At 38.9% G+C, this 57,671-nt stretch carries 49 protein-coding genes, 1 pseudogene and 1 riboswitch (2 of these 51 running past the window's edge); of the genes and pseudogenes, 40 read left to right on the top strand and 10 right to left on the bottom strand.

Annotated features, from left to right (window positions below):
- A protein-coding gene (locus AC3G7N_RS02135) for an amidohydrolase (protein WP_489420488.1) crosses the window boundary here: on the bottom strand, positions 1–1,429 show its 5' portion. Its footprint begins 176 nt before the window's first position; 1,429 of the gene's 1,605 nt are visible here — the first part of the coding sequence; its start codon is at positions 1,427–1,429; its stop codon lies off the left edge, out of view.
- A 99-nt stretch (positions 1,430–1,528) separates the two neighbouring features.
- Positions 1,529–3,316, bottom strand: coding sequence for a glycoside hydrolase family 13 protein (locus tag AC3G7N_RS02130; protein ID WP_489420487.1), 1,788 nt, complete (start codon positions 3,314–3,316; stop codon positions 1,529–1,531).
- Between the two features lie 263 nt (positions 3,317–3,579).
- On the opposite strand from AC3G7N_RS02130, the gene AC3G7N_RS02125 reads away from it, so the two are divergent.
- From AC3G7N_RS02125 to AC3G7N_RS02060, 14 genes are all read left to right on the top strand, one after another.
- Entirely contained in the window at positions 3,580–4,866 is a 1,287-nt protein-coding gene (locus AC3G7N_RS02125) for a sugar ABC transporter substrate-binding protein (protein WP_489420486.1), read from the top strand.
- A gap of 85 nt (positions 4,867–4,951) precedes the next feature.
- On the top strand, positions 4,952–6,250 hold the full coding sequence (locus tag AC3G7N_RS02120; RefSeq protein WP_489420485.1) for a carbohydrate ABC transporter permease: 1,299 nt from the start codon (positions 4,952–4,954) through the stop codon (positions 6,248–6,250).
- A 5-nt stretch (positions 6,251–6,255) separates the two neighbouring features.
- Positions 6,256–7,098: a sugar ABC transporter permease gene (locus AC3G7N_RS02115; protein WP_489420590.1), complete on the top strand. Its 843-nt coding sequence runs from the start codon at positions 6,256–6,258 to the stop codon at positions 7,096–7,098.
- Between the two features lie 122 nt (positions 7,099–7,220).
- The gene (locus tag AC3G7N_RS02110; protein WP_489420484.1) at positions 7,221–9,572 is read left to right on the top strand and encodes a glycoside hydrolase family 31 protein; all 2,352 of its coding nucleotides are present in this window, start codon (positions 7,221–7,223) and stop codon (positions 9,570–9,572) included.
- 212 nt (positions 9,573–9,784) lie between these two features.
- On the top strand, positions 9,785–10,825 hold the full coding sequence (locus AC3G7N_RS02105) for a LacI family DNA-binding transcriptional regulator (protein WP_489420483.1): 1,041 nt from the start codon (positions 9,785–9,787) through the stop codon (positions 10,823–10,825).
- Positions 10,826–10,979: 154 nt separating this feature from the next.
- Complete coding sequence (locus AC3G7N_RS02100; protein WP_489420482.1) at positions 10,980–11,441, top strand: flavodoxin; 462 nt, start codon at positions 10,980–10,982, stop codon at positions 11,439–11,441.
- Positions 11,442–11,475: 34 nt separating this feature from the next.
- Positions 11,476–12,591 carry an o-succinylbenzoate synthase gene (menC, locus tag AC3G7N_RS02095; protein WP_489420481.1) on the top strand — a complete coding sequence of 372 codons (1,116 nt, stop codon included), beginning with the start codon at positions 11,476–11,478 and terminating at the stop codon, positions 12,589–12,591.
- 983 nt (positions 12,592–13,574) lie between these two features.
- A complete protein-coding gene (locus tag AC3G7N_RS02090; protein WP_489420480.1) occupies positions 13,575–14,498 on the top strand; it encodes a DMT family transporter in 924 nt (307 codons plus the stop codon).
- Positions 14,499–14,623: 125 nt separating this feature from the next.
- Entirely contained in the window at positions 14,624–15,616 is a 993-nt protein-coding gene (locus AC3G7N_RS02085) for an N-acetylglucosamine kinase (RefSeq protein ID WP_489420479.1), read from the top strand.
- A gap of 5 nt (positions 15,617–15,621) precedes the next feature.
- Entirely contained in the window at positions 15,622–16,500 is an 879-nt protein-coding gene (locus AC3G7N_RS02080) for a MurR/RpiR family transcriptional regulator (RefSeq protein ID WP_489420478.1), read from the top strand.
- Positions 16,501–16,673: 173 nt separating this feature from the next.
- Positions 16,674–17,585, top strand: a complete 912-nt coding sequence (gene murQ / locus AC3G7N_RS02075; protein ID WP_489420477.1) for an N-acetylmuramic acid 6-phosphate etherase — start codon at positions 16,674–16,676, stop codon at positions 17,583–17,585.
- A 79-nt stretch (positions 17,586–17,664) separates the two neighbouring features.
- Complete coding sequence (locus AC3G7N_RS02070; protein WP_489420476.1) at positions 17,665–18,999, top strand: ABC transporter substrate-binding protein; 1,335 nt, start codon at positions 17,665–17,667, stop codon at positions 18,997–18,999.
- A gap of 115 nt (positions 19,000–19,114) precedes the next feature.
- The gene (locus AC3G7N_RS02065) at positions 19,115–20,008 is read left to right on the top strand and encodes a carbohydrate ABC transporter permease (RefSeq protein WP_489420475.1); all 894 of its coding nucleotides are present in this window, start codon (positions 19,115–19,117) and stop codon (positions 20,006–20,008) included.
- A gap of 10 nt (positions 20,009–20,018) precedes the next feature.
- The gene (locus tag AC3G7N_RS02060) at positions 20,019–20,861 is read left to right on the top strand and encodes a carbohydrate ABC transporter permease (RefSeq protein WP_489420474.1); all 843 of its coding nucleotides are present in this window, start codon (positions 20,019–20,021) and stop codon (positions 20,859–20,861) included.
- A 67-nt stretch (positions 20,862–20,928) separates the two neighbouring features.
- Here AC3G7N_RS02060 and AC3G7N_RS02055 read toward each other — a convergent pair whose 3' ends face one another.
- The 3 genes from AC3G7N_RS02055 to AC3G7N_RS02045 form a co-directional block, all read right to left on the bottom strand.
- Complete coding sequence (locus tag AC3G7N_RS02055; RefSeq protein WP_489420589.1) at positions 20,929–22,134, bottom strand: exo-beta-N-acetylmuramidase NamZ family protein; 1,206 nt, start codon at positions 22,132–22,134, stop codon at positions 20,929–20,931.
- Between the two features lie 326 nt (positions 22,135–22,460).
- On the bottom strand, positions 22,461–24,566 hold the full coding sequence (locus AC3G7N_RS02050; RefSeq protein WP_489420473.1) for a glycoside hydrolase family 3 protein: 2,106 nt from the start codon (positions 24,564–24,566) through the stop codon (positions 22,461–22,463).
- 13 nt (positions 24,567–24,579) lie between these two features.
- Positions 24,580–26,280 carry a serine hydrolase domain-containing protein gene (locus tag AC3G7N_RS02045; RefSeq protein ID WP_489420472.1) on the bottom strand — a complete coding sequence of 567 codons (1,701 nt, stop codon included), beginning with the start codon at positions 26,278–26,280 and terminating at the stop codon, positions 24,580–24,582.
- Positions 26,281–26,747: 467 nt separating this feature from the next.
- Here AC3G7N_RS02045 and AC3G7N_RS02040 point away from each other — a divergent pair, with 467 nt between their 5' ends.
- The 9 genes and pseudogenes from AC3G7N_RS02040 to AC3G7N_RS02000 all read left to right on the top strand — a co-directional run bounded on the left by AC3G7N_RS02040 (position 26,748) and on the right by AC3G7N_RS02000 (position 34,349).
- On the top strand, positions 26,748–27,035 hold the full coding sequence (locus AC3G7N_RS02040; protein ID WP_489420471.1) for a hypothetical protein: 288 nt from the start codon (positions 26,748–26,750) through the stop codon (positions 27,033–27,035).
- A gap of 111 nt (positions 27,036–27,146) precedes the next feature.
- Positions 27,147–27,344, top strand: a complete 198-nt coding sequence (locus tag AC3G7N_RS02035) for a carbon storage regulator (protein WP_489420470.1) — start codon at positions 27,147–27,149, stop codon at positions 27,342–27,344.
- Positions 27,345–27,411: 67 nt separating this feature from the next.
- A pseudogene (locus AC3G7N_RS02030) lies at positions 27,412–27,618 on the top strand (flagellin N-terminal helical domain-containing protein); the annotation flags it as partial.
- A 276-nt stretch (positions 27,619–27,894) separates the two neighbouring features.
- Positions 27,895–28,953, top strand: a complete 1,059-nt coding sequence (locus tag AC3G7N_RS02025) for a flagellin (protein WP_489420469.1) — start codon at positions 27,895–27,897, stop codon at positions 28,951–28,953.
- Positions 28,954–29,035: 82 nt separating this feature from the next.
- Positions 29,036–29,296, top strand: coding sequence for a hypothetical protein (locus tag AC3G7N_RS02020; RefSeq protein WP_489420468.1), 261 nt, complete (start codon positions 29,036–29,038; stop codon positions 29,294–29,296).
- 713 nt (positions 29,297–30,009) lie between these two features.
- A complete protein-coding gene (fabI, locus tag AC3G7N_RS02015; RefSeq protein ID WP_489420467.1) occupies positions 30,010–30,789 on the top strand; it encodes an enoyl-ACP reductase FabI in 780 nt (259 codons plus the stop codon).
- Between the two features lie 208 nt (positions 30,790–30,997).
- On the top strand, positions 30,998–31,093 hold the full coding sequence (locus AC3G7N_RS02010) for a putative holin-like toxin (RefSeq protein WP_489420466.1): 96 nt from the start codon (positions 30,998–31,000) through the stop codon (positions 31,091–31,093).
- 655 nt (positions 31,094–31,748) lie between these two features.
- Positions 31,749–33,260 carry a sodium/proline symporter PutP gene (gene putP / locus AC3G7N_RS02005; RefSeq protein WP_489420465.1) on the top strand — a complete coding sequence of 504 codons (1,512 nt, stop codon included), beginning with the start codon at positions 31,749–31,751 and terminating at the stop codon, positions 33,258–33,260.
- A gap of 138 nt (positions 33,261–33,398) precedes the next feature.
- Positions 33,399–34,349, top strand: coding sequence for an agmatinase family protein (locus AC3G7N_RS02000; protein WP_489420464.1), 951 nt, complete (start codon positions 33,399–33,401; stop codon positions 34,347–34,349).
- A gap of 95 nt (positions 34,350–34,444) precedes the next feature.
- On the opposite strand, the gene AC3G7N_RS01995 is transcribed toward AC3G7N_RS02000, so the two are convergent.
- Positions 34,445–35,134, bottom strand: a complete 690-nt coding sequence (locus AC3G7N_RS01995; protein ID WP_489420463.1) for an aspartate/glutamate racemase family protein — start codon at positions 35,132–35,134, stop codon at positions 34,445–34,447.
- 98 nt (positions 35,135–35,232) lie between these two features.
- On the bottom strand, positions 35,233–37,272 hold the full coding sequence (locus AC3G7N_RS01990) for a methyl-accepting chemotaxis protein (RefSeq protein ID WP_489420462.1): 2,040 nt from the start codon (positions 37,270–37,272) through the stop codon (positions 35,233–35,235).
- A gap of 192 nt (positions 37,273–37,464) precedes the next feature.
- Here AC3G7N_RS01990 and AC3G7N_RS01985 point away from each other — a divergent pair, with 192 nt between their 5' ends.
- Both AC3G7N_RS01985 and AC3G7N_RS01980 read left to right on the top strand, forming a co-directional pair.
- Positions 37,465–38,655, top strand: coding sequence for a CynX/NimT family MFS transporter (locus tag AC3G7N_RS01985; RefSeq protein ID WP_489420588.1), 1,191 nt, complete (start codon positions 37,465–37,467; stop codon positions 38,653–38,655).
- 122 nt (positions 38,656–38,777) lie between these two features.
- Positions 38,778–39,983: an MFS transporter gene (locus tag AC3G7N_RS01980; protein ID WP_489420461.1), complete on the top strand. Its 1,206-nt coding sequence runs from the start codon at positions 38,778–38,780 to the stop codon at positions 39,981–39,983.
- 145 nt (positions 39,984–40,128) lie between these two features.
- Here the strand turns inward: AC3G7N_RS01980 and AC3G7N_RS01975 are convergent, their stop codons facing one another.
- Positions 40,129–41,766: an SLC13 family permease gene (locus AC3G7N_RS01975; RefSeq protein WP_489420460.1), complete on the bottom strand. Its 1,638-nt coding sequence runs from the start codon at positions 41,764–41,766 to the stop codon at positions 40,129–40,131.
- A gap of 152 nt (positions 41,767–41,918) precedes the next feature.
- Here AC3G7N_RS01975 and pxpB point away from each other — a divergent pair, with 152 nt between their 5' ends.
- From pxpB to AC3G7N_RS01920, 11 genes are all read left to right on the top strand, one after another.
- Positions 41,919–42,650: a 5-oxoprolinase subunit PxpB gene (pxpB, locus tag AC3G7N_RS01970; protein WP_489420459.1), complete on the top strand. Its 732-nt coding sequence runs from the start codon at positions 41,919–41,921 to the stop codon at positions 42,648–42,650.
- A gap of 2 nt (positions 42,651–42,652) precedes the next feature.
- Positions 42,653–43,399 (top strand): LamB/YcsF family protein, encoded by a 747-nt coding sequence (locus tag AC3G7N_RS01965; protein WP_489420458.1) that lies wholly within the window; start codon positions 42,653–42,655, stop codon positions 43,397–43,399.
- Between the two features lie 181 nt (positions 43,400–43,580).
- Positions 43,581–44,531, top strand: coding sequence for a 5-oxoprolinase subunit C family protein (locus tag AC3G7N_RS01960; protein WP_489420457.1), 951 nt, complete (start codon positions 43,581–43,583; stop codon positions 44,529–44,531).
- Between the two features lie 95 nt (positions 44,532–44,626).
- The gene (locus tag AC3G7N_RS01955) at positions 44,627–45,811 is read left to right on the top strand and encodes an MDR family MFS transporter (RefSeq protein ID WP_489420456.1); all 1,185 of its coding nucleotides are present in this window, start codon (positions 44,627–44,629) and stop codon (positions 45,809–45,811) included.
- Positions 45,808–46,560: a Cof-type HAD-IIB family hydrolase gene (locus AC3G7N_RS01950; RefSeq protein WP_489420455.1), complete on the top strand. Its 753-nt coding sequence runs from the start codon at positions 45,808–45,810 to the stop codon at positions 46,558–46,560. The genes AC3G7N_RS01955 and AC3G7N_RS01950 overlap by 4 nt, the downstream gene beginning before the upstream one ends.
- A gap of 419 nt (positions 46,561–46,979) precedes the next feature.
- Positions 46,980–47,162 carry a cold-shock protein gene (locus AC3G7N_RS01945; protein WP_489420454.1) on the top strand — a complete coding sequence of 61 codons (183 nt, stop codon included), beginning with the start codon at positions 46,980–46,982 and terminating at the stop codon, positions 47,160–47,162.
- A gap of 430 nt (positions 47,163–47,592) precedes the next feature.
- Positions 47,593–49,113 carry an aldehyde dehydrogenase gene (adh, locus tag AC3G7N_RS01940; RefSeq protein WP_489420453.1) on the top strand — a complete coding sequence of 507 codons (1,521 nt, stop codon included), beginning with the start codon at positions 47,593–47,595 and terminating at the stop codon, positions 49,111–49,113.
- A 77-nt stretch (positions 49,114–49,190) separates the two neighbouring features.
- Positions 49,191–49,544, top strand: a complete 354-nt coding sequence (locus tag AC3G7N_RS01935) for a DUF779 domain-containing protein (RefSeq protein WP_489420452.1) — start codon at positions 49,191–49,193, stop codon at positions 49,542–49,544.
- Between the two features lie 45 nt (positions 49,545–49,589).
- A complete protein-coding gene (locus tag AC3G7N_RS01930; RefSeq protein WP_489420451.1) occupies positions 49,590–50,417 on the top strand; it encodes a carbon-nitrogen family hydrolase in 828 nt (275 codons plus the stop codon).
- 85 nt (positions 50,418–50,502) lie between these two features.
- A complete protein-coding gene (locus AC3G7N_RS01925) occupies positions 50,503–51,531 on the top strand; it encodes a hypothetical protein (protein ID WP_489420450.1) in 1,029 nt (342 codons plus the stop codon).
- Between the two features lie 188 nt (positions 51,532–51,719).
- Positions 51,720–52,157 carry an IDEAL domain-containing protein gene (locus AC3G7N_RS01920; RefSeq protein ID WP_489420449.1) on the top strand — a complete coding sequence of 146 codons (438 nt, stop codon included), beginning with the start codon at positions 51,720–51,722 and terminating at the stop codon, positions 52,155–52,157.
- A 46-nt stretch (positions 52,158–52,203) separates the two neighbouring features.
- Here the strand turns inward: AC3G7N_RS01920 and AC3G7N_RS01915 are convergent, their stop codons facing one another.
- Together AC3G7N_RS01915 and AC3G7N_RS01910 are read right to left on the bottom strand one after the other, a co-directional pair.
- Positions 52,204–54,225, bottom strand: a complete 2,022-nt coding sequence (locus tag AC3G7N_RS01915; RefSeq protein WP_489420448.1) for a penicillin-binding transpeptidase domain-containing protein — start codon at positions 54,223–54,225, stop codon at positions 52,204–52,206.
- A gap of 63 nt (positions 54,226–54,288) precedes the next feature.
- Positions 54,289–55,230: an LCP family glycopolymer transferase gene (locus AC3G7N_RS01910; protein WP_489420447.1), complete on the bottom strand. Its 942-nt coding sequence runs from the start codon at positions 55,228–55,230 to the stop codon at positions 54,289–54,291.
- A 697-nt stretch (positions 55,231–55,927) separates the two neighbouring features.
- Between AC3G7N_RS01910 and AC3G7N_RS01905 the strand changes: the two genes are divergently transcribed.
- The 4 genes from AC3G7N_RS01905 to AC3G7N_RS01890 form a co-directional block, all read left to right on the top strand.
- Entirely contained in the window at positions 55,928–56,101 is a 174-nt protein-coding gene (locus AC3G7N_RS01905) for a hypothetical protein (RefSeq protein ID WP_489420446.1), read from the top strand.
- Between the two features lie 236 nt (positions 56,102–56,337).
- A riboswitch (cyclic di-GMP riboswitch) is annotated at positions 56,338–56,422 on the top strand.
- A gap of 21 nt (positions 56,423–56,443) precedes the next feature.
- Positions 56,444–56,584 carry an anti-repressor SinI family protein gene (locus AC3G7N_RS01900; RefSeq protein WP_489420445.1) on the top strand — a complete coding sequence of 47 codons (141 nt, stop codon included), beginning with the start codon at positions 56,444–56,446 and terminating at the stop codon, positions 56,582–56,584.
- Positions 56,585–56,652: 68 nt separating this feature from the next.
- Positions 56,653–56,985 (top strand): helix-turn-helix domain-containing protein, encoded by a 333-nt coding sequence (locus AC3G7N_RS01895; protein WP_489420444.1) that lies wholly within the window; start codon positions 56,653–56,655, stop codon positions 56,983–56,985.
- 85 nt (positions 56,986–57,070) lie between these two features.
- Positions 57,071–57,671 carry the 5' portion of an SIS domain-containing protein gene (locus tag AC3G7N_RS01890; RefSeq protein WP_489420443.1) on the top strand. It continues 128 nt past the right edge of the window, so the window shows 601 of its 729 coding nt (coding positions 1–601); it begins with the start codon at positions 57,071–57,073; its stop codon lies off the right edge, out of view.

Here is a 57,671-nt window from a genome sequence, read left to right as displayed (position 1 = left end):
GTGAATAGCCTTGAAAACTGCGATCGATGGATAGTTTTTCATCTGGTAACCAGCCACCATTTGGATTACCATTCGTATCTGTACGATTAACCGCTGCAAAAATGCCTGTGATGGGCGAAAGTGATCCAATCGGGGTGTCAGAGCTTAACGTAAATGGAATTTCCATTTTATCTATAGTATTCCAAGGGTTACAGAATTTTTCTTGATCTTTTCCTACCCAATTTACTGTTTGATCATATTCATTCATAATAAATCCTGGTTGGGTTTCGATGTATGGCTTTATTTCTTGAAGTCTTTCTAAGAGATCTGGAGCTAAGACCTGCGCATGGATGATTCGATGCCTTAGCTTTTTTGTATCAACTTTTTCTAACGTGTTAAGTGCTTGTTCTACCGTTCTATCACCAATTGCGTGCATGGCTACCTGCATCCCATTTTCATGAGCGGTTTGAACAATTTCATCAAGTTCATCCTCAGAATAGATTAAATTCCCCCTTGTGCTCGGCTTATCATGATAGGCCTGACGCAAAGCAGAAGTGTGTAAGCGCTGTGTTCCATCTAGAAAAATTTTAATCGCGCCTACTTTGACCCGTTCGCTGCCAGCACCAGTACGTTTGTTAGTAGTACGTAAAAAGTGTGTTAAATCATCGATGTTAAAAATATAGTGGTGTAGTCGAACATCGATTTTTAAATGACCATCATTTTCTAAATCAAGGTACGTTTTAAAAAGTCGGTCATAATTGCCGACAAAATTTAAATCATCGGTATGGACAGAGGTAATCCCTTTTTTAAGTAAATGAGGTACAGCGTCTTGTACCGCCTCATAAATTTCATCTTCGTTTTTTTGACGGAAATTAAATTTAATAAAATGAACAGCTGTATCCTTGAAGCGCCCAGTCCAATTTCCATTACGATCTGTTTCGATAAATGTTTCATGGTTTTTTAAAAGAGCAGGCTCTTGCTGTAAAATTTTTAGTGCCTCATGGTTAACAACACATTCATGCCCGTCATCATGAAGGAAGAAAGCTGGCTTATCATACTCCAATTCTTCAAGGTCATCTGCCGTTAGCGGATGGTCGATATCCGTTAGTTGGCTATCGATTAAACCACGCCCAACAACCCAATCGTATTCCTCCATTTTTTCTTCGTTAAATCGATTTGATAGCAGTCTTTTCATCTCTTTAAAAGATGTTACATTACGGAAATCGAGTTCTTTTTTCATCAAACCATAACGCAACAAATGCATATGGGAGTCATTAAAACCGGCGGAAACAACCCGCCTGTCACAATCAACTACATGGGAACCTGTTTCCTTAGTAAGTCCGTTGTTAATAGATTGGATTTTTTCACCATCCATTCCAATGTGAAAAATAGCTTCAGTTGATTCGCTGGCAAATGGTCGGTATAGCCGTACGTTAGTTAAAATTTTCAATGTAAGCACCCTCCAATAAATTGCTTCTAACTATTGTTTACCCGAATAGGAGGGAAGTTAAAATGAGTGGAAAGAAAAGCGTTGACTAGGTGTCAACGCTCAGATTAATTGTTCAATTAGTTTAAATCCATTAGGCCCTATGATAAATGCTTCAGTTCCCGTTAGAGTAAGCTGTTTTTTTCTTATCGGACATTCTTCTGAAAGAATAACCTCTTTAACCTTTTCATGATTCGTTCCAAAGACTTTTTCCACTTTTACTTTTGTTTCTACATCACTATTATTCACAATAAAAATGTAGCGTCTTTCACTATTTGATTTTTCATAGACAATTGTTTGGGTTGCGTCATCTACATACAAGAAACGAAAATCCCCATCATTCCCAACAAGTGGATCTGATTTCCGGAAACGAATAAGCAACTGTAAATAGCGAAACAACTTTTGATCCTGCTTGTCTTCATTCCAAATCATACATGCACGACAACCGGGATCTTGTCCACCGTCCATACCAATCTCATCACCATAATAAATACACGGGGTCCCTGTGAAGGTAAGTTGGAATAAGTACATGAGTTTAACGCGTTCAGGATTTCCTTCAGCAAGTGTTAAAATTCTTGGTGTGTCATGGCTGTCCAATAGGTTAAAAGCAACCTCATTCACATTTTTTGGATACATGTGTTGGACATCGGTAATCGTATTTGTGAAATCGCTCGCCGTCATTGCTTGTTTGCCGAAAAACTCAATTGCGGCATTTGTGAATGGATAGTTCATGACCGCATCGAACTGGTCGCCTTGAAGCCAAGGCATGGAGTCATGCCAAATTTCACCTAAAATGTATGCGTCAGGTTTTGCCTTTTTAACAACTTGCCGGAAGTCACGCCAAAATACATGGTCGACTTCATTTGCCACGTCTAGGCGCCAGCCATCAATATCAAATTCTTTTATCCAATAACACCCAACATCTAATAAATATTTTTTCACCTTAGGGTGCTCGGTGTTTAATTTAGGCATTGATGGGACGAAAGCAAATGCATCGTAATTTGGTGTAGGATCAGCGACTACTGGAAAATCCCATAAGTGAAACCAATCTCTATATTTTGATGCTCCTTGATTTTTCAGGACATCTTGAAAGGGTTCGAAAAAATAACCGCTATGATTGAACACGGCATCAAGCATGACACGAATTCCCCGATCATGGCATTTACGGACAAGTTCACGAAAGGTTTCTTTATTACCAAACTGTGGGTCAATTTCCATGTAATCAATTGTGTCATATTTATGGTTTGAATTTGCCTTGAATATAGGTGTGAAGTAAATGCCATTAATTCCGAGCCTTTCTAAATAATCCAGGTGCTCCATCACCCCTTGAAAATCCCCCCCGAACATATTAGATTGTGACGGGTCAGTACTTCCCCAAGGCAACGTTCCTTCTGGATCATTTGACGCTTCACCGTTTGCGAAGCGTTCCGGAAATATTTGATACCAAACTGTATCTTTCACCCATGATGGGGCTTGAAATACATCTATTTTATTTAGATAAGGAAAACAGAAATAAAAGGCCGTGTCGTCTGGTGGTTCCTGGTGAAAACCTCGTTCGGTATAAAACAGCGTTTCACTAGCATCGGAACACCGAAATCCATAGCGCATACGACGAAATTCTGGTGTGACAGCAACAAACCAAAAGTCATGTAATGCAGTAGAACCTGACTTTTCCATCGTTAATGTCTCGCTTATCCAGTAGCCTTTCTGCCAATTGTACGGATCACCATAAATCAGTGCAACGGAATCTAAATCATCTTTTGTTGTTTGCAAAACGATATGCAAGGTTTCACGATCATACGCATAGGCAAAGTTATTTTTAGGTCTGTGGTAAATGGCTTCTTTAAACAATTAGATACACTCCTTTTGTTCAAACGTTTGTATAGATACGAATGAAATTAATTAAGTAGGATCCATAGGTGTAGAGATTATTATAAATAAGTATAGCAGGAATTCTATAAAATGTAAGCGTTATCGTTGTTATAGATAAAGTATTTAAAAAAGTTTAAATTGTAGTTGAATTTATTCTGAAACAATGTATAATAAAAATAAATCTTTGTGCAAACGTTTTCACAAAATGATGCGCAAAGGAAAACATTGGGAGGTCAAATTAGATGAAGAAATGGCTTGGTACTATTTTTGGCATGATGCTTTTAATAGGATTATTAGTAGCGTGTGGTCCAGAAGAAACAAAACCAGCGGATAGCAGTTCCGATAAAGATGGGGAAAAGACAACAGAAGAAATGCCTGAAAAACCTGAAAAGCTTACAGTTTGGGTGAATGCTGAAGAGAAGCAAGAAGAAGCTGTAAAACAAATTACCGACAAGTACACAGAGGAAACTGGGATCGATGTAGAAATGGTTCCAATTAACATGTTAGACCAGGTTGAGAAGTTGAATGTAGAAGGTCCTGCTGGTAATGGTCCAGACATTATTTTTCAACCACATGATCGTATTGGTGACTTAGTTCTTCGTGGGCTAGTTGCACCAGTCGACTTAGGAAAGACAGAATCAGAATTTACCGATACAGCATTGCAGGCCGTTAAATATGATGGGGATTATTGGGGCTATCCAGCTGTTATCGAGACATATGCCATGTATTATAATAAATCTTTGGTAGATGAAGCACCTGCAACCATGGAGGATTTAATGGCAATTGCGGAGAGTGATACGAAACCAGCGGAAGATAAATTTGGTTTCCTTATGGAAGCTGCGAACTTCTATTTTGTTTATCCATTCTTCTCTGGTAACGGGGCGTACGTTTTTGCAAATGAAGATGGAAATTATGATATTTCTGATATGGGACTTGCTAATGAAGGCGCGATTGAAGGTGGAAAACTTGTTAAATCATGGTTTGATAATGGTTATATTCCGCAAGATTTAACACCTGATATTATGAATGGCTTATTTAAAGAAGGAAAAGTTTCAACTGTTATTAATGGCCCTTGGATGGTCCGTGAATATGGTGATGCATTAGGTGAGGATTTAGCTACTGCTCCACTACCTAAACTAAGCAATGGTGAAGTTCCTAAATCATTTGTAGGGGTGAAATCTTACATGCTTTCTTATTACTCGGAAAATCCTGAGTGGTCACAAGATTTGATGACATTTATTACAAACGAAAAGAATGCGATGACCTATTATGAAGTGGCTGGAGAACTTCCACCGCGTAAAGACTCTTTAGAGAATCCAGTAATTGCAGAAGATCCAATTTACTCAGCGTTTGCTGAACAAACAACTTATGGGGAACCAATGCCAAGTGTACCAGCTATGCAGCAAGTATGGGATCCAATCAACAATGCTTTATCGTTTATCTCAAAAGGAGAACCGGTTGAACCAGTATTAAAAGAGGCCGTAGAAGTTATTGAAAATCAGATAGAAGCATCTGGAGCGGCTAAATAAGAACAAATAATAATGCATGTATGGGAGGTATGATGCCTTCCATATATTGCGTTTTTGATACGGAATTACATAGGGGGTTACGTATGTGAGAGATGAAAAATCAAAACAAAAAACTGGATTAAGACAGCCCCGCAATTTTGCAACTCTTTTATCTATCATCGTTCCTGGGTTAGGGCAATTATATAACCAGAGAATTTTTAAAGGAATTTTGTTTCTGGTTATAACGACATCCTTTTTAGTTACCACGTGGCATTACATTGATATTGGAATTTGGGGATTGTTTACACTTGGTACGATTCCTCGTGAACATCATTCGATTCAGCTTTTGATTCAAGGATTGATTTCGCTGATTGTGCTCGCATTTGGTGTTGCCATTTATATTTCTACTATTAAAGATGCACGACGCGACGCAATTGCTCGGGAGGAAGGGAGGCCAAAACCATCGTTACTCAGTGGAATCACTAGCTTCTATGATCGTGGTTTTCCATATTTCATGATTCTTCCCGGATTAATGATGCTACTTTTCGTTGTAGTCTTACCTTTATTATTTATGGTTAGTTTAGCCTTCACGAATTATAACCAGTATAATGCACCACCGCGCAAACTATTGGATTGGGTCGGGATTGACAATTTTGCGGCACTTTTTGATGTAGGGATATGGCAAGATACTTTTCTAAATGTCTTTACTTGGACGATTGTATGGACAATCGTTGCAACAACTTTGCAAATTGTACTAGGGTTGTTTTTAGCACTACTTGTAAACGATAAACGAATCAAATTTAAACGGACATTACGAACCGTATTGATTTTACCTTGGGCAGTTCCTGCATTTGTATCTATCTTAATCTTTTCAGCGTTATTTAATCCAACGTTTGGTGCGATAAACCGTGATATTTTAAGTCAATTTAATATTATGATTCCATGGCTGTCCGATCCCTTTTGGGCGAAAACGGCGCTCATCATGATTCAAACGTGGCTCGGCTTCCCATTTGTATTCGCGTTGTTTACTGGCGTTCTGCAAAGTGTCCCAGCGGATATGTATGAGGCAGCAGACGTCGACGGAGGCACTCGCTTTCAAAAATTACGATTTATCACATTACCACACGTGCTGTTTGCCACCGCACCGCTTTTGATCATGCAGTACGCAGGAAACTTTAATAATTTTAATATTATTTATCTATTTAATGAAGGCGGCCCAGCTGTTCGAGGACAAAATGCTGGCGGTACCGATATTTTAATTTCATGGGTTTATAAGCTGACATTTGAAACGAACAATTACAATATGGCTGCTGCAATTACGATTATAATGGGATTAATTATTTCGATCTTTGCCTTTTTCCAATTTAGAAAAACAGCAGCATTTAAAGAGGAGGGACGTTACTAATGGCGATGCATTCCAAAACAAAGTCTAAAATCGAAGTAACGTTCATTTATCTGTTTTTCTTAGTGATGTTTGTTGTCATTGGTTATCCGTTATTTTGGGCGTTGATGATGAGTGTTAATCCTGGTTCAAATATGCTTGTGACAAATCTTTTTCCGGACAATCCAACATTTGAACATTATATTTGGTTGTTCACGGATCCAGGTAGTGATTATGTGACCTGGTATAAGAACAGTCTATATGTCGCGGTAGTTAACTCAGTTTTATCTGTCGTTATTACATCGCTGATTGCCTATGCCTTTTCACGATACAAATTTTTTGGACGCAAATATGGACTGTATTTGTTCTTATTATTACAAATGTTTCCGGCCTTAATGGGAATGGTAGCTCTTTACATTTTGCTAAATACAATCGGATTAACGGATTCGTTATATGGTTTAATGTTGATTTACATTGGTGGCCAAATACCGTTTAATGCGTGGCTCGTAAAAGGATACCTTGATACGATTCCAAAAGAATTGGATGAGGCAGCCAAAATTGATGGGGCAGGTCATTTGAAAATTTTCTGGACGATCATACTGCCGCTTGCTAAGCCAATATTGGCAGTTGTTGCATTGTTTAACTTCATGGCACCATTTATGGACTTCTTGTTACCACGAATCGTATTAACAAGTCCGGAAAACTATACACTAGCACTTGGGCTATACAATTTTATCAATGATCAATTTTCAACTAACTTCACACGATTTGCAGCTGGGTCCATCTTAATTGCGATTCCAATTGCACTTGTATTCTTATTGTTACAACGTTATTTGATTTCCGGATTAACGAGTGGTGCAACGAAAGGTTAAGTTTTACTGCACGTAAGGAAGCATGAAAATTTTGAGGAATTAAGTATAAGAAAAACTTCGGCATTCGCTAATAAAGAAGAGGCGAATGCCGAGCTATTCTAAAAACGACAGGAGGAACATCAATGCTTGAAGATACAAGTTTTGCTATACATCCAGATCATGATAAACAATCAAATGCAGCTGCATTTCGAGATATTGGTCACGTAGTAGATTATCAGAAAAATGATGCCTACTATACGTTTATTTGTGAAAACGGACACGTAGTTATCCAATTTTTCACACCATCAATTGCACGAATTGTCATGAATCCAACTACGGCACCGTTATTAGATAGATCCAAAGCAGTCGTTGCAAAACCTGAGCTTGTACATATTGAGGAAATAATCAGCGAAGAAATGACAACGTTGAAAACCAATCAACTTAAACTTGAAATAAAACTAGCACCGTTTCGTGTGACTGTTTATGATGCAAAAGGAACTGTTCTTCTTGATGAAGGGGAACGTGGAATGGGGCATAAAGTGTCTGGTGAAGTGATTGCTCACAAAAAAATGGATCAGGTAGATCGGTTTTATGGATTTGGAGAAAAATCAGGTTTTTTGAATAAACGCGGTGAAAAATATACGATGTGGAACACAGACGTGTATGCACCACATAACCCGGAAACTGATCCGTTGTATGAGTCTATTCCATATTTCATGACACTTCGTGAAGGACGCGCACATGGGGTATTTTTTGACAATACATTCCGTACTGTTTTTGATATGAAATCTGCTGAAGATACATACGCATTTATGGCAGAAGGCGGACAGCTTGACTACTATATGATGGCAGGACCGAGCCCGAAATCTGTATTGACACAATACACGCATTTAACGGGTAGGATGCCAATACCACCTAAGTGGGCACTGGGTTATCATCAGTCAAGATACAGTTACGAGTCAGAGGCGGAAGTTCGTGAACTTGCGGGAAATTTTGTAGCGCGTGATATTCCGGTTGATGTGATTCATTTGGATATTCATTATATGAACGGCTACCGCGTGTTCACGTTTGATCAGGAAAAGTTTCCAAATCCTAAGAAAATGATTGCAGATTTACGTGCGATGGGAATTCGCATTGTTCCGATTGTTGACCCAGGTGTAAAAAAAGATAGTGAGTATCAAGCTTATCAAGAGGGTGTTCGTGGCGACCATTTTTGTAAGTATATCGAAGGCGAAATATATTTTGGTGATGTCTGGCCTGGTTCGAGTGCGTTTCCTGATTTCACGGATGAAAAGGTCCGCAAATGGTGGGGAAAAAAGCACGCTTTTTATACCGATTTGGGGATTGAAGGTATATGGAATGACATGAATGAACCAGCTGTATTTAACGAAACAAAAACGATGGATCAAGCGGTTATGCACCGGAATGATGGCGAGCCAACAACACATCGCGAGCTTCATAATGTTTATGGACTTCTAATGGGAGAAGCTACTTATGAAGGGATGAAAGAACAACTTCATGGAAATCGTCCATTTTTGTTAACGCGTGCAGGGTATGCTGGTGTTCAACGCTATGCATCTGTTTGGACGGGGGATAACCGAAGTTTCTGGGAGCATCTTCAAATGTCCTTGCCGATGTGTATGAACCTTGGATTATCAGGTGTGCCATTCACCGGACCAGATGTTGGTGGATTTGCCCATGACACAAATGCTGAATTATTGGTACGCTGGATGCAGGTTGGTGCATTCACACCATATTTCCGTAATCATTCGGCGATTGGTACGCATTATCAGGAACCTTGGCAATTTGGCTCTGATAACGAAGCAATTATGAAAAAATATATCCAAATGCGCTATGAATGGATGCCACAATTGTATTCATTGTTTTACCAGGCAAGTGTCACTGGACTTCCTGTGATGCGTCCATTGTTGATGGAGTTTCCAAGAGATGAGAAAACATATAATTTGAACGATCAATTTATGATAGGTGATAATATAATAATTGCACCAATTCTGGCTCCAAGTGTGACCGACAGGGCTGTATATTTGCCAGCAGGTGAGTGGATTGATTTTTCTAATGGAACGGCTTACAGCGGAATAAAAACTCATTTAGTGCATGCAGAATTAGAAGAGCTTCCGATTTTTGTGAAAAAAGGAACAGCTCTTATGCAATCGGAGTGGACATCTAATGCTGATAAAAAGTCGCAAAAGGTCTGGATGGATATTTTTGCAGGAACAGACGATGAAAAATATGTTTTTACGTATTATGATGATGACGGGGAAACATTTGCGTATGAAAAAGGATTATATGTAAAGCTTGAAATGGAAATTGTTTCTGAAAAAGATGCTGTCCGTGTAACGATTTTGAACCAACAGGGTGACTTTGTGCCAGTTTATAGTACAATTGGATTACGAGTACACGGACTTGCTGATGGTCAGAAGGTATTTTTAAATGGTAAGGAAACTCGAGACAAAGCAACCATATCTTTTGTATAGGAAAGTATAGATTTGGAACGCTGTGTACAACTGTGGTACATAAACAGCCACGTCCAGCTCCAGCGCCCATTGCCTAGTGCCCCCTTCAGGCGCCTCCTTACGATAAGTCAAGTTCATCTAATCTCATACGGTGCCTTCCAGGTCATACGGCAATAAACGGGCGCTTGTGCTTTTGTTTTAAAATAAATTAAAAATAGTAGAGGGTGGAACGAATGAGTGTAACGATAAAAGATGTAGCAAAAGCAACAGGTGTGTCTCCCTCTACTGTATCTAGAGTGATTGCGGATAATCCGAGAATTAGCATCGAAACAAAAAAACGTGTACGAAAAGCGATGAAGAGCCTAGGGTACCATCCCAATGTCAATGCACGAAATCTCGTGGGAAAATCTACGAAAACGATTGGCGTCATTATGCCATCTTCTGCAGATAAAGCATTGCAAAATCCGTTCTTTCCTGAAATTCTGCGAGGAATTAGTTCCCATATTCACGACATGCGGTATTCTTTATTTTTATCAACTGGTGAAACAGAGCATGAAATATTTGAAGAAGTGCAACGAATGGTATACGGGAGCTATGTCGATGGGGTTATCCTGTTGTATTCACGCGCGAATGACAGGTTGATGCATTTTTTGCGTGATCATGAATTTCCATTTGTAATTGTTGGGAAGCCGTATGAATATATGAACGAAATAACTCATGTCGACAATGATAACGTTGCAGCAGGTAAAGAAATCACAGAGCACCTCATCCAATTAGGACATGAAAAAATTGCATACATCGGTGGTTCCAAGGAATTATTTGTAACCTCTGATCGGGAATCAGGCTATGAATCAGCTATGCTGGCAGCAGGATTAGAAGCTCCAATGAACTACAGGTTTCATGCAGAGTTTCTGAAATCTGGTGGACGAGAAGCGGTCGAACATTTATTTTCACTTGATACCCCGCCAACAGGGCTTGTCATCAGTGATGATCTGATAAGTTTTGGTGTGCTAAGTATGCTGGAGGAATTTGGACTTTCTGTACCAGAGGATATTTCCCTAGTCAGCTTTAATAATGTCTATTTATCGGAAATTATCAGGCCAGCACTTACTACGGTCGATGTCAAAATTCATACCCTTGGTGTTCAATCGGCCAAGGCATTAATCGAAAAAACAAGGAATAAAACTGAACCAGCAAAACGTATCATGATCCCACATACGATTGTTTTTCGGGATTCGGCAAGTAATCGAAAAAATGTGGAAAGGAAGCCTTAACAATAGGCATCCTTTTTTTATCGGAAAATGTTTAGGTATTGTCACAAATAGTACAAAACGCAAAAGCATCCACCCCAAATAATTGAATATAATTATCGTTATCAATTACACTAGAGATAAACGATTGCGCTTTTCTTATTTGGAGGGAACGGTAATGAGTAAAATTCTAATGCTTTATGCGAGTGTAACTGGTAATACAGAAGAAGTAGCTGTAGCTATCGCAGAGATGCTACAAAATTATAATCATGAAATTACCATGAAAACATTTGATATGGATGCAATAGATGTAGAGGAATTTAACAAGTATGATGCAGTTTTAGTAGGAACGTACTCGTGGGATGATGGCGCGATGCCATATGAAGTCGAGGATTTTTATGATGAATTAGAAGATGCTGATCTAACTGGTAAGTTGGTAGGTGTCTTTGGTTCCGGTGATACGTTCTATGCGACATTTGGCGGTGCAATTGATTTATTGGGGGAACGCTTTGTAGAACTTGGTGCAGATGTTATGCCAGACTGGATTAAAGTTGACTTGGAACCTGACGAAAAGGACTTTGAACGATGTCAAAAGTTTGCGGAAGATTTGAGTGTGAAACTTGAAAGTATGACAGAGTAACTGGGGTAGTTATTAGTTTAAGGGAGGTACGAAAATGACAGTTGCAATTCAAAAAATCATGTTACATAAGTTGAAAATGCGATTAAAATTTCCATTTCAGACCAGCTTTGGCACAGTCCAGGACAAACCATTTTATATCATTGAAGCAGTTGATGCAGAAGGAAACAGAGGCTTTGGTGAATCGGTTGCATTCCCCAGTCCTTGGTACACGGAGGAAACGACAGTAACAAATGAACATATTATGAAAGATTTCCTCATTCCATTACTCCAAAACAATCCAATCCATCACCCCAATGATGTTACGGATATTTTTAAACCAATTAAACGAAATAACATGGCTAAAGCTGCAATTGAGGGCGCGATTTGGGATTTGTATGCAAAGCAAGCCGGGCAAACATTAGCCGAAGCTCTTGGAGGAGTGAAGTCTGAGATTGATGTTGGGGTCAGTCTTGGGATACAGCCTGCAATTGACGAGTTGCTCAAGGATATCGACTACCATGTGAAACAAGGATATAAACGAATCAAATTAAAAATAAAACCGGGTCAGGACATTGAAGTACTTCGCGAAGTACGAAAGCATTTTCCGGATACTCCAATCATGGCAGATGCAAATTCCGCCTACACACTAAATGACATAGCTCATTTAAAAAAGTTTGATGAATTGGATTTAATGATGATTGAACAACCACTTGCTCACGATGATATTGTTGACCATGCGAAATTACAAAGGGAAATCCAAACACCAATTTGTCTGGATGAAAGCATCCATTCTTATGATGATGCGCGTCATGCGATTGAACTGGGAAGCTGTAAAATTATCAATCTGAAAATTGGACGAGTCGGAGGTTTGACCGAAGCAAAGCGGATTCATGACCTTTGTCAGGAAAAAAATATACCAATCTGGTGTGGTGGTATGCTAGAAGCTGGGGTCGGCCGCGCACATAATATTGCCCTGACGACTTTATCGAATTTTAGCATGCCGGGTGATACTGCAGGTTCTTCAAGGTATTGGGAAAAAGATATTATCAAGCCAGAAGTGGTTGTTGATGATGGAACAATTTCTGTATCCCGCAAACCTGGGATTGGGTATGAAATTGATTGGGATGCGTTGGAAGCAAACAGTGTTGGGCGATGGGAATATGAGGTGTAGCAGGGAAGCGAGCTAAAAAAGTGTAGGCAGTTTTTAGTGGAATGCTGATGAATTAAATAGATTTCCTGATGAAACGGGTAAAAACCCGACAAAATTGCAAATTCCCTGATAAGCCAAGTGAAATCCTGATAAATCCAATAAAAACCTGATAACTGTATTTTGGTCAATGATGACATGGGGGGCAAAATTTGTTGTATAATATAGCATATGTTAAATGAAGGGTAGTGGCCAAATGATAGTTAAACCGCAAGACAAATCAATATACATTTCACAGCTCTAGGCATTGAACGGAAGAGCGGGCCCTTACATAAACAAAAACAATTAATCCAAGATACTCTGATTAAAGAGCTAAGCGGTATAAAAGGACAAAATACACTAAATTTTTACCTGATGATGAATATCTTATCCTACACAATCTTCGTCTACAAGATACCAACAAATATTCCCACGCTCCATCAGATATTAATATCATGGAGAAGTTTAAAATAAGTAAAAATGAGCTTATTGTGAAAGAAATTCTGTTGAACAGCTGCATGCCGACCGGTAGTAAGAAGGGGCATAGATATAAAATACTGATAAAAGATGGAAACTTCCCGATAAGACAATGAAGTTCCTGATAAATAAGTAGAATCCTGATCACTATACTAAAATTCTGATAAATAGGTAAAATTTCCTGATAAACCCAGCCTCTCGTTCTTTTAACTCGATCCGCACAAAAAAAGACCTTGACGCTCAAGTAGTCCGTCAAGGTAAAAATTATCCAATCATGTGGTGAATGAGATTCGGGGAGGGAAAACCATTCACCTGTAATTAATTTTTGCTTAACTCCACTATAAAGGTATTTCACTATAGAAGTCTATACCAATAAAGTCACAAAAAACTTGGGAAACATTGTAAAACTATGTCAAAAGATGCGGGTATTTTGTATTATTTTACATCTTTTCTAGAAGGATTTAAAGCTTTAAAAAAGGGTGGAAGAGCTTGTGAACAAAGATAAAACATTCTTGTCATTAGTAACAAAACATAAATGGATCGTGTGGTTAACGATTCTGCTGATTACGATCATTTGGGGGTATGCATGGGTGCTTATGAAGCTATCACTCAATTATATGGGTCCCTTTACGTTTTCTGCATTCAGATTTGCTGTCGGTTCGCTAACGTTACTGATGATTGTATGGATTTCGAAAATGGGCGTCCCACCTAAGGCAATGTGGAGGCACTTAATCATATTAGGTGTACTGCAAACGTCTGTCGTTTTTTTGCTCGTCATGTATGGTTTACGATTTGTTGACGCTGGAAAGTCGTCCGTTCTCTTGTATTCTATGCCATTATGGAGCAGTCTTTTTGCCGCGAAATACCTTGGTGAAAAAATTACACCTGCAAAATTAACTGGACTGTTGATTGGTATGCTCGGACTTTTAACGATACTAGGTTGGGATATTTGGATTGGCCAGAATATCAACATTATAATTGGCGAATCACTTATTATCCTGGCAGCGATTTCGTGGGGAATAGCAAATGTTTATTTCCGATTAAATCTGCAGGATATGCCTAAATTACAGTCCTCAGCCTACCAAATGCTATTCGGTACGATCGGAATTATTGCAGCAACACTTTTTATGGAATGGGGTCAACCAATCAGTCTACATGCAACTAGCATTTATTATATTTTATTTACTGGCGTTTTCGCTTCTGCACTATGTTTCACTGTGTGGTTCTACATTCTTAGTATTATTGATATGGTAACTGCAACGTTAGCAACTTTACTTGTTCCAATTTTTGGCCTGTTGTTTAGTCGATTAATTTTAGGTGAAACATTTACCCTTGGTATCACGATGGGATCAGCGTTGATTATAATTGGGATTATTGTTGCACAACTGAAAAAGAGAAATAGTCCTCGTTCGTAATTGAAGCGAAGGCTTTTTTTGTTGGCATTGACATAAAATTTTAAATTAATAATTGTTTATTGACATATAGTTATATAGAATAAAGAATAACCGCTACAAAAATGGTTAATTAAGGATGAAGATGTATGGGATTTGTTATAGGAATTGATGGTGGGGGTACGAAAACAGAGGCTTTGCTGGCTGATGAGAACGGTATTATTTTAGCTAGTTCGTTTGGCGGTCCGACGAATCCAAATACAGTAACAACAGAAAGGCTCTATCAAACATTGGAAGCACTCGTACATGATCTGCGCCAGCAGGCTTCTGACGTATTCACGAATGTAACACAATTATTTGCAGGGATATCGGGTACTGGTGAAAAGACGAATCAAGAAAAAATTAAGCGGATTCTAACGGAAATATTACCGAATAACACTTTAATAGAAGTATACCCAGATTCAATAAATGCACTTTATTCAGGAACGTTTGGTGAGCCAGGCATTGTTCAGATATCTGGTACAGGATCAATCACATATGGAATTAATAATCAGTTAATCCATGACAGAGTTGGGGGATGGGGATATTTATTTGGTGATGAAGGCAGCGGTTATGACCTCGGTAAACAAGGGATAATTGCAGTGCTTAAAGCTTTCGATGGACGTGGCAAGGATACAATTTTAATGGAAATGCTATATGACTTTTTTCAAGTGAAGAATGGACAGGAACTAATTCATGAAATCTACGCTTCCCCAATGCCTAAGGATAAAATTGCACCTATTAGCCAGATTGTCTTTAAAGCGTATAAACTCCAGGACTCTGTTGCACAAGACATTATTGAAAGTGTAGTAGATGAATTAAAGTCTAGTATAGTAACGTTGTATAAGAAGCTTTTTGAGAGTAAAGAAAGTGTTCAGCTCGTTCTTTGTGGTGGTGTTTTTTCTGATAAAAACATACTTCCCGCATTGATTGAAAAAGAACTGAAACAGTATAACGCCAAATTTTCCATTGTTATCCCGGAGTTTCCCCCAGTTGGTGGATCATTATTAGGTGCGTATCTATCCATGAATACGTGTATAGATAAAAAAATGATCGAAACGATAAAACATGGATATAAGAAAATAAATAGGAAGAGTAGGTGATTTTTGTGTCTCACATTAAAGGGGGATTAGTCATTCTGAAAGAAATGGTAAATAGTTTACCTCCATCAGAGGAAAAAATTGCAAACTATATACTAAATAATCCAGAAGAATCAATCCATTTAACTGCCATGGCTCTGGGTGAAAAGAGCAAGACCAGCAGCGCTGCAGTAATCCGGTTATGCAAATCACTGGGCTTTGGCGGATTCCAGGAATTAAAGATTCGAGTTACAGGTGATCTGCAGGATCAAGCAGTGAAAGGGTACCGCGATATCCAGCCTAATGAACCATATAAAGACATCATAGAAAAAGTCACCTCAAATACGATACAGACGTTAAAGGAAACAGTTGATATCATGAATGTTGAAAACTTAAAAAAGGCTGTTACTGCATTAACAAATGCAACGTCTATTTTATTTATCGGATTTGGCGCTTCCCATATTGCTGCAAAGGATGCTGAACAAAAATTTCAGCGGATTGATAAACAAGCCCAGGCATCATCAGATGTGCATATGGCAGCAACATCTATTGCAAATAAAGGCCCTGAAGATGTGGTTGTTGGTATTTCATTCTCGGGAGAAACTTCTGAAGCAGTTAAATTATTGGAACTTGCCAAACATAAAGAAGTTCAAACGATAAGCATAACTAAATATGGAAATACACCACTTACTAACTTTGCGGATATAAAGTTATATACATCAGCAGCCAGAGAAGCTACCTTCAGAAGTGGTGCAACATCCTCACGTATTGCGCAACTTCACATTATTGATATTTTATTTATGTGTTTAGCATCTGAAGAATATGATGAAACCGTAAGATATCTGGACGAAACAAGAGAAGCGATCTCATTTTTTAGAGGAGATTCTTCAAAGACCAAAAAGATATAATTGGTTCACTTTGTTAACGGTGAAATATTATTACTAAAATCATAACGACTTATTGACAAAAAAAATCAACAAGGCTATAATATAGCCAACTTCACAAGATTGAGATTATTTTAAAAAGTACTTTGAAAGCGCTTTACAAACAATTAAGTTAATCTTAAGGAGATACTTAGCCAATGAAATTATCTGCTTTAACAACAGAACAACGAAATGAAAATAGTATGGTACTTGATCAACTATCAACGATGGATATTTTAAAAACAATTAACCAGGAAGATAAAAAGGTTGCAGAAGCTGTTGCGGATGTTTTACCAAAAGTCGAACTATCGATTGAACGGATTTGTAAAGCGTTGTCAAAAGGTGGGAGACTATTTTACGTTGGTGCAGGAACAAGTGGACGACTTGGGGTTATTGATGCATCTGAATGTCCTCCTACATTTATGACCGACCCGGAAATGGTGCAGACCGTTATGGCAGGTGGAATGGACGCATTTGTAAATGCAGTCGAGGGATCTGAAGATGATGAACGTCAAGGGGCAGCAGATCTAAAAGCGAGAAACCTTACCAAACAGGATGTGGTAATTGGAATTACAGCAAGTGGACGAACGCCCTATCCAATAGGAGCTTTGAAATTGGCACGTGAAGCTGGTGCATATACGGTTGGATTATCGTGTAATGAAAATTCATTGATAAGCAATTATGCCGACTGTGAAATTGAAGTGGTTGTTGGTCCGGAAATTTTGACTGGCTCAACTAGAATGAAAGCCGCTACCGCGCATAAAATGATCCTTAATATGATTAGCACAACCACAATGGTGAAGCTAGGAAAAGTCTATGAAAACCTGATGGTTGATGTTCATGCGAGTAATTATAAATTGCTAGAAAGAGCAAAGCATACAATTATGGAAGTTACCAAAGTTACATATGAAGAAGCAGAACAAGTCCTTACATTGACAAATAAGGAAGTTAAGCCGGCAATTGTTATGCTAGAAGGTGGCGTAACATACGACGAAGCCAAAAATGCCATTGAGCAAAGTAATGGTTATGTAAGAAAAGCGATTGACTATTTGAATAAGAATCAATCCTAATTTTGGAAGTGACATTAATAGTTTCATTAACTATTAGTGTGTTTCATATAATTATAGTAAATCAAAGGGGGAGAACAACTTGAAAAGACTATTTAAGGGTCCTGGATTGTTGGTGATTATGGCCATTTTCATGCTTGCTTTTGTTGTTGGTTGTAACAACGAAGAAGATGGCGGAAGTGAGTCAGAGGGTAATGGTAGCAGTGATGGAGAAATTTCAGGCAAACTTGAAATACAGTATTTTGTTGGTGGATATGGGGATGCCTGGTGGAAGGAAGTAATCGCAGGCTATAAAGAGAAGTATCCTGATGTTGAGGTTGTTGAACATGCTGGACCAAATATAAATGAAGAAATGAAAACACGTTGGATCTCAGGAAATCCACCTGATGTGGTTTACATTGATGGTGCAGGTTCAAGTGAAACACAAATGGTAGAAGACGAACAATTAATGGATCTTACCGAATGGGTTGAAACGATTGAGCTTGAGGATGGTACAGCACTAATGGACAGTTTCATAGTGCCACCAAGTGATTATGATGGAAAAATCTTCAGTTTACCACTTGTATTCGATACATGGGGAACATGGTATGACAAAAAGATGTTTGAAGAAGGCGGCTATGAAGTTCCTACCGACTTTGACAGCTGGATGACTTCAATGGGGAAAATCCAAGATGAAGAAGATATTGCTCCATTTACGACAACTGGTCAGTATCCTTATTATTTCTTAAGAGGTGTATTGTACCCTGCATTTGCATCAGTTGGTGGGGATGAATTATTAGCTTCCGTTATCAATGGTGAAGAAGGTGCATGGACAAGTGAACCTGTTGTGGAAGTGATGAAAAAGGTTCAAGAAATGCAAGAAGCAGGATATATTGACCCTGGTTTTGCAGCACTTAGCCATACACAGTCACAAATGAACTTTATTCTTGGCAAAAATGCTTATATTCCGGTAGGTTTCTGGTTACCGAATGAGATGGCAAAGGATGTTCCAGATGACTTTGAATTTGGATTCATTCCTTCACCAATGAACGAGGCTGGAGAACCTATGGTAGTTGTTCCAGATTTACGTCCTTTAGCAATCGCTAAAGATGCTAAAAATCCTGAAGCAGCAAAAGCATTTGTTGAATTTGCTTATCAAAAAGAATATGCTTCCAAATTTGCTGAGTTAACTGGAGCCTTGATGAATATGAAAGGCGTAGATATCGCAAGCAATGAAAATGTACCTGCTTATTTGAAAGATGCAAACGAAATGATCAATGATCCAGAACAAGTATCTATTCACCATAAGCCACATCCAATGAGTGCTGATCTAGAAACACCGATTAGTGATGCGCTAGTTGCGTTAATGCTTGGGGAAATTGATGCTGAAGAATTCTGTAAGCGAGCAGAAGCAGCGTCTGCGGATTATCGAGGTTAATAAGAAGTTAATAAGAATTAAATTGTTTAGCTAGAAATCAGGGATGTAAAGGCAGGTTCCTGCCTTTACATCTTTTTCTATCAATCTATTTTTAAAAAGGGAAGAAGGGACCCGAATGGTTCAGTCAAAAGGTAAAAAAGTTAGGTTTCTCTTGTTCTGTTTGCTCCCAACCTTGCTAGTATTTGGGATATTTACGATTTATCCTTTACTTAATGGTCTTTATTTATCTTTCTTTGAATGGTCAGGAGCTGGGGGAGAGAAAGAATTTATCGGTTTTGAGAATTACATGACGTTATTTAGCGATCCGATCATACCTAAAGCAATATGGCATGATTATTTTTTAGTTTTTGCCAAGGTATTCGGAATTATGGTTTTGGCTACATATTTTGCAGTTGCACTTACGCAGCTGAGGCTTAAAGAATCTCCTTTTTACCGCATTATTTTCTTTTTCCCAAACATCATGTCTGTTGTTGTGATAGGTATATTATGGACATTCATCTTTAATCCTGATTTGGGTTTAATCAACTCAGGACTAAGGGCTATCGGGTTAGAAAGTTGGACGAGGCCATGGTTAGGAGACCTTGATTGGGCGTTACCTGCACTTGTGCTTCCATCTGTTTGGGCAGGAATTGGACTATTTATGCTTTTACTGATGGGTGGAATCGCAAATATTCCTAAGAGTATGTATGAAGCTGCAGACATTGATGGTGCTAGTAACTGGCAACAGTTTTGGCGAATTACCGTTCCACTCGTTTGGCCACAAATCAAGACATCGATTTTATATATTGTTATTACAACATTAAATGGATCCTTTATTATCGTGCAAATTATGACAAGAGGTGGCCCAAACAATGCCACGCAAGTAATGGGTTCATACCTTTACCAGGAAGCATTTACGGAATATAATTTCGGTTACGGAGCTACGATTGGTGTAATGATTTTAATCTTGTCATTGGCTACGGTACTGGTACTACAATTCTTGTTAAGAAGAGATAAGGTTGAATATTAGGGGGGAAAACATGGCTCAAAGAATTAGTAGACTATTAATGAAAACCGTTATTCGTATTCCATTAATAGTATGGTCGTTAGTCGTTCTGTACCCAATTTTGTGGATGTTCATGGGAGCGTTTAAATCAAATGGGGAAATTTTTGCATCCCCATGGGCATTGCCTGAAACGTTCAACTTTGGGAACTTTGTTACAGCATGGACGGATTATAATATCGGGTCCAGTTTTGTGAACAGTTTTTTTGTAACTGTTCTCGGTACTGCGTTGTGTCTGGTATTTGCTATACCGACTTCATATGCAATTGAGCGAATCAAATTTCGTTCTAGCAAAATCTTGTTTAATACGTATTTATCTGCAATGATGATTCCGATGGTATTAGGGTGGATTCCATTGTTTTTCCTCCTATTAAAATTTAATATGCTAGATAACTTATGGGCTTTGTCACTTGTTTATGCAGTAACGCAAATTCCTTTTAGCATATTTATTTTGACAAGCTTTATGAGCAGCATTCCGAAAGAATTGGAGGAAGCGGCAGCAATTGATGGTATGTCCCAATATGGCATCCTGTTAAAAGTTGTCACGCCATTGTTAACGACTGGGATAATTACGGTATCAATTATGAATGCAGTTACGTTCTGGAATGAGTATTTTATGGCGTTAATTTTCCTGCAAACAGATGGAAACTATACGCTCGGATTAGCAATGGATTTAATGAACAGAGAAGCGCAGTACACGAACGCCTGGGGTGCTTTGTTTGCCGGCCTATCTATCGCGATTATCCCGGTAATGATTATCTACGCAATTTTCCAACGCTGGATTGTTAAAGGAATGATGGAAGGTGCATTGAAAGGGTAATTTATATACTAGAAAAAAACCTTGACCATACAATGAAATGGTCAAGGTTTTTCAATGGTTCTATATTTTAATACAATAAATATTCTTCTCTAACTAGTTTAAACTCATCTAAGTTTCCTTGCCATTGTTCCTTCATGGATTCCACTGAGTCCCCGTTTTTAATTGCTTCACGGATCCAGCCATTTCCGATTAAGTTATCGAAAAATGATACACCTGAACTGTTTTCTGCGCGAAAAGCGAAATCTTCAGGATATAAATCATGGATAGTTTTCACGATGTGTAATCCCGCTTCAACAGGATGGTATTCATCTTTGTCCTTCACATGAATTTGTATGCCATGGCTTAACGTTCCGCTATGTTTCGAAAACGCTGGCGTGAATGATGCTGCACGGAATGCCACTCCAGGTAGATTTAAGTCATTTAAAGTTGTTGCTAGTTCTGTGCTGTTAATGAATGGTGCACCAATTAATTCGAACGGCTTTGTCGTACCACGCCCTTCTGAAACATTTGTCCCTTCAATCAATGCAGCACCAGGGTAGACCATTGCTGTTTCAAATGTTGGCATGTTTGGTGACGGCATTACAAACTCAAGTGGCGTGTCATCGTAGTACATCTTCCGCTTCCAGCCATCCATTTCCACAACTGTTAAATCTGCCCCAATGTTAAATTCAGTATTAAAGAATTTTGCTAATTCCCCAACTGTCATACCATGACGTAATGGAATGGGATATTTTCCAACAAATGATGCATAATCTGGGTCTAGAACAGGACCTTCAACTTTTTCACCGCTCAACGGGTTAGGCCGATCTAACACGATAAATGGAATATTGTTTTCTTGAGCAGCTTCCATCGCATAGGCCATTGTGTAGATATACGTGTAAAATCTTGTGCCTACATCTTGAATATCAAATACTAGTACATCAACGTCTTCTAGCATTTCAGGTGTTGGTTTACGAGTTTCTCCGTATAAACTGTATACAGGTAAACCAGTATTTTCATCAATATAGTAATCTACATATTCACCAGCTTGTGCACTGCCACGAACGCCGTGTTCCGGACCATACAATGCTGTTAAGTTTATATCCGGATCATTGTGCAGGAGATCGACAATACTGTTTAATTCCTTGTCAACTCCAGTCGGATTAGTGATTAATCCAACACGTTGGCCTTCGAGTAAATCCTTTTGTTCATCTAGTAATACTTCAACTCCTAATTGGAATTTTTTCTGGTGTCCTTTGTGTTTGCCATTATTGTCTGCGGAAACCCCTGACATAGTGGTCATTACTAAAATAGAAACTAACATTACCATGATTAATTTTTTCACGATACATTCCCCTCTCATTTATCGAACTTATAAAATTGGTACGCTATTGATAACTGAGGTACAGGATCAGCTACGTCCAGCTCCAGCGCCCATTGCCTAGTGCCCTTCCGACATCTCCTTGCGATAAGTCAACATCGGTTGTTAGAAGGAAGGCCGACTAAAAGCGGGCTTTGCGCCCAACGTCGGCACACCCCTATGAAGGGGAGTGTTTCCTTTATCTCATACGATTTCGTCCAGGTCATACGGCAATAACCGGGCACTTGCGCTTTTGCTCTTTAATAAGATAGTCCGTGACCAAATTCATATAGTACATCACCATTTAAACCTGGTATGGTGACAGGTAATAATCCAGTTGGTACATTTTCCCCAAAAATCGTTGCAGCTGTAGCATCAAAGCTTGCTTCTCTAAATCCGTATTGTGCAATGTAGGAATCAATTGTTGGAAATGCCATAATGTCGTATGGATTTCGGATACCTACTCCAATTACAGGTGCTTCGGTGCTTTCGATAACTTGATTGACCAGTTGCATTTGTGAGCTATCAACAGATCTACCGCTCACATTGTACGTGTAGGTTCCAACGATAACTTTATCTGCAGCTTGTACGATGCTTAATTGTTCATCTGATAAAGGTCCACTTGCTCTGACGACCTCCGTATTTGCATGGAATTCTTTAACGGCATCATATAGGGAAGAGACATAAGCATTACCGACTACAACAACCTTTTGATCAGCTGTCACGTCTAACGGCAGCACATTTTCATTTTTCACAAGAGTGATGGACTGTTCAGCTGCTTCCTTTTCGACTTGTTTATGTGCTTCAGATCCAACTACTTCATTTGCATTTGCTACTAGTTCGCTAATTGGAGTAGGGTTTTCTTCTTTAATTATTCCTCGCTTGATTTTTAGTGTTAAACTACGTTCGACAGATGCTTCGATTCGTTCTTCAGAGATTTCTCCCGATTCAACAGCTTCATACAAGCCATTAGCAACTTCTTCTAAGCCAACAGGCATCAATACAATATCTGACCCTGCTTTAACAGCTCTGATAGCAGCATCGACGGCACCAAAGTGATCTTGGATTGCACCCATATTTAATGCATCCGTAATGATCAAGCCTTCAAATCCCATGTCTTCACGCATAAGGCCTGTTAGTACTTTATGGGAAAGAGTAGCTGGTAACGAGATTTCTGTTCCATCTTTTTTCGAGATAACTTTTGTGTCATCGATTTTCGGAAAAGTCACATGAGCTGTCATAATCGCGTCTATTCCAGCCTCCATTGCTTGTTGAAATGGATAAAGTTCAACTTCCCTTAATCGCTCTAAATCATAAGGGACCTCTGGCAATCCAAGATGGGAATCAACAGCTGTATCTCCGTGTCCTGGAAAATGTTTTGCGGTTGCAGCAACACCAGTACGTTGAAGACCATTTGTATAGGCAATTCCTAGTTCAGCAACAAGTTCAGGTGATTCACCAAATGACCGAACGCCAATAACTGGATTGTCTGGGTTGTTGTTCACATCAAGTACTGGTGCAAGGTTCATGTTTATTCCGAGTGCTTTTAATTCTTCCCCAATAGCCTGTCCAACGTTACCTGCAACTTCTGTTGACCTGGTTGCACCAAGTGCCATGTTACCTGGCATGTCTGTTCCTGATTGCAGGCGTGTCACGATTCCGCCTTCCTGATCAATGGTCATGAGCAGTCCGTATTTTTCAGTTGCTTCCTGGTAATCTGCAACTAGTCTTGCTGTTTGCTCTGTAGTTACAACATTTTCTCTGAAAAGAATCACGCCACCAAGATGGTATTCCTTTACCATCTGTTCGATTTCCGGCAGCATTTCCGTTACGTTTTCGCCGTTCCAGTTTCGAAAGTCTGGCATTAATAGTTGACCGACTTTTTCTTCCATCGTCATCCCATCAATAGCGTTTGGAATGATGTCATATTTATCACCCGTTTGTTTCACAACTTTACCGCTAGAGGCTGGCTTGCCTTTCTTGTTTGATTTGTCTACTTTAAAATCAACCGCTATACGATCCTCAAAACTATCCGTTGTAACGGTAATAAAAGATCGTCCGTTTTGACCTGTAAATGTGACGACACCATCCTCATCTACTGTGGCAACGTTTTTATTGGAAGAATCCCAATTTAGCTCTGTAGATGCTTTAGTGAAATGTCCGTCTTCATAAATATTTAGGGCGTCTAGGGTGACTTTTTTATCCTTCACTTCAATCCCGGCTTCAGGAACATTCTGAAACAAGATTAGATCCTTGACTTGGTTTGTTTCTTCCGCAAAAATGTGATCGGAAGCAAAAGTAAATTGGCTACCCAACATGGTTAGAATGACGATTAAAATTAATGGTATCCGTTTTGCCTTTTTCATTCATATCCCTCCATTAGTAATTGCGTTTTGCCCATTGGTCTGGGTTATCAAATTGAAGCGATGTCTGATTGCCAGTACTGTCTTCTATGTTTGCATTTGTTACATACCATCCTCGGCCATTTGTAGAGGAATCGGTTTGATAATGGAATCTGATAAATTTGGTATCCTCAGGGAGTTGAACTTCTTTTGACTGCCAATCGATACTACTGCCTGACAAAGGCGAGATAGCAGTTGTCCAGTTCGTTCCGTCTGACGAAATCTCCACTAATCCATGATCATAGCTTTGTTCAATTCGGTACCATGTATCAAATGTGAGCGTAGCATCCGAATCGATATCAACTTGTGCGGTAAGAGAACTAGTTAGCTTGTCCCCATAACCTGAAAACCATGCATCCTGCCCTTTTGGAACAGAAACTGGGATAGCATCAGCTACCTGTCGTGCAAATTGTCGCCTAGCAGGATTTGTTGAAACCCCTACACGGCTAGGATGAACAGTGTTTGTAAGCAAGATGGCTATCGTATCGTTATTCAAATTGATAGCAATAGATGTTCCTGTATAACCAGTATGCCCAATGGTTGATGCTTCAGATAATGCATCCATATACCAACCTTGCGCAAGTTCCCAACCTAATCCATGCTCATTTCCAGTGAATTGTGGTATTTGATTTTCGACCAACAATTGAATGGTTTCCGGTTGCAGGATTTGTTTGCCACCATAACGACCATCATTGATAAACATATGTCCGAGAATAGCTAAATCATTAGCGGTAGAAAATACACCAGCATGACCAGCTACACCATCTAAGGACCAAGCATTTTCATCGTGCACATCGCCCCATACAAGACCTCTGTTTATCGCTGGTTGATATTCCGTTGCGGCAATACGATTTTTTAACGATTCTGGTGGGTTATACATGGTGTCCGTCATGTTAAGTGGCTCTAATAGGGTATCATTTACAAACTCATCAAGACGTTTACCTGCTAAACGCTCGATTATTGCACCTAGTGTGATCATGTTCAAATCACTGTAGGTATATGTTGTTCCTGGAGGATTATCTAATGGATAGTTAAAAACATAGTCTAACCGATCTTCGCGACTGTCCCCTATCGTATAAAGAGGAACCCATGCCTTGAATCCGGAAGTGTGTGTCATCAATTGTTTAATGGTCACATTTTCTTTTCCGTTTTGAGCAAATTCAGGAATGTACTTGGAAACTGGATCGTCCAATTCAAAGTAACCTTGTTCAAACAGTTTCATTGCAGCTGTCGTGGTAAAAATTTTGCTAAGGGATGCGATATCGAATATAGTATCCTTTTGCATTTCGATCGGGTTATCAACGAGATTTCCTTTATCGTCCTCATACAATAGTGCATGACCATAAGCCTTGTTTTGTACGACATGCCCACGTTTTGCAACAAATGTTACGGCTCCTGGCATGGCGTCATCAGCCATTAGTGATTCCATAATCGGATCTATTTGATCCAAAGGAGCTTGTCTCATCCCCGCACCTCTTGCCGATCCTGGATGTAAAACCGGTGAAGTTGGTCCTGGTGTTCCCCATGAAAAAACAGGGTGGGGTCGTTCTTGCACCTTCTTTTTGTTTTGTTTTTCAATCGTAGGTGAGGTTGCTGCACTAACTGGAATTGCAGTAGTTACGAGCAGTGACGACGTTAGGACAACAGACAATGAAGCATAAAACAACTTTCGATACATACCTTTTCCTCCAATCTATTAATATATGAAAGGGCTTACATTTCCCTAACTTAACTATACTCATGTTCTGTTATAGACGTCTATACCACTTAAGTCACGAAAAACTTGGGACATATTGTAGATGTGTGTCAATGGATGGGGGTAATTTGTAGGGTTTTGGTGTCCTTCGAGGATCAACTTCGCCGTAATGTCGATCAACTTCCTTGGATCGACGATTAACTTTTTGATATTTAGGATCAACTTTACTGTGATGTCGATCGACATTCTAGTAAACTTGATTGACTTTAAACTCTTGTCGATCAAGTTAATGAATTGAGCATGTAACAATAGTTAAGATTTGCTTTTTATCTAGGTGGAAATATAGATTTTCGACTCTAGTTAATAGTCAAATTTCACTTTATGTTCGCTTGTCGAATTTTCGTGCGGGTGCTAGACTAATAAAAACGTCTTTATAAGGAGGAAGTTCTTTGGCTGAGGTTACGATGAAAGATTTATTTGTTGCTATAAAGGATTTGTCAGGAGATATCGGCGGTATAAAAACAGAGATAAAAGATGTTAAAACAACCGTTAATAATATAGAAAAGAGAGTTACTAATCTAGAAACAGGAATGCAAGAAATGAGAACTGAAATACAAGAAGTAAAAGCTGAGTTAAAACATGACATTAAAAAACTAGGTATAAAGTATAAGCGCTTAACACAAGATGTGATAGATGTTAGGGCAGATATGGCTGAGTTGCAAGAGGGAACCAATTAAAGTGTGCAAATGCATGCTTATTTTTTTTGCCCAAAAAATTTATTGAAAACTAGTTAAACATTTTCCGAGCATGCCGATATAAGTAGTACATCATCAGGGAGGATGATTTGCTTGGCCTTAACGTTAGGGAGAAAGCCCGGAGAAAAACTCTATATCATTGATCCGAATGGCAATGAAATTGAAATTGAGGTCGTCAAAGGCGATCGCAACAAGCCAGAGGATTACATGAGATTACGAGTGAACGCTCCACAAGATTACAAGGTTCTCAGAGGAGAGCTGTACGACGATTTTGTTAATAACTCTAAATAAGAGTTGTTATAGATGCGAGACATAAGGATGTGCTCGCAAAAATATACTTACATGGAGGTAAGGAAAAATGAAAATTAATCACAATATCGCGGCTTTAAACACGTACAACCAGTTATCAAGAAACCAAGGTGCAACAGCAAATTCATTAGAAAAATTGTCATCTGGTCTTCGTATCAACAGTGCAGCTGACGATGCAGCAGGTCTAGCAATTTCTGAAAAAATGCGTGGACAAGTTCGTGGTTTGGAAATGGCTAGTAAGAACGCTCAAGACGGTAGACTAAAAATGCCGCTCTAAGTAGTAATACTTAGATGAACACTCCGTGAATTCGGTGGAACCCCAAACCAAACTAGCAGTGTGGATGGTGGGCAATACCGAGCCAAGCCTAATGAATTGGTAGCAAGTAGTTAGGAAGGTGTAACGACCAGGTGGTGAGGAACCATACCGATAACCCACCCACGAGCGCGGGGCATCCTAATGGGATGAAGATATGGTCTGAACTCTATGGAGACATAGAGAAGCAGCGGATAAACAGCCACTGCGATAACAAATTTGATTTCTCTTATTCAAACTGCTGAAGGTGCAATGAATGAATCACATTCAATCCTTCAACGTATGCGTGAATTAGCAGTACAAAGTGCCAATGATACGAACACTGACTCAGATCGTACAGAAATGCAAAAAGAAGTTGATCAATTATCACAAGAACTTTCGCGTATCGGTAATAATACAGAATTTAACACCCAAAATTTGTTAAGTGGTGATTTTGAAGGTACACTCCAAATTGGAGCAAATGAAGGTCAAAATTTATCTATTTCAATTGAAGATATGCGTGGCTTTGCTTTAGGAACAGCTGGAGATGTAAAAGCTGAAGTTGAAGCTACTTATACAGCTGGTAATACTGGTGCAGAAAGCATCGTAAATGGAGAATATAATGTAAGTGGTAATCAAACAGATGGTTATGAATTAGTTGCAGCTGATGGAAGTGTAGCTGCGTCATCCAATGATGGTTTAACATTTACAGGCGATGATGGAGAAACATTGGTTTTTGCGGATGAAGTGACTTCTGGAAAGGTAACTGTTGATACAACTGGTACTTCTACAGGAACAGCAAGCGTTACTAACAGTGGTCTTGAAGCAGGAACTTATACAGTTTCAGGAGATACTACTGATGGTTTCAAATTGTCCGATTCTAGTGGTGATGTCATAGCTACATCAACAGATGGTATGTCATTTGTTAACGGAGACACTGAAAATGTATTAACTACTAGCACAGTATTAGCAGCTGGTGCGGAAATATCAGTTGGTGGGACCGACATCTCTACGCAAGAATCTGCTAACGCAGCGATTACAACTATCAATAATGCAATCGAAACAGTTTCTGCTGAACGTTCTAAATTGGGTGCCGTGCAAAACCGTTTGGATCACACTATCAATAACTTAGGAACTTCTGCAGAGAACTTAACTGCTGCAGAATCACGTATCCGTGACGTTGACATGGCTAAAGAAATGATGACGTTCACTAAGAACAACATCCTTACACAAGCAGCACAAGCAATGCTAGCTCAAGCAAACCAACAACCGCAGGGCGTATTACAACTTTTACGTTAATTTAAATTATTTAATGGACTCTAGTTTTCTTACTAGGGTCTTTTATTTGAATGTGCAAACATAATTATTTTTGGGTAATAAAATGAAGTACTTATTAAAAATAGACAAACAGTTTTATCGCGAAGGAGACCATATTGCTTTTCTTGTTTACATACCAGAGGTAAAAGATATTGGGGGAACAATTTGTAAATATAAAATTATAAAGCATTATGCAGTTCTTGGACCACTAGAGGATAACAAAGAAGGTAGTTATTCGAACTTATTTGACTTTAAAGAAACCAAAAAAACATTGATTACCATACTATTGGTAATCTCCGATAGAAACAATTACAAACTGGGCTGACTGATGGAAAATCGTATGAACAACAATTAGAGGTATTTACAAAGATAATTAATAACTCTGGAAAGTTTGATAGGTTATAAAAATAACTGTTTAATGCTAAACAACAAACAATGATTTTGATTTTAGATCACCCCAATATTTTATAGAAGAAATATTCTTCAAGATGGCACAGAAATTTGGGTTGATGGGGACGGTGATTCATTGAAAAATACCAATGAAGATTGGACACAATCTAATCCGGATTATCAAAAGCACAAACTGATTCTAAAAAAGGTTTATTTTTCAGCTCTTTGAAGGAAAGGATATTACCCTCTTACAACCAAAGTTAGAAATGCTTGGATTATGCTGTGGGTTTATACGAAACTAAGGAATATGGCAAAATCCAAGAAGTGTTATAGTTTAATTGATGCCTGGCTATAGGAGATGGATGAAAGAGTTGGATAAAGCATTTAAGCCCCTGATACCACATAATGTAATGTCCTTCAATACTGGTTTTTTATGTTTTAATTAACATAGAAATATTGAGCCATGCAACCTCAAATGATCATGCGGGAGGACGAGGATAATCCTTTGATATAAATTGTTTTTATTATTCTGGCAAATCCTGATACTATATTAATGTAAAATCCTTATACAATAGCCATGAAATGTATTACAATAAAAGCATACTTAATGTGCATTATAAATGCATTAAAATTTATGGAGGTACATATATGAACGGTTTAATGAATGGAAAGAATATTGTTGTAATGGGTGTGGCGAACAATAGAAGTATTGCATGGGGAATTGCGAAGTCTTTACATCATGCAGGAGCGAACTTGATTTTCACAAATCGCCAGGAGCGTTCGAAAAAGAAGTTAGATAAGCTACTGAGTGAAAATGACATTAACGATTCTTTACTAGTCTCATGTGACGTGTCAGATGACGAAAGTATTGCTGCGGCATTTCAGGAAATTGGTGAAAAGACAGGCGTGATTCATGGTGTCGTGCATTCCGTTGCGTTTGCAGATCGCGATGATTTAAATGGTGATTTTGTTAACACCTCACGTAGCGGTTATTTGCTGGCACAAGATATTAGCTCTTATTCGCTTGTAGCGGTTACGAGAGAAGCTCGCAAGTTCATGACTGAGGGTGGCGGCATCGTGACACAATCGTATTTAGGCGCTGAGAAAGTAGTGAAAAACTACAATGTGATGGGTGTTGCAAAGGCTGCATTAGAAGCGAGTGTCCGTTATTTGGCTGAGGATGTTGGACCAGCAGGAATTCGTGTAAATGCAGTATCAGCAGGACCTGTTCGGACATTATCTGCAAAAGGTGTTTCTGGGTTTAGTGAAAAGTTATCTGTAATTGAAGAAAAAGCACCATTACGTCGTCACATTGATCAGGATCAGGTTGGCGATGCGACATTATTTTTACTAAGTGAAATGGCTCGTGGAGTTACCGGAGAAGTGCTGCATGTCGATTCGGGCTTCCACATCATAGCAGGCTCATAATTAATTATAAAATCGATGTACTCCTATTGGGTGCATCTTTTTTTGCGACTAAAGGCCTAGCAAGATGTTGTAGTTGAATACATAAGCAAACATTTGTTCGTGTTTTTATGGTTTATATGCCGTTTTTTGTGCTATACTAACAATTAGATAAGGTTCTTTTAGGTGTGGTCGGCTAGCCCTACTAGTATATATAAAGGGGGTGATGCCTTTGAGCATTTTCGAGGTGTTTGTCACCATGTTTGCATTTGGTACGTTTTTAACCGGATTGTTAACGCTCGTTGAAAAAATGATCAATAAAAAATAGACCTCCCTATTAACCCTCAAATAAGTTGATTGGGAGAGGTCTATTCAGATTGGATAGCAGATCCCCTGGGGGAACGCTTATCGATAGGCCACAGTTCCAGCTGTGGTCTAACTATTATATGCATATTTCTACCTATAGTATACCACAAACTCCCTGAATGAAAAGAATGATACCTCCATTTTGAGTAAGTGTCGTTTTATCGATGATGGTAAGAAGGGATCCTCCTACTTATGTGAACGACAGAAATATCCTGAACAAAACAAAAATACCCATGTTCTCACAAAAACCGCTTATTTCCTGGGAAATACTACAAAGTTTCCAAAAGTACTGACGTAATAAAGTTCACAGGCTTTCAATCCATTCTTTCCCCCACTTTTATCGGTAACGAAACTCAAAAGATGCCGTTTTTTTCAGCACGGATATCTACCTTAAGAAAAGACGGGGTATTATAAAGCAAAAGATTCAGATAATATTTGTAATGTTATCTGAATTTGTTATACTATTTAGTACAATAGTAATACTCAAAAAACTAGGAGGGGCTTCGTATATGGACTCATTACCATTTGTTTCATGGTTTTGGCTGTATGTTCCAATAACGGTATTAATGGTTATTGGAGTCATTACTTTTTTGATTGAAAGGAGACGTGATTAGATAATGGAAGCAATTATTAGTTTTTCCGTCTATTGTCTTGGTATGCTTATAATCGGATTGTGGACATTCAGCAAAACAAGTACACTTTCAGATTACATACTTGGTGGCAGAAGTTTAAACCCATGGGTAGCAGCGCTTTCTGCACAGGCAAGTGACTTCAGTGGTTGGCTATTACTCGGGTTACCTGGTGCGGTGTATGCATCTGGCCTTAGCGGAATCTGGCTTGGCGTCGGATTAGCAGTTGGGGCATACTTGAACTGGCAATTTATTGCTAAACGTTTGCGTCGCTATACAGAGGTTTCGAATGACTCGGTAACTTTATCGGAGTTTTTTGAAAACCGTTTCCGGGATAAAAGTCGTTCTTTGCGAGTCGTTTCTGCGCTATTTATTCTTATTTTTTATATGATTTATGTTGCATCAGGATTAGTGGCCAGTGGTAAATTATTTGTTTCCATATTTGATGGAATGACATTTACACAAGGCTTGTGGATTGGTGCCATTGTAGTTATTGCATATACATTCTTAGGTGGTTTCTTGGCAGCAAGTTATACGGATTTTATTCAAGGTTCACTCATGTTCCTGGCGTTGGTTGTTGCTCCAGTTTATGTGATTTGGGGACACCTGGGCGGTCTTTCAGGTTTATGGGAAAAGCTTTCTACGATTAATCCTGACTTACTATATGTAACAAGTTCTGTAACATCTAATTTCGCAGACGGTGTATATTGGCAAAGTGCCGGAACAGCCGGATTTATTGCAATTATTTCCTTGCTGGCATGGGGGCTTGGTTATCCAGGTCAACCACATATTGTTGCAAGGTTTATGGCAATCCGCAGCGCAAAGGACGTTCCAAAGGCTCGAATGATTGCTATGATATGGATTGGTATTTCGTTATTGGGTGCTATATTTGTAGCGCTTGCAGGAATTGCGTACTTTGATGTTCCATTAGATGATCCGGAACAGGTGTTTATACAGTTAATTCAAGTACTATTTAACCCTTGGGTAGCTGGATTTTTACTCGCAGCAGTACTTGCGGCAATTATGAGCACGATGGATTCGCAATTGGTTGTGGCATGTAGTGCACTGGCGGAAGACTTTTATAAACCATTTTTCCGTAAGCAAGCTTCACAAAAAGAATTAATGTGGGTAGGACGTATTGCAACTGTTGTTATTGCAGCAATCGCCTTAGCCTTAGCATCAACAGGTAGCCAAAGTGTACTGGGTATCGTTGCTTATGCATGGGCTGGTTTTGGTGCTGTATTTGGTCCAGCTGTTATTTTTGCATTATGGTGGAGACGTACGACAGGATTAGGTGTGTTATTCGGGATGCTTGTCGGTGGAATAACCGTAATCTTGTGGGAAATCTACCCTTCAATTGCGAGCGCACTTGGTCTCGGGGGTCTGTACTCCCTAGTACCAGGATTTGTGCTTTCTTGTCTAGTTATTTGGATTGTCAGCCTAATGGGTAAAGCACATCCAGAAGTTGAAGAAGAATTTAACCGCGCAATAGCAGATTAATCGTATGTAAACGATCTATTGGTCAGTATAATACCTGGCCAATGGATTTCTTTATGTGATAGGTAATAGATTGTAACGAAATGTGTTTTTTGCGACAATAGTGGGAAGAGTAAAGATAATACATATAGGAGTGAGCGTATGAGACAGGAAATGATTTACGGCAACACACCTTGTTATTTGGGTGGAAAAAAGGTCAACCTAGAGGACGGTAGTACAGGCGATCCTGATGTATTAGTTTTTGGTGTGCCATGGGAAGGATCGGTAACATGGGGGGATTACACTGGGTGTGAATTAGGTCCAAAAGTAATTCGTTTAAATTCAGCACGGTATTCTGGTTATTTACCCGAACTAAACCATATAGACGTAAAGGAACATTATACATTCGGGGATTTAGGAGATGTAGATGTAGTTCCGGCTGACACGAGAGAAACCATGCGTCGGATTGAAAACTTTTCAAGTAAGGTGTGGAAAACAGAAAAGTTTCCAGTTGCATTTGGTGGCGATCATGGAATTACGTACCCAATTGTAAAGGCTCTAAGTGAAGAAATTGACGGGCAGGTCGGAATTATTCATTTAGATGCACACTATGATAATCATCCGGATTATGAGGGTGATTTATTTGCAAGAAGTACACCATTCCATCGAATTTATGAGAGTGAAAGTGTACGCAATGAAAGTATTGTGCATATGGGAATCCATGGTCCACGTAATAAACCGGAAACAGGCAGGTACGCAGATGAAGTAGGTGCAACAACGATTTCCGCCCGTCAAATTAGACAATCAAAGAATTTAGTTGAGTTAGCACGTGATGCTTACAAGATTGCAAGTGAAGGAACGGAGGCAGTTTACTTAAGCATTTGTAGCGATGTATTAGACTTCGCATTTAATCCAGGCGGACCGGTAGATGGAAATGGCTTAACCTCTTATGAATTAGTCGAACTGGTATATGAGTTTGCAAAGCTGGGAATTCGCGGAATGGATTATGTGGAAGTATATCCACAACAGGATACAAATGATAATTCATCGCATTTTGTATCCACTGTAGTTTTATACGCACTGGCAGGTAGAATTTTGAACGAACAAAAATAAAAATGTGTGATGGGATAACCCTTTGTCTATGGGTTGTCCCATTTTTGATTGTCAGGAGTTTGAAGAGATTATTATACCAATACGTGCATTTCAAATTAACCTAAGGCAAATTTGACTGCCTTTGTCGCATGGATACCCATCGTATTGTATAGATCAAGTGGACTGTCTTCCTGTTTGATGATTAACGGAATTTCTGTACAGCCCAATACAATTGCTTGTGCACCAGACGAACGAAGCCCTTCTATCATGGATTGGATTTTCTTTTTAGAGTCAAGTAAAAATTCACCTTGGCATAGCTCCTCAAAAATAATTCGATTTAATTCAGTCCTGGCAGATTGGTCAGGAATGACAACCTGAATTCCGCGTTTCTCTAATCTGTCATGATAAAAGTCTTCTTCCATCGTATAACGTGTTCCAAGTAGCCCTACTTTTGGAATTTTATCCTCACTTATAGCCTCAGCGGTTGCATCGCCAATGTGAATAAGAGGAACGTTGATCGCTTTCTGAACAGGATCGGCTACTTTATGCATGGTATTTGTACAGATTACCAAACAATCAGCACCTGCAGACTCCAGCTTTTTGGCAATATCGCTTATTATGATTGCAGCCTTTTCCCACTCATTCTGCTGTTGCAGGTGTTCAATTTCACTGAAATTGACACTATACATGATGCATTCTGCTGACGTGAGTCCACCAACCTGATTGCTTATTTTCTTGTTAATCATGCGATAGTACTCCAATGAAGACTCCCAGCTCATTCCGCCGATCAGGCCGATTGTTTTCAAGATGAATGCCCCCCAAAGATATTATTTCTATTTTAGTCCTTTGAACGAAAAAGGTCTAACAAAAAACCATGCGCAGATACCCACGCACGGTTCGTTAGTTAATTCTTGTCATTCTCATCGATTTTAAATTTATTTACCTGATCCTGCATTTGCATCGAATAGTTTTCTAATTCCTCTGCAAGATGATTTAACTGTTCCATTGAAGCAGTTTGTTGTTCAATGGATGCTGATATTTCTTCGGTTCCTGCAGCTGTTTCCTGACTGATTGAAGCGATATTTTGTGTGTTTTTGGAAATGATTTGTTCTTGGTTAATAATTGTTTTCATGGTATTCATAACTTTTTCTATCAATTCGTTATTGGTTTTAATCGTTTCCTGGATGTTTGTAAATGCCTGTTCGGTTTGATCGACGGACAATGACTGTGTTTGGATTACCTCGTTAGTCTTGCCAACAAGGGATACGGTGTTCTTCGTTTCAATCTGCATTTCTTCTATTAAGCGGGAAATATCACCTAAAGCACTTTCCGACTGCTCGGCAAGTTTACGTACTTCATCAGCTACTACTGCAAAACCACGTCCGTTTTCGCCTGCACGCGCCGCTTCAATTGCAGCATTTAGAGCTAATAAATTTGTTTGACTAGCAATAGTAGCAATTTTTGTTACGATGTCATTGATATTTGTGGACTTCGTGTCAAGTGATTGAATCGCTTTAACTACTTCAGATGTCATTTGACCAGTCTCTGTTGATTGTTTGTTGAGTAGCTGAACAATGCCTGAACCTTTTTCTGATATTTCGTTCATGACTATTGCCTCGTCAAAAACTTGTTGATTATACGACTCAATTTCTTTGATTAAGCCTGATAATTTCTCAGTTGCGATTGCGTTCTGTTCCATCATTTCAGATTGTTCACCTGCACCTGATGCGATTTGTTCCATCGTTGTGGATACTTCATTTGATGAAGCTGTATTTTCTTCGGCACTGGCTACCAATGTTTGGGAAGCCTCTGAAACATTAAAGGATACATCTTTGACATTAATCAACATGGTCCGCATTTGTTGAAGCATGTTTTCAAAGCTTTGTGCTAATACGCCAATTTCATTGTTGGTTTTTATATTCGACTTAGCCAAAAGATTTCCATCTTCTACTGCCTGCATGGTGTTTTGTAGTTGCTTAATCGGTTTTGTGATTCGCTTTGTTGATAAATAGGAAATCATGATTGCTAATACAATAATAATCAGTAATGTTAATGCAATTGGTATTAAGATAGATCGTGCCTCTTCTTGAAAATCTTTTTCAAAAACCGTTTCCCCAACTACCCAGCCTGTTTTTTGGTTTGTCGTGTAGCCCAGAATCCGGTTACCACCGTCTGCTTGGTATTCGATGATGCCATTATCGCCACTACTCTGAAGTTTTTCAAAGTATGGTTCTTCGTCTGCGCTCGTTCCAATAAATGTTTCGTCCGGGTGTGCAACGAAATTTCCACTTCGATCAATAACTATTGCAAATCCAGATTTTCCTACTTTTATCTTATTTGTCATGTCTATTAAGGTATCGACATAAATATCAGCTCCCGCAACGCCAACGAATTCTCCATTGTTGTAAAAAGCTTTTGCGGCTGTAACAATCATCTGCTTGGTAGCCGTATCAATATATGGTTTCGTCCAGACTACTTCACCCTTAGCATCTGAGGCTTTTTTGTACCAGGAGCTGGAACGAGGATCAAAGTCTCCCAGTTCGACTTCAGGGTAAATAACGGTCTCGCCTGTTTCGGCAATCCCTGCATAGACGTTTGCTATTGTTGGGTTTGCTTCCCGGGTTTCTCCAAGATACGCAAGTAAATCAGCACGTTTGTCTGGGTTATATGCAGTGAACAAATCATTTTCAACAAACCGATTAATTACGTTTTCAGTATTGGAAAAAAATACATCAAACGTATCATTCAAATTTGCTGTCTGACTTTCTACATTGTTTGACATCTGATCGACCATCGCATTGGCACTAAGCGTGTAGCTGGTATACGCAATCACGGCACCTGCAATAATGATTAATAGTAAAAAGGGCAATAAAATTTGACGCTGCAGGGAGCCTTTGCGCTGTTTTTTAGTTTTCTTATTTTGCTTTTTCGTCTTCTCTTTCATTGTTATCACCTTTCACGTGGAAGTATATGTTCTCTCATTGTTATCGGAAAAAATGTCGAAATATGTAGTGAAAGATAGTGTTTATTGAAGAAAAAGGTAATAAACCCTTTTGTAATGACCAAATCTACATATATGCTATATTAGAGTTCAGATAGTATTTAGATATTAAAGGATGTTGAAATTCGAATGACAATGGATTTGAAGCGATATTATCGTGTTTTACTAGTTGTAGGAATTATTTTTGTTGCATTTAATCTACGTCCAGCTATTACCTCGGTTGGACCGGTGATTGGCATTATTCGTGATGATCTTGGTCTCTCAAATTGGAGTGTGGGACTTTTAACGAGTCTGCCACTAATTGCGTTTGCCATTATGTCACCGCTCGCACCCAGGCTTGGAAACCGGTATAGCAATGAACGGGCTTTGTTAATTGGACTTATTTTATTGATGATTGGATTAATGGTTCGTTCCATTTCCGTGTTGGTCCTTCTTTTTGCTGGAACAGTTTTAATCGGACTTGGAATTGCCATATGTAATGTGCTGTTGCCTGGAATAATTAAAGAAAAATTCCCTGCGAAAATTGCTTTGATGACAAGTCTTTATTCAACGGCAATGGGGATTTTTGCAGCAACTGCTTCCGGATTAAGTATTCCATTAGCACGAGGATCGGACTGGGGCTGGCAGCTTGCTTTATTGTTTTGGACAACTCCAGCTGTGATAGGGATTGTTATATGGGTTTTCCTAAGCAAACGGGATAAATCAAGTCAGTCTGTTGAGATGAGTTATGTGCAGCCATCCAATAATCGTATGTGGCGCTCTCCGCTCGCGTGGTATGTAGCTTGCTTTATGGGGTTACAGTCTTTTATGTTTTACGTAACGGTTTCTTGGTTACCAGAGATATTACATGATTATGGTGTAAGCATGGCAACTGCAGGATGGATGCTGTCGTTTACACAATTTGTTGGATTGCCAGCCAGTTTTTTTGTCCCAGTCATTGCAAATAAATATAAATCACAGAGTTTGATGGTCGTCATTCTTACATTCTTCGCCATAGGTGGGTATACGGGTTTGCTCGTTGGTAATTCCTACACCATAATGATTATTAGTATTATCAGCCTTGGAATCGCATTAAGTGGAAGTTTTAGTTTAGCACTAGCGTTTTTAGGAATGCGTGCACGGACAGCAAGGCAAGCTGCAGAGTTGTCTGGGATGGCGCAATCGTTAGGATACACCCTGGCAGCGATAGGACCGATGTTTATCGGGTTTTTATTTGATATTACGCATGCCTGGTCTGTTCCACTTATTACCTTGATTTGTGTAGCGGTTTTAGTTGCATTCTTCGGTTATGGTGCAGGTCGAAATCAATATGTATTGGATGAATAGGAAATGCAGTTGATTGAAAGGGAATTAAAGTTGATCTACATTCCCAGCTAGTTGATCGGCATTCCAGTAGAGTTGATCGACAAACATGACCGCAGTAAATAAAGTTAGACGGATGTGAGTTTATGCAGTATTCAATAAGAGACTTTTATTTTTGGAAAATAACCATGAGTTTAGCAATGGCATCGTTTTTTGTGTTTGCAAGTATGTATGCCGTTCAACCGCTTCTCCCAGTATTTGTGGATGAATTCAATGTAGCGGTATCAACGTCAAGTTTATCGTTATCACTTACGATTATTGGCTTGATTATCGGACTAATCGTGTTAGGTTTCCTTTCTGATCGAAACGGCCGAACGTTTTACATTAAATTTGCTTTAGTGGGATCGATTATTCCATTTTTTTTAATACCATTAACGGACTCTTTTGTCATGCTTTTGGTATTACGCTTTATCCAAGGATTTGCCCTGGCAGGTCTACCAGCGGCATCAATTGCTTATCTTAGTGAGGAAATTGACAGAAGAAGTGTCAGTGTTGCGGTGGCGCTATACATTTCGAGTAATGCACTTGGTGGAATGATGGGGAGGGTTGTGACTGGATATATTACCGATCATTATTCATGGGAGACTGCCTTTTATTTACTGGCATCAGTTGGTGTCGTGGTTCTGATAGCTGTTTTTCTAATGCTTCCGAAATCAAATCGTTTTGAAGCTAGTAATCTTACTTTTTCACGTGATATGGAAGCCTTTTTATTTCATTTAAAAAATCCAGCATTACTACTTGCATTTGGCTTAGGGATTGTGCTGCAAAGCTCGTTTACAGGGATATGGACATACTTGCCATTTTATCTCGAAGGACCGCCATTTTCATTATCTCTACAAGTTATTTCCTATACATTTCTAGCTTATGGGCTAGGGGTAGTTGGCTCGCCGTTTGCAGGATGGCTAGCGGGTAAGTTTGGATTGAGAATGATTCGGATTATCGGAATTATCACCTTTGCCATAGGGATATTTTTAACATTAAGCAGTTCATTAGTAGTGTTAATCATTGGATTGTGTGTTAGTTGTTTAGGATTTTTCACTGCGCATTCGTTATCGGCAGCTTCCGTTAGTGAGCAGGCAACACATCATAAAGGCAGTGCATCAAGCTTATATCTAGTATCCTATTATATTGGGGTTGCAGTTGGTAGCACGGCAATCGGACCCTTGTACAGTGCGATAGGTTGGTCAGGCTTCGTGCTAGTGTCTGGATGTATTCCGCTCATGTATATCATGTTTGTAACTGTCTTATCGAAACGAATTACTAAAAAGCAGCATAAAAAAACGATGGACTGATAAAATCCATCGTTTTTTTATGTCTAGCTGCGGCTCCTAACGATTAACAAATAGTTAGTCCTGATGAAAGGTACGTAAAGTTCGACGTACTTTCCCAGTCCTATCTATTTGTACATCGCTGACCAGTCGCCTTCGCTTTTCTTGTCTACTTAAATGTTTCTGGTAGGTTTGTTAAATCTATTCCCCAAGCTATTGGGAGATAGAAGTAGACTGCTAGTGTTACTAAAATTATACCTAAGATGTTCAAAAGGAACCCTGTTTTTGCCATGTCAGGAATCCGTAAATAGCCAGAACCAAACACAACTGCGTTAGGCGGTGTTGCAACTGGTAACATGAATGCACACGATGCAGCGACCGCAGCAACAATCATCACGGAGAACGGGTGAATGTTCAGTGCTAAAGCTAAGGCAGCCATAATTGGGTACATCATGGAAGCTGTTGCAGTGTTTGACGTCAATTCGGTTAGGAAAATAACTAGTGTTGCAACTACTAATAAGACAAGGAACATGTTAGCGCCTTCTAGAGCACTCAGTTGATTTCCAATCCAATCAGATAACCCTGATGCTACAAATCCTGCAGCAATTGCAAGACCACCACCAAATAGTAACAGGATTCCCCAAGGCAGCTTAACAGCTGTATCCCAGTCTAGTAGATGGTCTCCCTTTTTATTGATAGACGGAATAATGAATAGAATAATAGCAAAAGTCATTGCGATTATCGCATCGTTTATATTCTCGCTAATGTGTACAAGTAAGAATGATCGAGTTATCCAGGAAAATGCCGCAAGTATAAAGACGACAAAGACTGCCTTTTCTTCAAACGACGGAACTCCAAGTTTCTTTTTCTCCGATTGAATGAGTTCTCTTCCACCTGGAAGTTTCTTAACTTTTAGTGGAAATGCAACCTTTACCAAGTAGAACCAAGCGATGATAATGAAAATCCATGCAATTGGAACACCGAATAACATCCACTTCGCAAAGGATAACTCGACTCCATAAAATTCATCGATAGCCGCTGCTAAAGCTGTGTTCGGCGGTGTACCGATCAAAGTTCCAATACCACCAAGGGAAGCTGAGTAGGCAATTCCTAACATTAATGCTTTTCCGAATCCGAAATTTTCTTTTGAGGTATCAACCGAATCATTATCTTTTAATGCTTCCGAAACCTGGTAGATAATTGCCAGACCGATTGGTACCATCATCATAGCTGTTGCAGTATTTGAGATCCACATGGACAAAAATCCTGTCGCAACCATGAAACCTAAAATGATTCGATCTGTATTGGTACCTATCATCGAGATAATAGTAAGTGCAATTCGTTTATGCAGGTTCCACTTTTCCATTGCGAGCGCTATCATGAATCCGCCCATAAATAGAAAAATTGTGTCATCTCCATAAGAAGCTGTGGTTGCTCCAATATCTAATCCACCCGTAACTGGAAATAAAACAATAGGTAGTAAAGATGTAACTGGGATTGGAATTGCCTCCGTTATCCACCAAACTGCAATCCAAATCGTACTCGCCAGAACGGCTTGTCCGTCGCTGGATAATCCTTCAGGTGAAAACAGTGTTAAGGTTAAAATAAATAAAATAGGCCCAAGAAAAAGTCCAATTAGCTGTGGAGTCTTATAACTTCTCTTATCACCGTTACCGCCAGATGAATTGGTAGTTGAATCTGTCTTTTCTTTACTCATGTTTGATGCGTTTGGACGAACGAAAAAGCTTAACAAATCTTTTGCTTGATCATGTTTGTCCCATAACCAATTCCATGTAGTAGCGATCATAGTTTTCCTCCTTTGTTTGTATAACAATATTTCATCTATTATACAAATTGTATGATAAATCGACAAGAAAAAAGTGTTAGCGCTTTCCTGGAAAGGTCGAAATAATTATGGGAAATATGGTAGTCTTTTCATAAGAGGAGTTGAGTAATGAGATGAAAATTTCAATTCTACCAATTGGGGATAGTGGGATTAAAGTACAATTTCATGATGAAGTGACTTCGGAATTAAACAGAACGATTCAGGTTTTTTGCCAAAAACTCGCTGAATTTCCTATCGATGGTGTAACGGAATGGGTTCCTGCTTATGATTCCGTGGGTATTTATTATGATTTACATGTTCGTTCCTATGGTGACATTACGAGTGAACTAGAAAAGCTTCATGCAAAAAAAGCGGATGGAAAAAGTAATTTATCACGCATTTTGCATATCCCAGTTATTTATAGCGGTGAATACGGACCAGATATAAATCGGGTGGCAGCATATAATAAATGTACCGTGGAAGAAGTGATTTCGATGCATCAGGGACAAGAGTGTCTCGTATACATGATTGGATTTTTACCAGGATTTCCTTACTTGGGTGGGATGACATCTAATATTGCGACACCACGATTAGAAAAGCCACGCGATAAAATTGTTGCCGGATCTGTAGGGATAGCAGACAAACAAACAGGAATCTATCCCGTCGCCTCACCTGGAGGATGGAATATAATTGGAAGAACACCTATTAACCTATTTGATAGAGAACTAGATGATCCAATCTTATTTCGTGCGGGTGATTATGTGAAATTTGAAGCTGTTTCTATTGAAGAATTTCATAACATACAGGAAAAAGTGAAAAAAAGGTCATACAAGTTACATGTTGAAACAGCGAATGGAGCTGAATAATAGTGAAGAAAAGCATTGATTTAAATTGTGATTTGGGGGAGGGCTTTGATGCGGATGAAGCTCTCATGCAGTATATCACCTCAGCAAATATTGCTTGTGGAGCACATGCGGGGAATCCACATGTGATGGATACTACCGTTCGTCTGGCAAAAAAATATGGCGTTGCTGTTGGTGCTCATCCTGGCTTTCCAGATACGGAGGGATTTGGCCGGCGTATGTTACAGCTCACACCAGACGAAATCTATCGTTCTGTTGTCGATCAAATTGAAAGTCTTGCGGCGTTTTGTAAAGTTCATGGGATAGCAATGCAACATGTAAAACCACACGGCGCCCTATATAATCTAGCGGCTAAAGATTCTGAAGTGGCTGTCGCAGTTGCTCGAGCTACAAATGACGTTAATTCAGGCTTAATCTTATATGGCTTAGCAGGAAGTGAACTAGTTTCAGCCGGTAGCCAGATAGGACTTCGTGTGGCATCTGAAGTGTTTGCTGATCGAACCTATCAGCCTGACGGGTCGTTAACATCCCGGAAAGAAGCAGATGCAATGGTGGATGGTGTTTCAGAATCCATAAAACAGGTTAAAACCATGATCATAAGAGGTTCTGTAGAAGCAGTAGATGGAACCGAAATGAAAATTCAAGCTGATACAGTCTGTATTCACGGGGATGGTATCCATGCGGTGGAATTTGCTCAGGAACTCCGCAAAGGCTTAGACGAGGTCGGTGTTTCCCTGAAGTCATTAGACTAACTGAGGACATTGCGCATTAACAATCCAAATTACTAGAACTTGATCGAACTAGCAATAAAGTCGATCGTGAACGTAGGAAAGTCGATCCAAACCATCTAAAAGTCTATCCTAAACATAAGAAAGTTGAGCGAGATGCCACAAACTCATCTCAAAATCCAAAACCACAAATGGAGGTGATCCTATGCAAAAGCATGAAATTTTTCGAGTAATAAAACCAGGTGTATTAACTACATTGCAGGACATGGGAAGACACGGTTATCAGCAATACGGGATACCTGTTAGTGGGGCTATGGATACGTTCGCATTACAGGTTGTAAATATACTGGCTGGAAATCCTCGGAATGAGGCGGCACTTGAGGTAACGTTAATTGGACCAACACTCGAAGCTAAATCATCCATCACAATTGCTATTTGTGGGGCAGATTTGTCACCTACTTTAAATAATGAAACCATCCAAATGTGGAAGTCGTTTCAGATGAATAAAGGTGACACATTAGCCTTTGGAAAACGGAAAACAGGATTGCGGGCGTATATTTCTGTAGCCGGTGGATTTGATGTGTCAGAAGAATTTGGGAGCAAATCAACGGATCGAAACAGCGGGTTAGGATTGGAATTGGACAGAGACTCTACGCTTTACGGTATGAAAACCTTTGTAAAAGGTGGCGTGTCCTTAAACAAACAACTGATTCCTGCATATGAAACTGACATAAAAATTGGTGTAGTAGCAGGCCCACATACGAATAAATTTACAAAAGAGGAACGACAACTATTTTTTAAGACGACCCACAATGTAGATGCCAACTCAAATCGCATGGGCTACCGATTACAATCCGATGATAAAGTAACGCCAAGTCAAAAAGGTATTTGGTCTGACCCAGTTCCATTTGGAGGAATTCAAATTCCAGGGAACGGTAATCCGATTATTTTAATGGCAGATCGACAAACGACAGGGGGATATCCAAGGATTGGCACAGTTATGTCAGCTGATCTACCCAAAATTGCGCAGCTTGCTCCAAATAATAAGATTCATTTCCACCTGGTTTCAGTTGAAGAGGCGCAGTACAAAGCCAAACAACTGGAAAGAAACTTGCATAAACTGGAAACCTTTTATCATGGTATTCGGGATAAATGAATAAAAGGTAAACGCCTACAATAATCCTATTGCTTAGTCACTCGAAATAGTTTACAATAACTGAATGATTACACGGGTAAAGCGAGTTGACATCAATGCCGAAATACATATGGTTATTAGCAATAGCTACTACGGTTAACGTAACAGGGGCTTCCTTTTTATGGCCTCTCAATACCATTTATATGCATAATGAGCTCGGTAAAAGTTTGGCTTTTGCCGGGTTTATTTTAATGTTTAACCAAGGAGCATCGATTGTTGGGAACATGGTCGGTGGGATTTTATTTGATAAATTAAGTGCATCCCGAACAATCCTGATTGGAATGTCGATTGCTTTTATAGCCTCTGTCACCATGTCTGTCTATCATAGTATTGTTCCGTATTCGATTCTGTTGGTTTTAATCGGTTTTGGTGCGGGTATGTCCAGGCCAGTGATGTTCGCAATGGCTGGTTCGGTTTGGCCTGAAGGTGGTCGACGTGCATTCAATGCCATTTACGTTGCACAGAATTTTGGTGTTGCGCTCGGGGCGACCATCGGTGGATATATTGCGAGTATCTCGTTTAATTATATTTTTATTGCGAATGCGACTTTATTTGCTGCTTTTTTAATTATTGTACTGACTTCATTCAAAGGAATGGATAAAGAGCGAGATCGTCAAATGCATACGACCGTTCTTGAGCAAGGTTTAACCATTAAAAGCAAATCAACATTTACCGCACTTCTCGTATTATGTGTTGGATTTTTGATGTGCTGGATCGCTTACAGTCAATGGCAATCAACCATTGCGTCGTATACACAGGACATCGGAATTGGACTGGAGCAATATAGTTTACTTTGGGCAATTAATGGTTCTCTTATCGTTTTAGGGCAACCTCTGTTAAAATTGATTACAGATCGAGTTACATCAACGAAAAAACAAATTTATATTGGTATCACGATTATGATAGTAGCTTTTGCGATAACCATGTTTGCGGAAGCATTTACACTTTTCGCAGTATCGATGGTTATTTTAACAATTGGAGAAATGATCGTATGGCCTGCAATTCCGACGCTTGCGAATGAACTTGCTCCAAACGGCCGTATTGGTTTTTACCAAGGGATTGTCAACAGTGTCAGTGCAGCTGGTCGAATGATTGGTCCACTACTTGGTGGGTTGATAGTAGACTTCTACAATATTCAGTTGCTGTTTTTCCTTCTATTAGTATTATTGATAATTCCATATTTCACTACACACTTTTATGATCGTAAGTTAACAGACAAAACAATCGCTAAAGGAGAATGAATATGTATAAGTCAGAAAAAGAAATTAAACTGATTGCACTTGATATGGATGGAACATTACTGACAAGTGATGAAAAAGTGACAGAACGTACACGCAAAGCAATTGATCAAGCAATGGCAAAAGGTGTACACGTAGTAATTAGCACGGGTCGCTGGTTGGGATCGTGCTATCCATATGCAGAATCTCTTGGGTTACAGTCTTATCTTGTAACAAGTAATGGAGGAGAAATTTGGACGGTCAAAAAAGAACTATTAGAACGTCATACAGTGGACCCGGTTTTAATGGAAAAAATGTGGAACCTTGGAAAAAAATATGACATGGGAAGCTGGATGATTGCTACGGATGCTGTTTGGCGGGGAGAGTGTCCGAATGACTTCTCAAAGCCAGAATGGTTGAAGGTTGGCTTTGATTCACACAGTCCAAGTAATTTAGAAAAATTCATGCAGGAACTTTCTCATTTTGACGGACTGGAATTAACGAATTCACAGCCACATAACGTAGAGGTAAATCCAAAAGGCGTCCACAAAGGTAGTGCCTTACGTAAGGTTTGTGAAAAACTTGATATTACCATGGAAGATGTAATGGCAGTAGGAGATAGTTTGAACGATATGAAAATGATTCAACAGGCAGGACTAGGCGTGGCGATGGGGAATGCACAAGAAGCAATAAAAAAAGCAGCAGATTTTGAAACAGATACAAATGATCGTGATGGTGTAGCAAAAGTGATCGAACACTTTGTACTTGATTAGACAGTCGCCTACGCTTTTCTTGATCCAGCTGCGGCTCCTAGCGGCTAGCAAATAGATAGTCCTGATGAATGTACGGAAAGTTCCCCGTACTTTCACATGCCCTACACGAAGCAGGGGAGTTCGGCATTGCCACAGGACGTGGCGTTCTTAGTAGAACTTCATCTATCTATTTGTACGCCACTACCCAGTCGCCTCCGCTTTTCTTGATCCAGCTGCGGCTCCTAGCGGCTAGCAAATAGATAGCCCTGATGAATGTACGGAAAGTTCCCCGTACTTTCACAGTTCTATCTATTTGTACGCCACTACCCAGTCACCTCCGCTTTTCTTTCTTGTCGGATTTCTTCTAAATTTGTCAGCGACTTTCATTGTATGCCAGAAAAGAGTATAATAGGGATAGCAAGATGAAAGGGGTTTTGTTGATGTCTTTTTCACGCGGTCCTAAAGAGCCATTACCAGAAGTAGAAACTAAGGTATGGACTTGTTCTAGTGAAGATTGTCAGGGGTGGATGAGAGAGTCATTTAGCTTTGAAGAAGAGCCAAAATGTCCGCTATGTAAATCTTCAATGGAAACGGAAACACGTATGTTGCCTGAATTAAAATAGGGCTATATGTATGAAGTCTGAGTAGCAGCTTGAATCTGGATGCTATCAAATAGGATGAATTATTGCTTTTTTTTATGCTTATATATTTCCACTTGGGATGTCTGATTTGGCATCTTTTTTTATATATGTTTAAGCAAAAGGATGCATGATTAGCAAGACCTAAAGAAAAACCCGGCATTGGCCTCGTCCTTAATAGCGAATGGCGAGGTTTTTCTTAGACTGATTTCCGTAGAATCTTTTATACTTTCCTTCAGTGGAACAAGAACCTTAGCCAGAATAATTGGCTAAGGTTTTTTAGTAATAAACAAAGAGTCTAATAGTTGCAAAAACTCATAAAAAATTGATACAATTATTAGTAGAGGTTGCGTCTTAGACATACTCATCAGATTATTTGTAAGCGGTTACAACAATACGAGGAGGAATGTGTAACATGCAGTATGCAAATCCTAACACTGACGGGGCTAAAGTCACATTTAAAGAGCGGTATGATAATTTTATTGGGGGCGAATATAGACCTCCAGCAAATGGAAAGTATTTTGAAAATGTAAGTCCTGTTACAGGTAAAGTATTCTGTGAAATGGCTCGATCAACGAAAGAAGATGTAGAAGCGGCAGTTGATGCAGGTCACGCAGCAGCAGAAAAGTGGGGTCAAACATCGGTAGCGGAACGAGCAAATATTTTAAATAAGATTGCAGATAGAATGGAACAAAATTTAGAAACATTGGCTGTAGCGGAAACGTGGGATAATGGGAAAGCAGTTCGTGAAACACTTGCTGCGGATATACCACTTGCCATTGATCACTTCCGCTATTTTGCAGGAGCAATACGTGCGCAGGAAGGTGGAGTCAGCCAAATCGATAATGATACAGTTGCTTATCATTTCCATGAACCACTGGGTGTAGTTGGGCAGATCATTCCGTGGAACTTCCCAATCCTGATGGCTACATGGAAGTTAGCGCCGGCTCTTGCAGCAGGGAACTGTGTGGTATTAAAGCCTGCTGAACAAACTCCAGCATCCATTCATGTTTTGCTAGAACTGATTAAAGACCTTCTTCCAGCGGGTGTACTGAACGTCGTTAACGGATTTGGTGTGGAAGCAGGAAAACCACTAGCATCCAACAGCCGTATTTCCAAAATTGCGTTCACAGGTGAAACAACTACAGGTCGGTTAATCATGCAGTATGCTTCTGAAAACATTATTCCAGTAACACTTGAACTTGGTGGAAAATCACCGAATATTTTCTTTGAAGATGTCATGGATCTAGATGATGGATTTTTGGATAAAGCGATTGAAGGACTTGTCATGTTTGCCCTTAACCAAGGGGAAGTTTGTACTTGTCCATCCCGAGCGTTAGTTCATGAATCGATTTACGATGAATTTATGGAACGAGCAGTTGAGCGAGTGGAACAAATTAAAATTGGCCATCCACTTGATACGGAAACAATGATGGGTGCACAGGCATCACAAGAACAATTAGAAAAAATTCAATCCTATCTTTCAATTGGTAAGGAAGAAGGCGCTGAGGTTCTTGTTGGTGGTAATACAAATAAATTAGAAGGCGATATGGAAAACGGTTATTATGTGGAGCCTACTATCTTCAAGGGACACAATAAAATGCGTATTTTCCAAGAAGAAATTTTCGGACCAGTACTTTCTGTTACAACCTTTAAGGATAAAGAAGAGGCGATGGAAATTGCAAATGACACTTTGTATGGATTAGGTGCGGGTGTTTGGACGCGTAATATTAATACTGCATATCGATTTGGACGAGGAATTCAAGCAGGACGTGTTTGGACTAACTGTTACCACCAATACCCAGCGCATGCGGCGTTTGGTGGATACAAAAAATCAGGTATTGGCCGTGAAAACCACTTAATGATGCTGGATCATTATCAACAAACAAAGAACTTACTTATCAGCTATTCGGAAGCACCGGCTGGTTTCTTTTAAGCATTACTAGGGGAACAGGGGAAAGTAATCGAACGTGAAGTACCATTTTTTGTATACGGAGTAAAGGAGTGTGAAAAATGGTCGAGCGAGTTACGGTAACCGATGAAGCATTAAATCTCATAGAATCTCTAAAGGAGATCCATGGTGATCTAATGTTCCATCAATCTGGTGGGTGTTGTGATGGTAGTTCACCAATGTGTTATCCGAGAGGCGAATTTCGTACGGGAGATTCGGATGTTCTGCTTGGGGAAATAGGTGATACACCATTTTATATGGCAAAAGATCAGTATGAATATTGGAAACACACACAAATAATTGTAGATGCAATAAAGGGCCGTGGTGGCATGTTTTCGCTTGAAGGACCTGAAGGAAAACGATTTTTGACAAGGTCACGGGTTTTTACAGAAGAAGAACGAGCGGAATTAGCTTAATAGATATATAATGAGAAAAAATCATCAGCTAATTTATCACAGTTGATGATTTTTTCTCATTCAAAAACAATTGGAGGAATTACTTTGAAACAGAAAATTGCTATGATTCAACTTGATATAATTTATGGAGACCCTCAAATCAATTTCACCAATGCTTCTAATTACATTGCCGAAGCGGCAAATGCGGGAGCAAATATAATTCTACTACCGGAACTTTGGACCACTGGGTATGACCTAACGCGCCTCGATGAAATTGCAGATGATCAGGCTGGAAAGTCGATAGCCTTTTTAAAAGAACAGGCGAAAAAGTATCATGTCAGTTTAGTAGGAGGATCTGTAGCCGAGAAATGCAACGATGGGGTGCGGAATACTTTGTTAGTTATAGATAACAAAGGAAATTTAACTCATAAATATAGCAAACTGCACTTATTTCAACTTATGGATGAACACGTTTATTTAGAGGAAGGTAAGGATAAAGCGGAATTTGCATTAGACGGTACCGACTCAGCTGGGTTTATCTGCTATGACATACGATTTCCAGAATGGATGAGAAAGTCTGCATTGAATGGCGCAAAGGTCATGTATGTTGTCGCTGAATGGCCGAAGCCACGAATCAATCATTGGAGGATTCTACTACAAGCACGCGCTATTGAAAATCAATGTTATGTGATTGCCTGTAATCGAAGCGGGTCCGATCCGAAAAATGAATTTGGTGGCATGTCACTAATTATTGATCCATGGGGAGAAATTGTTGCAGAAGGAAGTACTGAAGAGGAAATTGTAGTTGGAGAAGTAGATTTTGCCTTGGTTGATGAGGTCAGGGAGCGAATCAATGTGTTTGGTGATCGGAGGGAAGGAAGGTATTCATCATAGAAATTCTTAAAAGCTATCTAATAGTAACACATCCGCCTACTTCACATACACTAATAAAGTGAAAAAACTGAAAGGGTGTGTTAGCTTGTCTGAAAGAAGATATTATATGTCTGGACATACAGCGCAAGGTCTAAAAAGTTTTTCTGAATCAAATTTGAAGGACATAGAAAACGTTTTTACTTTAAATCATCCATCCGTGTCATTAAAAACTGAAATTTTCAAACAAATTATTAGTGACTTTGACGATACAAGTGACATTGAGACAATTAAAAGCATAAATGGGAATGAGTTCATAGATGGAGTTATCATTCGGGATAAGTCACTAGCTGTGATTTCAGGACAAATATCCAAGTCCGAGAATATAAGTGAGGTCGATTTGAAAAGTAATACAGATTTGACTGAATTTGAAGAGCAGTTTGCTAAGCAACAAGCATTAATAAATTCAGCGTACGAAGATTTTGTGACGGGCTTAAAAGTTCATGACGACCTTGAGGAAATTTATATAAATGAGATGGACTTTGCTAAAGCAGATCAAGTGACAGCTGATTTTATTGGGAAACTTGTTACATCTACATCAAAAAGTAAGAGTGAAGGGTTTATTTATCACCGCTTGTTTGGGACTAACACGAAAGACGGTGTAGTAAATGTTGTACCTGAACTTATCGAAGGTGTTTCGAAAACGTATTTCATTAAAGGTCGTGCTGGTACAGGTAAATCTACATTTATGAAAAAAATTGCCAATGCATGCACTGACGAAGGCTTCGACGTAGAATTGTATCACTGCAGCTTTGATTCAAATAGTATTGACATGGTACTTGTTCGTGAGTTAGATTTTTGCGTTTTTGATAGCACTGACCCACACGAGTTTTTCCCTGAAAAAGAAAGTGATGAGATTATCGACCTGTACGAGGAATTGGTCACACCTGGAACCGATGAAAAGTATGCTAGTCAAATTGAAGAACTTAATAATAGTTATAAATCGTATATGAAAAAAGGAATTGAACATCTAAAAGAAGCGGGTCTTTATCAAAGTCAGCTTGAGGAAAAGTTCAAAAGTGTTGATAAAAATGATGTAAATGAAGTTATTGATTACATTTTTAAACAAGTGAAATAAATTAAATAGCGCCGTCCATATTTTTAAAACAAAATTTGACGGCGATCTTATACTCCGCCCATGCTTTCGCTTAACCTAAACTATTTATTTTTACTTCGACAAACTTTTCTCTTGTGTTTTGGTGTTAAATTAGGTAAAATAAATTAACTGAAAATTTAAATTAAACTAATCTCAGGAGGTGGAGAAAAGTGCTAACTGTTAAAATGTTAAAGCCTTATTATATAAAAGCTGATGGAGATTATGTTCGCGTAATTCTTGCTTACCAGTACTTTGCATTATTTATAAATGAAAAGGTTTATCAGTTTGTTCCAACAAAATCGAAAGAAATTCGTATTAATCGAAAGACCCAAAAGGTAGTAAATACAGAGGCATTGTTCGCTTTTCAAAAAGGTAAAGATGTCATTCAGGTAGCTATGAGTGAGCTTGTATCCATTCCTGATTTTTTATTACAGCTCAATGAAATTGCAAAACCGTATTATGTTAATGAGGAAGAAATAATTGATAAGGAAAATGAAAACGCTATCATTATAGGTGAATTAGAATTTGAAAATATAAAACGACTTATTGATAAAGCCTTAGATGAACGAGACAAGGCTGCTTTCGATAAGCTTGTGAAACTTCTATAAATAATCAAAAGCTACTCCAATTTTATCAGGAGTAGCTTTTGCCTTTTTATTTTATTCCAGTTAAAATTTTTGTTACTTTTTTTACTGCATAAGCACTGCCATTTTTATCTTCAGCATGTTCAATCATCATCGCGATCAAAATATCTTGTGATTCAGATGGATATCCAACAAACCAGACATTTTCTTGACCGGACTCTTGATCTTTAGATTTTTTCAATTCAGCAGTAGACGTTTTTCCTGATATCGGAAAGTCGGCTTTTTGTGCATCTTTAGCGGTACCTTTTGGTGATGTAACAACCTTCCGTAAGATGTCACGTATGAGTGTTGCTTGATCCTCTGTTATTAAATCTTTTTTCCAAACTTGACCAGGTTCTTCATCTTTAAACAAAATTGGCTTAATCATATTCCCTTTATTTAGAAAGGTTGTGTAGGCAGTAGCCAAATGAAGTGCACTCATTTGCATCTCACCTTGACCGTAAGCCGTATTAGCGAGTAATACTTTATCATTTAGTTTACCATCAGTTGAAACGGTAGATGTTTGGATTGGATAGGAAAAAGGAAACTCTTCACCAAATCCGAACTTTTGTAATCCACTTACAAAAGTTTCACTTCCCATATCAAGTGCTTTCATAGCAAAGTAAATATTGTCGGACCTGATTAAAGCGTCTGCAAGATCAACTGGTCCATCCGATTCAGATACTCTGTGTATTTCATAGTTACCAAATTCCTCCCCAGGGCTCCAGGTTAATCCATTTATTTCAACACCTTTATTTGGATCTAGTGTACCACTTTGCAATCCGGTAGATGCAGTTATTGGTTTAATAGCAGAACCAGGAACATAAGTCGCTGAAAACTTATTGATGAGTGGTTGCTTCGGATTATCCTGTAACTCTGTTAGTTTAGATTGGGAGATTCCATATACAAACTTATTTGGGTCAAATGATGGACTGCTAACAAGAGCCAGCGCTTCACCAGTTTTCGGATCGATTGCAGCAGTTGTTCCTGCATCGCCGTCATATGTCTGATAAATGTTCTGTTGTATTTCGGCATCAATTGTAAGCGTAAGGTTTTCACCATCTTTAACGGGTTGTTCCGCTAAGACAACATCTTCTTGACCTTCTTGTTTGACAAGAATTGTTATACCTTCCGTGCCGCGTAACTGTTTGTCGTACAGCTGTTCAAGTCCTCGTTTACCAATCATATCATTCGCCGAATAGTTTCCATCTTCTTTATTCTCAAGTTCTTCAGCAGTTATTTTACCAATATAACCAACTAAATGCGCTGCTGATTCCCCATATGGATAAACACGGCCAGTTACTTCTTTACCAGAAACAGCTCCAGTGGCCCATAATTTCTCTAAGTTTTCATTTGTTGTTGGAACTTTTGTTATTGGTACGAAGAGATCAGGCTCAACCCAATTTGCATTTAACTTACTATTAATCGTCTCTACATCCATCCCAAGCAAATCAGCAATTTCTTTTTTCATTGCATCAGGTGAATCTCCTAGTTTACTAGGGATGATACCTATCTCCCAAACAGTGTCATTGATTGCCAATGGCACTCGATTCCTGTCGAGTATTTCCCCTCGTCTTGGTTTCTCTGTTTCAAAGTCTATCTCCCCACCATCCTTCAGCGCTGGAAAGATAAACCCTGGATCCCATTTTACATACCAATTTTTTTTGTCCTCTTCACCTTGCTGGACAAGTATTGCTTCATAATCAAAGGTAATTGGACCGGCAATTGTATTCATTTCAACTGAAATTGGATAGGTAGCTTTTCCGTTTTCAAGCGCAGCCTCGACTTCTTTTTCGTCTAACTTTTCATAAGTAATTTTTAGATCAGACACACCTAGATCCTTATAAATTTTCTTATATCGATCAACAAATTCTTCGGTTGGATACGTAGATTTAGATTTAGTACCAACCATTTCATACATTTTAGAGAATTCTTCTCCATTCCAGTTCTTTACGTATGTATCAAATCGATCGTTGGGTGATACCTCGTCATCAGAGCAAGCTGCTAAAAGAATGCATAGTAACATGGATATCACGAACACTAATTTCTTCATAAGACCCCCACCTTAATAGATAGAAAAGTCATTCCATATACAGAATGACTTCTCGTTGTTTTTTTATTTCTCCATGTGTTCTTTGATTGTTTGGGTTATTCGGTTTATTTCTTGGTCTGGAACAACGTAGTAATAGATACCATTAATTATTTCCCCACTCCCACTGATCTCCAGAGTTTTACTATTATTTCTTGTATCTCGATAATCAGTTAGAAGGGTTTGCATTTTATCCATATTCAGGTTAGTTGTTACATTGTCACCAAGGATGCTAAGAATATTACTAACTTTTGAAATGCTTGTAAAACTTGCAGCTTCATCCATTGCGGCTTTGATGACAGCGCGTTGACGTTCATTTCGACCCAAGTCGCCTCGCGGATCACCTTTACGCATACGGATATATTTTAAAGCTTCTTCTCCATTTAGATTAATCGTACCCGTTTGAAAGGTTTCCCCGCCTTGTGAGAATGCCTGATCGTTTGTGACGGTAACCCCACCAAGCGCATCAATTCCTTGTTTAAAACCTTCCATATTTACCTTTACATAAAAATGAACAGGAATATCAAACGTATTCTCAACAGTTTTTACAGATAAATCCGTACCACCAAATGCATAAGCATGGTTAATTTTGTCCATTCCTCTTCCAGGAATATTCACGTATGTATCACGTGGGATACTAACCATAATCATTTTGTTTGTTCGTGGATTCAGTGACATAAGAATCATTGTATCGGAACGACCTACATCATTTTCACGTTGGTCAACACCAAGTAACAGTACATTTATTGACTTTTTATTTTTTACAATTGTTTCTAGTTCTTTCTTTCTGTCCGGATCCGCATCACGTGAAAGCGGCTCATGCATGTCTGCTACAGTATCTTCAACTTTATCGTATAAATAGAAAAGATATATCCCCACAGCCAAGATTAATAAAACAATAATTCCACCAATCCAATACGGCCATTTACGTTTTTTCTTTGTCTGTCGCTTTTCAGTTCTTGTATCCACTATAATTCTCCTCTAATCTATCTAAATAGTCAGCACATGGTTAAATTATAACGAATTCGGGGTGGTACGTCTATTAATTTTAGTCATATTTTACTAGCATTTGTAATTATTTGGCGGATTTGATTGGTAATGCTGTAATAATGTATCTTCCTGGGGCTTCACCATTACTAGAAAATGAACAGGTATTGTAAGTGTAAGTATCCATTGGTAGCTACCAACCCTTAGGAAAAGTAGACCTATAATAAATAGAAAAAAAGAAAGCTTTTTCAACAAATATTACCCCATGATCTGGAATGATTCATTCTAGTAAATAACGATAACTTGAAAACCAAGCATTTTGTTCATTATAAAACGATACAAACCTATGTAAAATGGCGTATTCCGGTTAAATTAAAAGAAAATCGTTCTTTAAAAAGCATTTTTGAGTGTTTTTGAGACTTTTAGATAGAGGCACTATGGATTATAATCCGGTTAATTGTTCTTTATAAAATACGAACTTATATTTTAAAACGAACATACGTGTCAGCTCTACTAGCAAACTATGTGTAAACGATTGGATATATGCGCAGAAGGAGTGTGGATTTCTATTTCTTTTATATACTAGGTCAAAATAATTAGACTCATGAATAGGATAGAGGTAGGGAAACGAATTACATCGAACAAACTAAAAGAAAGGGGATAATGGATGTACCTAGTCATGGAGAAACAACTGACGCAGGGAATTACATGTTTAAGGCTTATCAACGGGCCAGTTACCCAGGAAAAAAAGAGAGTAGCAGAAAGGGAAGGAGTGGGGAAATTACAATTAAATGCAGGCAAGAAAACATTGCTTGAACTTGTAAAGCTCAAACTAAAGCTTAAAAAGAAATAGCGTGCGCGAATACTAGGTCGTTAGAATTACGGATGTTATTAGCATTGTACTATTTTATTTTAGTGGAATAAAACTATTTAACTATCTTAATTTAGTTAAAAAGTCTTAGTTAAAACGTGACTTTTATGAATTTTACGTATATACTAACTTTAACTTACAAAACTAGTTGCATTTTGACAAAACAAGACACCCACTATCATTTCTGCATGTAGTACAATAGTTGTATATAATTGTTTCCTCAGAAAAGGCAAACTTACTGAAAAGTATGGGCGCAAAATCACAGGTCTACGGCGAATTAGCTACGGCGGCTGGGTTACCCGGGAAAATAGATGGGGGCTAACAATGATAAAAACGGTAAAGCAAGTAAGTCTTGATAACGAATGGGTTGAGTTACTGCAGGAAGCAAAGAGTCTCGGAATAACTACTGAGGAGGTTAGATTGTTTCTAAATGAAGTACAGAAAGATGAAAAGGTAAATCATTAAAATTGTGCTTAATATAGAACCACACACTTTTTTGTGATATAATCTCACTGAAGGTAGGTGTGTGTACTTTGATTGGTGAAAAAATTAAACAACTGCGCCAAGATAAAAATATGTCTATATCGGAACTTGCAGAAAAAGCTGGTGTAGCAAAATCATACTTAAGCTCAATTGAACGAAATCTCCAGTCGAACCCATCGATCCAGTTTATCGAGAAAATTGGTGTCGTATTAGGTGTCACTGTAAATGATATAATACGTGAGGATCAAGCAACTAGTACAGAAGAGCAACTAGATGGTGAATGGTTGAAGATCGTACAAGAAGCAATGGAATCTGGAGTATCAAAAGAGCAGTTCAAAGAATACCTTGAGTTTAATAAATGGAGAAAAAAACAGGATAACTAAATTTTTGTCTTGACCGTAGAGCTAAATTAGCATACGGTTTTTTTATTGTAGCTTCACTTAATATTAAAAAGTAGGATGACCAATCATGGTAATGAATTATTTTTCTCATATTCAGGAAATACTTGAAAGTGTTGAAGAACAGGAGAGCAAAGCAATGAATGTAGTGGCTGGAAAGGTCGCAAATTCCATTAAAAATGATGGCATCATTCACTTGTTTGGATGTGGACACTCTCATCTACTAACAGAAGAGACGTATTTTCGTGCAGGTGGGTTAGTTCCCGTCCATCCAATTTTACATGAACCTTTAATGCTACACGAAGGAGCAATCCAATCCTCCACGCTTGAGCGGAAAAATAACTACGCCAGCAAATTTATGGAAGATCAGGATATCCAAGAAGGCGATATAATGATTGTAATCTCCAATTCTGGAAGAAACCCAGTTCCTATAGACGTGGCACTGATTGCGAAAGAAAAAGGTGCAAGCGTGATTGGTATTACCTCGATTACATATGCAAAAAGCCAACCATCCCGTCATGATAATGGAAAATATCTGCATGACGTAGTAGATGTTGTCGTTGATAATCATACACCAACAGGGGATGCTGTCATAAGTCATCCAGCTGTTTCCGTTAATTATGGACCTGTATCAACAGCAATTGGAACAACAATTATTAATCACATGTTCG

The sequence above is a fragment of the Virgibacillus carmonensis genome (assembly GCF_057836705.1).
This window is presented reverse-complemented; position numbering and strand designations above follow the sequence as displayed.

Excerpts from the sequence above, each read along its gene's own strand:
- AC3G7N_RS02115 (WP_489420590.1), top strand. The coding sequence starts at position 6,256 with ATGCATTCCAAAACAAAGTCTAAAATCGAAGTAACGTTCATTTATCTG.
- AC3G7N_RS01930 (WP_489420451.1), top strand. The coding sequence starts at position 49,590 with ATGATTTTTTCTCATTCAAAAACAATTGGAGGAATTACTTTGAAACAG.
- murQ (WP_489420477.1), top strand. The coding sequence starts at position 16,674 with ATGAAATTATCTGCTTTAACAACAGAACAACGAAATGAAAATAGTATG.
- AC3G7N_RS01935 (WP_489420452.1), top strand. The coding sequence starts at position 49,191 with ATGGTCGAGCGAGTTACGGTAACCGATGAAGCATTAAATCTCATAGAA.
- AC3G7N_RS02110 (WP_489420484.1), top strand. The coding sequence starts at position 7,221 with ATGCTTGAAGATACAAGTTTTGCTATACATCCAGATCATGATAAACAA.
- AC3G7N_RS01915 (WP_489420448.1), bottom strand. The coding sequence starts at position 54,225 with ATGAAGAAATTAGTGTTCGTGATATCCATGTTACTATGCATTCTTTTA.
- AC3G7N_RS01955 (WP_489420456.1), top strand. The coding sequence starts at position 44,627 with ATGCCGAAATACATATGGTTATTAGCAATAGCTACTACGGTTAACGTA.
- AC3G7N_RS02085 (WP_489420479.1), top strand. The coding sequence starts at position 14,624 with ATGGGATTTGTTATAGGAATTGATGGTGGGGGTACGAAAACAGAGGCT.
- AC3G7N_RS01900 (WP_489420445.1), top strand. The coding sequence starts at position 56,444 with ATGATAAAAACGGTAAAGCAAGTAAGTCTTGATAACGAATGGGTTGAG.
- AC3G7N_RS01990 (WP_489420462.1), bottom strand. The coding sequence starts at position 37,272 with ATGAAAGAGAAGACGAAAAAGCAAAATAAGAAAACTAAAAAACAGCGC.
- AC3G7N_RS02065 (WP_489420475.1), top strand. The coding sequence starts at position 19,115 with ATGGTTCAGTCAAAAGGTAAAAAAGTTAGGTTTCTCTTGTTCTGTTTG.
- AC3G7N_RS01975 (WP_489420460.1), bottom strand. The coding sequence starts at position 41,766 with ATGATCGCTACTACATGGAATTGGTTATGGGACAAACATGATCAAGCA.
- AC3G7N_RS02105 (WP_489420483.1), top strand. The coding sequence starts at position 9,785 with ATGAGTGTAACGATAAAAGATGTAGCAAAAGCAACAGGTGTGTCTCCC.
- AC3G7N_RS02055 (WP_489420589.1), bottom strand. The coding sequence starts at position 22,134 with ATGTCAGGGGTTTCCGCAGACAATAATGGCAAACACAAAGGACACCAG.
- putP (WP_489420465.1), top strand. The coding sequence starts at position 31,749 with ATGGAAGCAATTATTAGTTTTTCCGTCTATTGTCTTGGTATGCTTATA.
- AC3G7N_RS01985 (WP_489420588.1), top strand. The coding sequence starts at position 37,465 with ATGGATTTGAAGCGATATTATCGTGTTTTACTAGTTGTAGGAATTATT.
- AC3G7N_RS02125 (WP_489420486.1), top strand. The coding sequence starts at position 3,580 with ATGAAGAAATGGCTTGGTACTATTTTTGGCATGATGCTTTTAATAGGA.
- AC3G7N_RS01980 (WP_489420461.1), top strand. The coding sequence starts at position 38,778 with ATGCAGTATTCAATAAGAGACTTTTATTTTTGGAAAATAACCATGAGT.
- AC3G7N_RS02100 (WP_489420482.1), top strand. The coding sequence starts at position 10,980 with ATGAGTAAAATTCTAATGCTTTATGCGAGTGTAACTGGTAATACAGAA.
- AC3G7N_RS01960 (WP_489420457.1), top strand. The coding sequence starts at position 43,581 with ATGCAAAAGCATGAAATTTTTCGAGTAATAAAACCAGGTGTATTAACT.
- AC3G7N_RS02045 (WP_489420472.1), bottom strand. The coding sequence starts at position 26,280 with ATGTATCGAAAGTTGTTTTATGCTTCATTGTCTGTTGTCCTAACGTCG.
- AC3G7N_RS01950 (WP_489420455.1), top strand. The coding sequence starts at position 45,808 with ATGAATATGTATAAGTCAGAAAAAGAAATTAAACTGATTGCACTTGAT.
- AC3G7N_RS01905 (WP_489420446.1), top strand. The coding sequence starts at position 55,928 with ATGGAGAAACAACTGACGCAGGGAATTACATGTTTAAGGCTTATCAAC.
- menC (WP_489420481.1), top strand. The coding sequence starts at position 11,476 with ATGACAGTTGCAATTCAAAAAATCATGTTACATAAGTTGAAAATGCGA.
- pxpB (WP_489420459.1), top strand. The coding sequence starts at position 41,919 with ATGAAAATTTCAATTCTACCAATTGGGGATAGTGGGATTAAAGTACAA.
- fabI (WP_489420467.1), top strand. The coding sequence starts at position 30,010 with ATGAACGGTTTAATGAATGGAAAGAATATTGTTGTAATGGGTGTGGCG.
- AC3G7N_RS02060 (WP_489420474.1), top strand. The coding sequence starts at position 20,019 with ATGGCTCAAAGAATTAGTAGACTATTAATGAAAACCGTTATTCGTATT.
- AC3G7N_RS02020 (WP_489420468.1), top strand. The coding sequence starts at position 29,036 with ATGAAGTACTTATTAAAAATAGACAAACAGTTTTATCGCGAAGGAGAC.
- AC3G7N_RS02050 (WP_489420473.1), bottom strand. The coding sequence starts at position 24,566 with ATGAAAAAGGCAAAACGGATACCATTAATTTTAATCGTCATTCTAACC.
- adh (WP_489420453.1), top strand. The coding sequence starts at position 47,593 with ATGCAGTATGCAAATCCTAACACTGACGGGGCTAAAGTCACATTTAAA.
- AC3G7N_RS02000 (WP_489420464.1), top strand. The coding sequence starts at position 33,399 with ATGAGACAGGAAATGATTTACGGCAACACACCTTGTTATTTGGGTGGA.
- AC3G7N_RS01945 (WP_489420454.1), top strand. The coding sequence starts at position 46,980 with ATGTCTTTTTCACGCGGTCCTAAAGAGCCATTACCAGAAGTAGAAACT.